At 67.5% G+C, this 55,575-nt stretch carries 53 protein-coding genes and 1 tRNA gene (2 of these 54 running past the window's edge); 31 read left to right on the top strand and 23 right to left on the bottom strand.

The genetic code is table 11. The features are described from left to right. The 3 genes in view from ACZ9YD_RS14775 to otsB are tightly spaced (each overlapping or abutting the next) and all read right to left on the bottom strand, a layout consistent with a single transcriptional unit that may run on beyond the window. Window positions 1–838, bottom strand: the 5' portion of a protein-coding gene (locus tag ACZ9YD_RS14775) for an alpha,alpha-trehalose-phosphate synthase (UDP-forming) (protein ID WP_465076028.1). 536 nt of this gene lie to the left of the window's left edge; 838 of the gene's 1,374 nt are visible here — the first part of the coding sequence; its start codon is at window positions 836–838; its stop codon lies beyond the left edge, outside the window. After that, a complete protein-coding gene (locus tag ACZ9YD_RS14770) occupies window positions 835–2,625 on the bottom strand; it encodes a glycoside hydrolase family 15 protein (protein ID WP_465076027.1) in 1,791 nt (596 codons plus the stop codon). Before ACZ9YD_RS14770 ends, ACZ9YD_RS14775 begins: the two co-directional genes overlap by 4 nt. Beyond that, window positions 2,622–3,437 carry a trehalose-phosphatase gene (otsB, locus tag ACZ9YD_RS14765; protein ID WP_465076026.1) on the bottom strand — a complete coding sequence of 272 codons (816 nt, stop codon included), beginning with the start codon at window positions 3,435–3,437 and terminating at the stop codon, window positions 2,622–2,624. Before otsB ends, ACZ9YD_RS14770 begins: the two co-directional genes overlap by 4 nt. A gap of 34 nt (window positions 3,438–3,471) precedes the next feature. Here otsB and ACZ9YD_RS14760 point away from each other — a divergent pair, with 34 nt between their 5' ends. Then, the gene (locus tag ACZ9YD_RS14760) at window positions 3,472–3,906 is read left to right on the top strand and encodes a thiol-disulfide oxidoreductase DCC family protein (protein ID WP_465076025.1); all 435 of its coding nucleotides are present in this window, start codon (window positions 3,472–3,474) and stop codon (window positions 3,904–3,906) included. Between the two features lie 85 nt (window positions 3,907–3,991). Here the strand turns inward: ACZ9YD_RS14760 and ACZ9YD_RS14755 are convergent, their stop codons facing one another. Both ACZ9YD_RS14755 and ACZ9YD_RS14750 read right to left on the bottom strand, forming a co-directional pair. After that, a complete protein-coding gene (locus ACZ9YD_RS14755) occupies window positions 3,992–4,294 on the bottom strand; it encodes a hypothetical protein (RefSeq protein WP_465076024.1) in 303 nt (100 codons plus the stop codon). A gap of 174 nt (window positions 4,295–4,468) precedes the next feature. Then, window positions 4,469–5,188, bottom strand: a complete 720-nt coding sequence (locus tag ACZ9YD_RS14750; protein ID WP_465076023.1) for a glutathione S-transferase — start codon at window positions 5,186–5,188, stop codon at window positions 4,469–4,471. Between the two features lie 189 nt (window positions 5,189–5,377). Between ACZ9YD_RS14750 and clpB the strand changes: the two genes are divergently transcribed. Then, the gene (gene clpB / locus ACZ9YD_RS14745; protein ID WP_465076022.1) at window positions 5,378–7,975 is read left to right on the top strand and encodes an ATP-dependent chaperone ClpB; all 2,598 of its coding nucleotides are present in this window, start codon (window positions 5,378–5,380) and stop codon (window positions 7,973–7,975) included. Between the two features lie 57 nt (window positions 7,976–8,032). Here the strand turns inward: clpB and ACZ9YD_RS14740 are convergent, their stop codons facing one another. Further along, window positions 8,033–8,710, bottom strand: a complete 678-nt coding sequence (locus tag ACZ9YD_RS14740) for a hypothetical protein (RefSeq protein WP_465076021.1) — start codon at window positions 8,708–8,710, stop codon at window positions 8,033–8,035. Window positions 8,711–8,763: 53 nt separating this feature from the next. On the opposite strand from ACZ9YD_RS14740, the gene ACZ9YD_RS14735 reads away from it, so the two are divergent. Together ACZ9YD_RS14735 and ACZ9YD_RS14730 are read left to right on the top strand one after the other, a co-directional pair. Further along, window positions 8,764–9,663, top strand: coding sequence for a TIGR01777 family oxidoreductase (locus ACZ9YD_RS14735; RefSeq protein WP_465076020.1), 900 nt, complete (start codon window positions 8,764–8,766; stop codon window positions 9,661–9,663). A 94-nt stretch (window positions 9,664–9,757) separates the two neighbouring features. Next, window positions 9,758–10,627: an AraC family transcriptional regulator gene (locus ACZ9YD_RS14730; RefSeq protein ID WP_465076018.1), complete on the top strand. Its 870-nt coding sequence runs from the start codon at window positions 9,758–9,760 to the stop codon at window positions 10,625–10,627. A gap of 10 nt (window positions 10,628–10,637) precedes the next feature. On the opposite strand, the gene ACZ9YD_RS14725 is transcribed toward ACZ9YD_RS14730, so the two are convergent. The 4 genes from ACZ9YD_RS14725 to ACZ9YD_RS14710 all read right to left on the bottom strand — a co-directional run bounded on the left by ACZ9YD_RS14725 (window position 10,638) and on the right by ACZ9YD_RS14710 (window position 18,513). After that, window positions 10,638–11,393 carry an NAD-dependent protein deacylase gene (locus ACZ9YD_RS14725; RefSeq protein ID WP_465076016.1) on the bottom strand — a complete coding sequence of 252 codons (756 nt, stop codon included), beginning with the start codon at window positions 11,391–11,393 and terminating at the stop codon, window positions 10,638–10,640. Between the two features lie 2 nt (window positions 11,394–11,395). Next, a complete protein-coding gene (gene ybaL / locus ACZ9YD_RS14720; protein WP_465076014.1) occupies window positions 11,396–13,126 on the bottom strand; it encodes a YbaL family putative K(+) efflux transporter in 1,731 nt (576 codons plus the stop codon). Between the two features lie 411 nt (window positions 13,127–13,537). Then, on the bottom strand, window positions 13,538–15,937 hold the full coding sequence (locus ACZ9YD_RS14715) for a TonB-dependent receptor plug domain-containing protein (RefSeq protein WP_465076012.1): 2,400 nt from the start codon (window positions 15,935–15,937) through the stop codon (window positions 13,538–13,540). Window positions 15,938–16,113: 176 nt separating this feature from the next. Next, window positions 16,114–18,513 carry a TonB-dependent receptor plug domain-containing protein gene (locus tag ACZ9YD_RS14710; protein WP_465076010.1) on the bottom strand — a complete coding sequence of 800 codons (2,400 nt, stop codon included), beginning with the start codon at window positions 18,511–18,513 and terminating at the stop codon, window positions 16,114–16,116. A 198-nt stretch (window positions 18,514–18,711) separates the two neighbouring features. Between ACZ9YD_RS14710 and ACZ9YD_RS14705 the strand changes: the two genes are divergently transcribed. The 6 genes from ACZ9YD_RS14705 to ACZ9YD_RS14680 all read left to right on the top strand — a co-directional run bounded on the left by ACZ9YD_RS14705 (window position 18,712) and on the right by ACZ9YD_RS14680 (window position 24,394). After that, the gene (locus tag ACZ9YD_RS14705) at window positions 18,712–20,580 is read left to right on the top strand and encodes an ABC-F family ATP-binding cassette domain-containing protein (protein WP_465076008.1); all 1,869 of its coding nucleotides are present in this window, start codon (window positions 18,712–18,714) and stop codon (window positions 20,578–20,580) included. Window positions 20,581–20,639: 59 nt separating this feature from the next. Beyond that, the gene (locus tag ACZ9YD_RS14700; RefSeq protein ID WP_465076007.1) at window positions 20,640–21,335 is read left to right on the top strand and encodes a hypothetical protein; all 696 of its coding nucleotides are present in this window, start codon (window positions 20,640–20,642) and stop codon (window positions 21,333–21,335) included. A gap of 120 nt (window positions 21,336–21,455) precedes the next feature. Beyond that, window positions 21,456–21,803 (top strand): FmdB family zinc ribbon protein, encoded by a 348-nt coding sequence (locus tag ACZ9YD_RS14695; RefSeq protein ID WP_465076006.1) that lies wholly within the window; start codon window positions 21,456–21,458, stop codon window positions 21,801–21,803. A 112-nt stretch (window positions 21,804–21,915) separates the two neighbouring features. Beyond that, entirely contained in the window at window positions 21,916–23,685 is a 1,770-nt protein-coding gene (aspS, locus tag ACZ9YD_RS14690) for an aspartate--tRNA ligase (RefSeq protein WP_465076005.1), read from the top strand. Beyond that, a complete protein-coding gene (locus tag ACZ9YD_RS14685) occupies window positions 23,682–23,867 on the top strand; it encodes a hypothetical protein (protein WP_465076004.1) in 186 nt (61 codons plus the stop codon). Before aspS ends, ACZ9YD_RS14685 begins: the two co-directional genes overlap by 4 nt. A 5-nt stretch (window positions 23,868–23,872) precedes the next feature. Then, window positions 23,873–24,394, top strand: coding sequence for an N-acetyltransferase family protein (locus ACZ9YD_RS14680; protein ID WP_465076003.1), 522 nt, complete (start codon window positions 23,873–23,875; stop codon window positions 24,392–24,394). A 36-nt stretch (window positions 24,395–24,430) separates the two neighbouring features. Here ACZ9YD_RS14680 and ACZ9YD_RS14675 read toward each other — a convergent pair whose 3' ends face one another. Beyond that, window positions 24,431–24,859, bottom strand: a complete 429-nt coding sequence (locus ACZ9YD_RS14675) for an organic hydroperoxide resistance protein (protein WP_465076002.1) — start codon at window positions 24,857–24,859, stop codon at window positions 24,431–24,433. Between the two features lie 114 nt (window positions 24,860–24,973). Between ACZ9YD_RS14675 and ACZ9YD_RS14670 the strand changes: the two genes are divergently transcribed. The 19 genes from ACZ9YD_RS14670 (at window position 24,974) to ACZ9YD_RS14580 (ending at window position 41,553) form a co-directional block, all read left to right on the top strand. After that, entirely contained in the window at window positions 24,974–25,774 is an 801-nt protein-coding gene (locus ACZ9YD_RS14670) for a helix-turn-helix domain-containing protein (RefSeq protein ID WP_465076001.1), read from the top strand. Continuing rightward, complete coding sequence (locus tag ACZ9YD_RS14665; protein WP_465076000.1) at window positions 25,771–26,412, top strand: esterase/lipase family protein; 642 nt, start codon at window positions 25,771–25,773, stop codon at window positions 26,410–26,412. Before ACZ9YD_RS14670 ends, ACZ9YD_RS14665 begins: the two co-directional genes overlap by 4 nt. A gap of 37 nt (window positions 26,413–26,449) precedes the next feature. Continuing rightward, a complete protein-coding gene (locus ACZ9YD_RS14660) occupies window positions 26,450–27,166 on the top strand; it encodes a YebC/PmpR family DNA-binding transcriptional regulator (protein ID WP_465075999.1) in 717 nt (238 codons plus the stop codon). A gap of 8 nt (window positions 27,167–27,174) precedes the next feature. After that, window positions 27,175–27,699, top strand: a complete 525-nt coding sequence (ruvC, locus tag ACZ9YD_RS14655) for a crossover junction endodeoxyribonuclease RuvC (RefSeq protein ID WP_465075998.1) — start codon at window positions 27,175–27,177, stop codon at window positions 27,697–27,699. An 82-nt stretch (window positions 27,700–27,781) separates the two neighbouring features. Continuing rightward, the gene (gene ruvA / locus ACZ9YD_RS14650) at window positions 27,782–28,372 is read left to right on the top strand and encodes a Holliday junction branch migration protein RuvA (RefSeq protein ID WP_465075997.1); all 591 of its coding nucleotides are present in this window, start codon (window positions 27,782–27,784) and stop codon (window positions 28,370–28,372) included. A gap of 34 nt (window positions 28,373–28,406) precedes the next feature. Beyond that, complete coding sequence (locus ACZ9YD_RS14645; protein WP_465075996.1) at window positions 28,407–30,332, top strand: potassium transporter Kup; 1,926 nt, start codon at window positions 28,407–28,409, stop codon at window positions 30,330–30,332. A gap of 154 nt (window positions 30,333–30,486) precedes the next feature. After that, a complete protein-coding gene (locus tag ACZ9YD_RS14640; protein WP_465075995.1) occupies window positions 30,487–31,776 on the top strand; it encodes a diguanylate cyclase in 1,290 nt (429 codons plus the stop codon). A gap of 146 nt (window positions 31,777–31,922) precedes the next feature. Then, complete coding sequence (locus ACZ9YD_RS14635) at window positions 31,923–32,924, top strand: LLM class flavin-dependent oxidoreductase (protein WP_465075994.1); 1,002 nt, start codon at window positions 31,923–31,925, stop codon at window positions 32,922–32,924. Window positions 32,925–33,031: 107 nt separating this feature from the next. Then, on the top strand, window positions 33,032–34,063 hold the full coding sequence (gene ruvB, locus ACZ9YD_RS14630) for a Holliday junction branch migration DNA helicase RuvB (protein ID WP_465075993.1): 1,032 nt from the start codon (window positions 33,032–33,034) through the stop codon (window positions 34,061–34,063). A 19-nt stretch (window positions 34,064–34,082) separates the two neighbouring features. Beyond that, window positions 34,083–34,532 (top strand): tol-pal system-associated acyl-CoA thioesterase, encoded by a 450-nt coding sequence (gene ybgC, locus ACZ9YD_RS14625; protein ID WP_465075992.1) that lies wholly within the window; start codon window positions 34,083–34,085, stop codon window positions 34,530–34,532. A gap of 6 nt (window positions 34,533–34,538) precedes the next feature. Beyond that, a complete protein-coding gene (gene tolQ, locus ACZ9YD_RS14620) occupies window positions 34,539–35,336 on the top strand; it encodes a protein TolQ (protein WP_465075991.1) in 798 nt (265 codons plus the stop codon). A 66-nt stretch (window positions 35,337–35,402) separates the two neighbouring features. After that, entirely contained in the window at window positions 35,403–35,840 is a 438-nt protein-coding gene (locus tag ACZ9YD_RS14615; RefSeq protein ID WP_232137340.1) for an ExbD/TolR family protein, read from the top strand. Between the two features lies 1 nt (window position 35,841). Next, on the top strand, window positions 35,842–36,819 hold the full coding sequence (locus tag ACZ9YD_RS14610) for a cell envelope integrity TolA family protein (protein WP_465075990.1): 978 nt from the start codon (window positions 35,842–35,844) through the stop codon (window positions 36,817–36,819). Between the two features lie 422 nt (window positions 36,820–37,241). Beyond that, window positions 37,242–38,564 (top strand): Tol-Pal system beta propeller repeat protein TolB, encoded by a 1,323-nt coding sequence (tolB, locus tag ACZ9YD_RS14605; protein WP_465075989.1) that lies wholly within the window; start codon window positions 37,242–37,244, stop codon window positions 38,562–38,564. A 65-nt stretch (window positions 38,565–38,629) separates the two neighbouring features. Continuing rightward, complete coding sequence (gene pal, locus ACZ9YD_RS14600; RefSeq protein ID WP_465075988.1) at window positions 38,630–39,142, top strand: peptidoglycan-associated lipoprotein Pal; 513 nt, start codon at window positions 38,630–38,632, stop codon at window positions 39,140–39,142. A gap of 8 nt (window positions 39,143–39,150) precedes the next feature. Continuing rightward, window positions 39,151–39,969, top strand: coding sequence for a tol-pal system protein YbgF (gene ybgF, locus ACZ9YD_RS14595; protein WP_465076054.1), 819 nt, complete (start codon window positions 39,151–39,153; stop codon window positions 39,967–39,969). A 3-nt stretch (window positions 39,970–39,972) separates the two neighbouring features. Continuing rightward, on the top strand, window positions 39,973–40,653 hold the full coding sequence (gene queE, locus ACZ9YD_RS14590; protein WP_465075987.1) for a 7-carboxy-7-deazaguanine synthase QueE: 681 nt from the start codon (window positions 39,973–39,975) through the stop codon (window positions 40,651–40,653). Between the two features lie 74 nt (window positions 40,654–40,727). Next, on the top strand, window positions 40,728–41,405 hold the full coding sequence (gene queC, locus ACZ9YD_RS14585; RefSeq protein WP_465075986.1) for a 7-cyano-7-deazaguanine synthase QueC: 678 nt from the start codon (window positions 40,728–40,730) through the stop codon (window positions 41,403–41,405). 72 nt (window positions 41,406–41,477) lie between these two features. Next, a tRNA-Lys gene (locus ACZ9YD_RS14580) sits at window positions 41,478–41,553 on the top strand. A gap of 42 nt (window positions 41,554–41,595) precedes the next feature. Here ACZ9YD_RS14580 and ACZ9YD_RS14575 read toward each other — a convergent pair. Both ACZ9YD_RS14575 and recQ read right to left on the bottom strand, forming a co-directional pair. Continuing rightward, the gene (locus ACZ9YD_RS14575) at window positions 41,596–41,835 is read right to left on the bottom strand and encodes a hypothetical protein (protein ID WP_465075984.1); all 240 of its coding nucleotides are present in this window, start codon (window positions 41,833–41,835) and stop codon (window positions 41,596–41,598) included. A gap of 196 nt (window positions 41,836–42,031) precedes the next feature. After that, window positions 42,032–43,864, bottom strand: coding sequence for a DNA helicase RecQ (recQ, locus tag ACZ9YD_RS14570; RefSeq protein WP_465075983.1), 1,833 nt, complete (start codon window positions 43,862–43,864; stop codon window positions 42,032–42,034). Between the two features lie 89 nt (window positions 43,865–43,953). Here recQ and ACZ9YD_RS14565 point away from each other — a divergent pair, with 89 nt between their 5' ends. Further along, window positions 43,954–45,282 (top strand): dicarboxylate/amino acid:cation symporter, encoded by a 1,329-nt coding sequence (locus tag ACZ9YD_RS14565; protein WP_465075982.1) that lies wholly within the window; start codon window positions 43,954–43,956, stop codon window positions 45,280–45,282. Window positions 45,283–45,370: 88 nt separating this feature from the next. Then, on the top strand, window positions 45,371–47,359 hold the full coding sequence (gene tkt / locus ACZ9YD_RS14560; RefSeq protein ID WP_465075981.1) for a transketolase: 1,989 nt from the start codon (window positions 45,371–45,373) through the stop codon (window positions 47,357–47,359). A gap of 189 nt (window positions 47,360–47,548) precedes the next feature. On the opposite strand, the gene ACZ9YD_RS14555 is transcribed toward tkt, so the two are convergent. The 10 genes from ACZ9YD_RS14555 to ACZ9YD_RS14510 all read right to left on the bottom strand — a co-directional run. Beyond that, window positions 47,549–47,866, bottom strand: a complete 318-nt coding sequence (locus ACZ9YD_RS14555; RefSeq protein ID WP_465075980.1) for a BolA family protein — start codon at window positions 47,864–47,866, stop codon at window positions 47,549–47,551. Between the two features lie 64 nt (window positions 47,867–47,930). Continuing rightward, a complete protein-coding gene (locus ACZ9YD_RS14550) occupies window positions 47,931–49,919 on the bottom strand; it encodes an acetyl-CoA hydrolase/transferase C-terminal domain-containing protein (RefSeq protein ID WP_465075979.1) in 1,989 nt (662 codons plus the stop codon). A 128-nt stretch (window positions 49,920–50,047) separates the two neighbouring features. Continuing rightward, entirely contained in the window at window positions 50,048–50,497 is a 450-nt protein-coding gene (locus ACZ9YD_RS14545; RefSeq protein ID WP_465075978.1) for a hypothetical protein, read from the bottom strand. 73 nt (window positions 50,498–50,570) lie between these two features. Further along, window positions 50,571–51,122 carry a flavin reductase family protein gene (locus tag ACZ9YD_RS14540; protein ID WP_465075977.1) on the bottom strand — a complete coding sequence of 184 codons (552 nt, stop codon included), beginning with the start codon at window positions 51,120–51,122 and terminating at the stop codon, window positions 50,571–50,573. A 63-nt stretch (window positions 51,123–51,185) separates the two neighbouring features. Then, complete coding sequence (locus ACZ9YD_RS14535; protein WP_465075976.1) at window positions 51,186–51,800, bottom strand: ATP-binding cassette domain-containing protein; 615 nt, start codon at window positions 51,798–51,800, stop codon at window positions 51,186–51,188. Next, a complete protein-coding gene (gene modB / locus ACZ9YD_RS14530) occupies window positions 51,800–52,510 on the bottom strand; it encodes a molybdate ABC transporter permease subunit (protein ID WP_465075975.1) in 711 nt (236 codons plus the stop codon). The genes ACZ9YD_RS14535 and modB overlap by 1 nt, the downstream gene beginning before the upstream one ends. A 3-nt stretch (window positions 52,511–52,513) precedes the next feature. Continuing rightward, window positions 52,514–53,308: a molybdate ABC transporter substrate-binding protein gene (gene modA, locus ACZ9YD_RS14525; RefSeq protein WP_465076053.1), complete on the bottom strand. Its 795-nt coding sequence runs from the start codon at window positions 53,306–53,308 to the stop codon at window positions 52,514–52,516. A 33-nt stretch (window positions 53,309–53,341) separates the two neighbouring features. After that, window positions 53,342–53,851 (bottom strand): hypothetical protein, encoded by a 510-nt coding sequence (locus tag ACZ9YD_RS14520; RefSeq protein ID WP_465075974.1) that lies wholly within the window; start codon window positions 53,849–53,851, stop codon window positions 53,342–53,344. 75 nt (window positions 53,852–53,926) lie between these two features. Beyond that, window positions 53,927–54,793 (bottom strand): MBL fold metallo-hydrolase, encoded by an 867-nt coding sequence (locus tag ACZ9YD_RS14515; RefSeq protein WP_465075973.1) that lies wholly within the window; start codon window positions 54,791–54,793, stop codon window positions 53,927–53,929. 72 nt (window positions 54,794–54,865) lie between these two features. Continuing rightward, window positions 54,866–55,575: the 3' portion of a S1/P1 nuclease gene (locus ACZ9YD_RS14510; protein WP_465075972.1), read on the bottom strand. Its footprint extends 112 nt past the window's final position; the window shows 710 of its 822 coding nt (coding positions 113–822); its start codon lies beyond the right edge, outside the window; it ends in the stop codon at window positions 54,866–54,868.

Raw genomic sequence — 55,575 nt, 5'->3', positions numbered from 1 at the left:
GCTGGATCGCGCGGAAGCGCTCCGGCAGGCCTTTCGAGTAATCCAGCCGGTCCACCCCGATCGCCAGCGCACGGCCGTTGAGGCTCGCCTGCATGCGTTTGGTCGTCGCACTGCGCGCCGCGGTCTCGGCCAGCGATTCGATCACGCCGGCATCGATGCCGATCGGGAACGCGGCCGCGGTGAAACGGCGTCCGTCGGGGTCGCGCAGATCACCCTGGCCGGCAATCTGGCCACCGCGGAACAGGCGGATGTAATCCTGGAAGCGTTCCAGATCGCGTTCGGTCTGGAAGCCGACGAGATCGTAGGACGACAGCGCGCCGAAGGTCTTTTCGTGGTGCGGCAGACCGGCGACGATGTCGGCCGAGGGAAACGGCACGTGCAGGAAGAAACCGATGCGTGCACGCACCCCGCGCTTGCGCAGTTCCTGCGCGAGCGGAAACAGGTGGTAGTCCTGCACCCAAACGATGTCGTCGTCGCGCAGCTCCTTCGACAGCTTCTCGGCGAACAGCGCGTTGACGCCGCGATAGGCGGCCTGGGTCAGCGCGTTGTAGTCGACGAGGTCGAGCCGGAAATGCAGCAGCGGCCACAACGTGCGGTTGGAGAAGCCGTTGTAGTAGCCCTCGTAATCCTCGCGCGAGAGGTCGACGGTCAGGTATTCGATGCCGTCCGCGTGTTCCCGATGCAGTTCGCCCGAATGCGCACGCGCGACCTTGCCGCTCCAGCCGAACCACAGGCCGCCAGTCTCCTTGAGCGCCGCGTCGAGCGCCGTCGCAAGGCCGCCGTTCTGGCTGGCGCCCGGCAGCGCGACGCGGTTGGAGACGACGACCAGGCGGCTCATGAAGCCGCCTGCCAGGACCGCGACAATCGCATTGCCGCCATGATCAGACCGACGTGCGAATAGGTCTGCGGGAAGTTGCCCCAAGCCTCGCCGGTCTCGAATGACAGGTCTTCCGACAGCAGGCCGAGGTGGTTGCGTCGCGACAGCAGGGTCTCGAACAGTTGCCGCGCCTCGGCCGTGCGACCGATCGACGCCAGCGCATCGATGTACCAGAACGTGCAGATCGTGAAGCTGGTTTCCGGCGTGCCGAAATCATCGGGCGTGACGTAACGGAACAGGCCGTCGCCGTGACGCAGCGACTGGCCGATCGCCTCGACCGTGCCGATGAAGCGCGGGTCTTCCGGGGTGACAAAGCCGAGATCGGCGAGCAGCAGCAGCGAGGCGTCAAGCCGGTCGCCACCGAAGGCATCGGCGAAATGGCCGAGGTCCGCGTTCCAGGCTTCGCCGAGGATTCGCTCGCGCATGCCGTCGGCGCGCTCGCGCCAGAGGCCCACGCGGTCCTCCAGGCCGAGCTGCCCCGCGATGCGCGCGAGCCGGTCGCAGGCCGCCCAGCACATCACTGCGGAATAGGTGTGGACATGCGCCTTGCCGCGGAATTCCCACAGGCCGGCGTCGGGTTGATCGAAGAGCTTGAACGCGAGTTCGCCTAGCGGTTCGAGCTTGCGGAACGTCGCCTCGTCGCCGCGGTGTTCCAGCCGGCGGTCGAAGAACAGCTGTGTGGACGCGAGCACCACGCTGCCGTAAGTGTCGTGCTGGCGCTGCACGTAGGCGAGATTGCCGCGGCGCACCGGCCCCATGCCGCGGTAGCCCGCCAGCGCCGGCATCGTTTCCTCGGTGAGCGTGTGTTCGAAGCCGATGCCGTACAGCGGCTGCATGTCGCCGTCGTCGCTGACCGTCAGGTTGAAGATGTAGCGGATGTACTCCTCCATCGTGCGCGTCGCGCCCAGACGGTTGAGCGCGCGCACGACGAACGCCGAGTCGCGCATCCAGCAGTAGCGGTAATCCCAGTTGCGCTCGGTGTCGGCGGCCTCGGGGATCGACGTCGTCATCGCTGCGATGATGCCGCCGCTATCCTCGTACTGGCACAGCTTCAGCGTGATCGCGCTGCGGATGACCGCTTCCTGGAAGTCGAGTGGGATCGACAGGTAGCGCACCCATTCGCGCCAGTAATTCGTTGTGCGGTGGATCGCGTCACGCACGAATTCCGGCAGCGGCTGGGTCAGGGTTTCGTCGGGGCCAAGAATGAAATGCAGGTCGCGGTCGAGCACGAATGGCAGGCCGTCGCGCAGCAGGCGGATCGGCAGATCGGTGGTCGCGCGCAGTGTGAAGCCGGGCAGCATGTAGCGGATGTGGTTGCTGCCCCAGGTGCTGTCGGGCACGCGCGCACCCCAGTCGGCCAACGGGCGCAACAGCACGCGGATGCGCGGACTGCCCGACAGCAGACGCACGCGCCGCATCAGCATCACCGGGCGGTAGAAGCGGTCGTGCTGGCGCCAGCGCGGTGCGAAATCGGTGATCTCCAGCGACGCGCCATGCCGGTCGTACAGCACGGTGCGCAGGATAGCGGTGTTCTCGACGTAGCTCTGCTCGCTGCGTTCGAAGTCGTCGAGTTCGATCGACCAGTCGCCGTGGCCGTCCTTCGGCGACAGCAGCGCGCAGAACGCGGGATCGCCGTCGAAGGCCGGCAGGCAGGACCACACCAGGCGCGCGTTGCGGTCGAACAGCGCGCCGAAACTGCCGTTGCCGACGAGGCCGAGATCGAGGCTGGGAGCGAGCGGTTGGGTCATCGGGAAGTCTCCGGATTCGGGTCTGCAGGCACGCCGAGCCACGCGTGGATCGCGGCGGGATCTGGCAGACGGAAGCGGGCGGCACTGCCGGCGCGATCGCCGACCAGCACGCTGATGCCACCATGGGCGTTGACGGCCGAGAAGCCGGGCTCGTCGGTGAGATCGTCGCCGGCGAACACGGGCACGCGACCTTTGAAGGGCGCCTCTTCGAGGAACGCGAGAATCGCGCTGCCCTTGTCGGCGTGGCGCGGGCGTAGCTCGATGACGTGGTCGCCGGGCTGCAGCTGATAGTCGGGCAGTCCACTGAGTGCACCTGCAGCGAATGCGCGCAACGCGAGCTCGGCGGCGGCCTTGCGTTCGGGCGCGACCATGCGCCAGTGCAGGCCGAGCGCGGCGCCCTTGTCTTCGACCAGTGCGCCGGGATGCGCGTCGATCAGCGCGATCGCCGCATCGCGTGCACGTACCAGCGCAGGCGGAACGTCGCCCGCGATACCGGTGTGGCCGAGGCGGCGCCGCTCGACGCCATGCAATCCTGCGGCCGCAAATACCTGCGGCGCGAACAGCTGGTCGAGCGTGGCGAGATTGCGGCCGCTGACCAGTGCCAATGCACCGCCCAAGGCCTGCTGCAGGACGGTCAGACGCGCGAGCAGCGCGGGCGGGACTTCGACCGCGTCGGGACGCGGCGCGAACGGTAACAGGCAGCCATCGACATCGAGAAACAGGGCCGCATGTGCCGGTAACGGGGGCGGCAAAGGCAACGCGGCCGCGGCCGGCGTCAGGAAGGGTGGGGTGGCTTCCGGTGATTGGCGCATTGCAGCATCATGGCCACGCGTCCGGAAAACCGATGTGAACCCTCCCAGCCCACCCGCGTCATCCACCGCACTGCACGACGGCCCCATCGTCGTGTTCGATGGCGTCTGCGCGCTGTGCAGCGGCTGGGTGCGCTTCCTGCTGCGCCACGACAGCCGCGCCGGTTTCCGCTTCGCTGCGATGCAGGCGCGCGTGGGCCACGATCTGCTGGTCGCACATGACATCGATCCGGATGACCCGGTGTCGTTTCTACTGGTCGATGGCGATGCCGCCTGGCACGACAGCGACGGGGTCATCGAAGTGCTGCAGCGTCTCGGCGGCGTCTGGCGCACTGCGGCTGTGTTGCATGTCGTACCGCGCGCGCTGCGTGATCCGGCCTATCGACTGCTCGCGCGCAACCGGTATCGCATGTTCGGGCGTCGGGAGACGTGCATGGTGCCGCCGGCCGAGGTGCGGACGCGGTTTCTGTAGGCCAAGGCCGCTGGAGCCTGTGACGGGCCGGCGGGACTGCCGCGTCATCGTCTGCTCGCGACGGAAGTCGGGTGGGCAGGCGTGATCAGTACGGCAACCACGCACCGGCATAAGGTCCGCCGCAGGCTGCAGCACGCGCGCGATTGATCGTGTCTTCAGGCAGGCCACCACCCGAGCCCCCGCCCAGCGTGACGCGATCGCCGTCGAAGGCTTTACGCCCTTCTGAATCCATGACACCCCGGCGTCCATCGCGCACGACCGCCACATAGTCATGCGGCCAAATCAGTGTGGTGCCGCCGCCCCGTTGCTGCGCGGCCACGATCCGGAAACAACCGTCGCGCCAGACGAGGCGACCGGTCATCGAACCGGTCAGGTAGATCGCGTCCATGCCCGCTGATGGTGGCGCAGACCGGATCAGGTCTTCCGGGCCCGCCGCTCCATCGGGTCCATGCGCGCAGGCGCCGATGAGGGCCAGGAGCGGGAAAAGCGCTGCACGTCTCGCTGTCGTCTGCCATCCACGTCGCATTGAACATCCTCCATGTCGGTGCAATCCGGTTTCGCCTCAGGTGTCGTCGGCGCGCCCACCATCCAGCTCCGGGTAATGCCGGAAGATCCCGTTGGTGTTGAACGCCAGCCGGCGCTCCGAAGCCAGATACGCGGCGATGTTGGGCCGCGCCGCGATCCGCGCTTCCAGCTTGCGCAGCTGCGGAATCTGCGGTGCAAGCGCCTGCATCGCGATCGGATACGCGTAGTCGAGCCCGCGCACGATCTGGAACAGCGACAGGTCGACATACGAATGCGCGCCCAGCGCGTGGCCGTTGCCGCGATCGACCACCTGCTCGAAGTAGCCGAGAAACTTCGGCAGCCGATGCTGGCGCAGATCGGACGCGCGTCGCTTCGCGGCGTCCTTCTGGTCTTCGTAGTACGCGGCGCTGGCGATCGGGTGATGGCTGTCGTGGATCTCGGTCACGAGGTCGGCGATGGTGAGCTGCAGTTGCAATGCCTGCAGCCGCGCGGCTTCACCTTCGGGCACCAGATCCAGCCGCGGCCCGACGAAGTGCAGGATGTTGGCGACCTGGGCCACGACGAGATTGCCGGATGCCAGGAACGGCGGGGCGAATGGACGGGCGCCGTCCCGCTCGCCGTCGAGGAAGGGCTGCAGCGCCTCATCGCCCGCTTCCCGGGCGACATCGACGTAAGGTGCGCCGGCGTCTTCCAGTGCAAGGCGGACGAACTCGCCGCGCCCCTGGATGCCGGTCCAGTAGTAGAGCTGGTAATCCATGTGCCGCTCCGGGATGGGGAAGGCGTACCGTAGGGCTGGCCCCGCAAGCATCGGGTGAGCGCCCCGGCAGGATTCCGTCGACGCAGGGGTCCGTCGCAGGCCCGTCCGCGCTTGCAACCCGCGGCTTCGACCGCATCTGAGAGACATTGCCGGCGTCCGCCGGCCCTTCATGCTCCCGAGGATTCCCCGATGCGGATGGACAAGCTCACCTCGCGTTTCCAGCAAGCGCTGAGCGACGCGCAGTCGCTGGCCGTGGGCCGCGACCACAATTTCATCGAACCGGTGCACCTGCTGCTGGCGCTGCTCGACCAACAGGGCGGCGGCACGCGGCCGCTGCTGGGCCAGGCCGGCGTCAACGTGCCGGTGCTGCGTGAGCGCCTGACCGAAGCGATGGACCGGTTGCCCAAGGTCACCGGCCAGGCCGGCCAGCTGTCGGTCGGCAACGATCTCTCGCGCCTGCTCAACGTGACCGACAAGCTGGCCCAGCAACGCGGCGATGCGTTCATCGCCTCCGAACTGTTCGTGCTTGCTGCGCTTGACGACAGCGGCGATGCCGGCAAGGCGCTCAAGGCGGCCGGCGCCGACAAGGCGCGACTCGAAACCGCGATCACCAAGGTGCGCGGCGGCGAGAGCGTCAAGGACGAGAACGCCGAGGACGCGCGCCAGGCGCTGGAGAAATACACCATCGATCTGACCGCGCGCGCCGAAAGCGGCAAGCTCGATCCGGTGGTCGGCCGCGACGAGGAAATCCGCCGCACGATCCAGGTGCTGCAACGGCGCACCAAGAACAATCCGGTGCTGATCGGCGAGCCGGGCGTGGGCAAGACCGCGATCGTCGAAGGCCTGGCCCAGCGCATCATCAACAACGAAGTGCCCGAAGGCCTGCGCGGCAAGCGCGTGCTGTCTCTGGACATGGGGGCGCTGATCGCCGGGGCGAAGTACCGCGGCGAATTCGAGGAGCGCCTGAAGGGCGTGCTCAACGATCTGTCGAAGAACGAAGGCCAGATCATTCTTTTCATCGACGAACTGCACACGATGGTCGGCGCCGGCAAGGCCGAAGGCTCGATGGACGCCGGCAACATGCTCAAGCCCGCGCTCGCGCGCGGCGAGCTGCACTGCATCGGCGCGACCACGCTCGACGAATACCGCAAGTACGTCGAGAAGGATGCCGCGCTGGAGCGTCGTTTCCAGAAGGTGTTCGTCGGCGAGCCGAGCGTGGAAGACACGATCGCGATCCTGCGCGGCCTCAAGGAACGCTACGCGGTGCATCACGGCGTGGAAATCACCGATCCGGCGATCGTCGCCGCGGCCACGCTGTCGAACCGCTACATCGCCGACCGCCAGTTGCCGGACAAGGCCATCGATCTGATGGACGAGGCGGCGTCGCGTATCCGCATGGAGATCGACTCCAAGCCCGAGGAACTCGACCGCAAGGAACGCCGGCTGATCCAGCTCAAGATCCAGCGCGAGGCGCTGAAGAAGGAGAAGGATGCGGAGTCGAAGCAGCGCCTGGCCGATCTCGAAGCCGAGATCGCCACGCTCGAGCGCGGCTACAACGATATGGAGGAAATCTGGAAGGCCGAGAAGGCCAGCGTGCAGGGCGCGACCAAGATCAAGGAGCAGATCGAAGCGGCCAAGCACGATCTCGAATCCGCGCAGCGCACCCAGGATTACGCGCGCATGAGCGAGATCCAGTACGGGCGCATCCCGGAACTCGAAAAGCAGTTGCAGGCCGCACAGGAAGCCGAGACCCAGGGCTTCACCCTGTTGCAGGACAAGGTGACCGCCGAGGAGATCGCCCAGGTCGTCGCGCGCTGGACCGGCATCCCGGTCAGCAAAATGCTCGAGGGCGAGCGCGAGAAGCTGCTGGCGATGGAGTCGCAGCTGCACACGCGCGTGATCGGCCAGGAAGAAGCGATCAAGGTCGTGTCCGATTCGGTGCGCCGTTCGCGCGCCGGACTCAGCGATCCTGATCGTCCGACCGGCTCGTTCCTGTTCCTCGGCCCGACCGGCGTCGGCAAGACCGAGCTGTGCAAGGCGCTGGCCGAATTTCTGTTCGACAGCCAGGACGCGATGGTGCGCATCGACATGAGCGAGTTCATGGAGAAGCACTCGGTCGCGCGCCTGATCGGTGCGCCCCCGGGTTACGTCGGCTACGAGGAAGGCGGCTATCTGACCGAAGCCGTGCGGCGTCGTCCGTACAGCGTGATCCTGCTCGACGAGGTGGAGAAAGCGCATCCGGATGTCTTCAATATCCTGCTGCAGGTGCTCGACGATGGCCGCCTGACCGATGGACAGGGCCGCACGGTGGACTTCCGCAATGTCGTGATCGTGATGACCTCGAATCTCGGCTCGCACCAGATCCAGGAAATGAGCGAGCGCGGCACCGATGCCGACAGCGCCGAGGGCTACACGCAGATGAAGGCGGCGGTGATGGGCGTCGTCCAGGCGCATTTCCGTCCGGAGTTCATCAACCGGCTCGACGACATCGTGGTGTTCCATCCGCTGCAGAAAGCGCAGATCCGCGAGATCGCGAAGATCCAGCTGCGTGGTCTGGACAAGCGTCTGGCCGAGCGCGGGCTGCGCATCGAAGTCTCGGACGCCGCGTTCGATCTGCTCGGCAATGTCGGCTTCGATCCGGTCTACGGCGCGCGTCCGCTCAAGCGCGCGATCCAGCAGCAGCTGGAGAACCCGCTGGCGCAACGGATCCTCGCCGGCACATTCGTCAGCGGCGACACGATCCGCGTCGATGCGGCCGGCAGCGAGCTGGGATTCGCGAAGGACTGACCCCGCGGCGCCAGGTCAGCAGGGTCGCCACAAACGGAGCGCCCCACGGGCGTCCTGTTAGGGCGCGGCCGTCGCGCTGCAGCGGTCGTCCGCGAGCCGGACGCCATCGGCGGCGCGTGCGCTTCCGATGACGTACATCGCCACCGAATTACCGACCGCGACCATGAAATCGGCTTCGCTGTGATCGTCGAACACGACCGTGATCCGCGCATGGAACTCTGCCGGTGCGCGGTGCGCGTTTTCGGCATTCCGCATCGCGAGGAGCGTTTCGGTACCGATGAGCGGGGTCATGGTCTCGATGTCGCCGACCGCCGACTCCAGCATGGCTTGGAGGTTCCGGTCTCCGACAAGCTCATGCGCGGTGCCTTTACGGACGCGCTCGTGATCGGTCTGAAGCGACGAGGCCTGCAGCGTGTAGGCGCGCGGCGTGCGTGTCTGCGTTCGCTGCGGTGGAGCGGTGGTCGCGGACGGGCGACGCGCAGTCGGCTGCAGGTCGGCAGCCGGTTCGCGGAGCGCACAGTCATGATCCACCGGCATCGCGGCCTGCACGGGCAGCGTCAGGCTGATCAAGGCCACAATGGCGGCGAAGGGGAGCGTGAGCTTCATCGGCTGTCCTTGTCGTCTGAAAATCCGGAAACAGCCTACAACGTCGCTGCGGTGTCGCTCCGGATCTGGCGCCTGTGCTGTGTTGGTGCTCCGCGGACAGGCCAACAGGTGTCGCAGGCGCGTGATCACGGCCCGATGCCGGTTCTGCCAGCATGGACCTCCACAGATTCCGGCGCCCACCCATGCGCATCCTGATCACCGGCGGCAGCGGCTTCATCGGCAGCGCGCTGACCGCCCGTCTGCAGCGCGATGGTGCGCATGTCACCTGGCTGTCGCGGCGCGCGTCCACGCCGTCGCCCGAAGGCGTCGAAGTGCGCGACTATGCCTCGTTGTGGGCCGACGATCGTTTCGATGCGGTGGTGAATCTCGCCGGCGCGGGCATCGCCGACGCGCGATGGAGCGCGTCGCGCAAGCAGACGCTGCGCGACAGCCGGCTGATTCCGACCGGCGTGCTGACCGACTGGATCCGCGCGGTGCACACGCCGCCGAAAGTCCTGCTGAGCGGTTCGGCGATCGGCTGGTACGGCGCGCAGGGCGATGCGCCACTGGACGAAGACAGCGCGCCGCACGACGAATTCCAGCATCGCCTGTGCGCCGACTGGGAAGACGCCGCGCGTGCGGCCGAGGACCGTGTGCCGGTGGTGCTGCTGCGCACCGGCGTCGTGCTGCATCCGGCCGGCGGCATGCTGCAGCGCCTGCGGATGCCGTTCCAGTTCGGACTCGGCGCGCGTCTGGGCGATGGTCGCCAGGTGCTGAGCTGGATCGCACGCGAGGACTGGATCGATGCGGCGGTGTCGCTGCTGCGCGCGCATCTCGATGGCGTAGCCGATGCGCCGACCGGCGCCTTCAACCTCACCGCGCCCGAGCCGGTCGCCAATACCCGTTTCACCCGCGCGCTGGCGGATGCCCTGCGGCGCCCGGCGTTACTGGCGATGCCGGCGAAGGCGCTCGAACTCGGCCTGGGCGAAATGGCGACGCTGCTCGTCGACGGCCAGTGCGTGATGCCCGCACGCCTGCAGCAGCGTGGCCACGCGTTCGCCTGGCCGACGCTGGAGCCGTATCTGGAATCCGCGCTGCGCTGATCCACATTGCGCCGAGGCCGCGCTGCGCAAGATCGGGTACGCGCACCGGTCGTCGGAACCGGATACTCGCGGTGACCCCAACGCGAGCGCCGCCATGAAAGCCGACACCCGGACCCGTCTCGCACCGCGCATCGCCGCCGTCGCCGGGCACCTGCAGGACATCGTCGCCGAGGGCGCGGCGTTGCCGCCGCTGGAGACGCTCGCGCGCCAGGCCAGCCTGTCGCCGTTCCACTTCCATCGCGTGTGGCGCGCGGCGACAGGCGAAACGTTGGGTCGCACCCTGACGCGACTGCGTCTGTCGCGCGCGCTGCAGTTGCTGGCCGCGGGCGAGACGGTCACGCAAGTCGCGCTCGCCGTCGGTTACGCCAGTCCGCAGGCATTGGCCCGCACGTTCCGGCAGACGCTCGACGTCACGCCTGCCGAGTTGCGCGGCCGGACGGCACAGGCGACTGCATTACTGGATCGGCTGCAACCGCCCTCGCCGCAGACGTTCGAGCCGCTGGCCGTCGAGCTGGTCGAGATCGCACCGTTCGACGTCGTGGCCCTGCGTGCGCGCGGCGCGTTCGACGAGCTCGATGATGCCTTCGGCCGTCTGTTCGGCTGGGCCGAAACGGCCGGTCTGGTGGACGGCATCGATGCACTGATCGGCGTGCCGCTCGGCGATCACCGCGACCTGCCACCGCACGTGCTGCAGTTCGATGCCGCGGTACGCCTGCCGATTCCGGCGAGAGTGCCGCGGCCGCTGCGCAGTCTGACGATCGGTGGTGGTCGCCACGCCCGCGTGCGCCATGTCGGTGCGTACTCGGGACTGGAAGACATGACCGATCGTCTGCTGGCGCAGTGGTGGCCTGCAAGCGGCGAACGCCTGCGCGATGCGCCGCTGCATTATCACTTCCTCGACGATCCCGAGCAGGTGGCAGAGGCCGATCTGCGCGCCGACATCCTGCTGCCGTTGGACGACTGAGGTGCGGCGCTCAGTCCGCAAGGACGCGCCTCGGATCGTCCCGCGTCTGCTGCAGACGCGCGCGCAGGTGCGCCATGCCGGCGGTCGCGGTCGCTGACCAGTGCGCAGTTGCACGCGACGACAGCGGCGTCGCCTGCGGATTGATGTCGAGCACCGGCGTGCCGGCGCGCAATGCGCGTTCGGGCAGGCCGGCAGCCGGCCACACGAGTGACGAGGTGCCGATGACGACCAGCAGATCGCAGGCGTCGACAGCCGCTTCGGCCGCGTCCCAAGCGTCTGCCGGCAATGATTCGCCGAACCACACGACATCGGGGCGGAACGCTGCGCCGCAGGCCGCGCAGGCGGGCGGCGTTTCGCGCGTCCCGCCGTCGGGTGGCGACGGCGCCGCGAGAATCGGATCAGACGTGATGCGCGCACCGCATCCGATGCAGCGCGAGGCAAGCAGCCGGCCATGCAGATGCAACACGTCGCGTGCGCCGCCGCGTTCGTGCAGATCGTCGACGTTCTGGGTGACCACCGTCAGCGCGTGGCCGTCGCCCGCAAGCGCAGCGACGTCGAGGTGCGCAGCATTCGGCGCGGCTGCAGCCACCATCGACGCGCGCCAGCGGTACCAGCCCCAGACGAGTGCGGGATAGGCGCGGAACGCGTCTTCGGTCGCCAGGCGCTCGGCATCGAAGTGCGCCCACAGGCCGGTGAGCGCATCACGGAACGTGGGGATGCCGCTCTCCGCCGAGATGCCCGCACCACTGAGCACGACCAGGCGCATCGTCAGCCCGGCTGCGGCGCCTCGACCGGGACCGAACCCGGACGCACCGGGCGGAACGGCGGCGTCGACATCACCATCTCGGCCAGCGAATACGCCAGCTCGCGTTCGGCCAGCACCGCACCGTCGGCGCCGTGCTGCAGCAGATGTTTGACCTCGCCGTCGCTGTGCGCGCGTGCGAGCACGGTGAGCGCGGGGTTGACGGCCTTCATGCGCTCGATCGCCTCGCCGGCTTCCAGTGCCTGCGGAATGGCGAAGATCGCCAGCGCCGCACGATCGGGCGCGGCGTCGAGCATCACCGGCTCGGACGCGATGTTGCCGCGTACGACGATGAAGCCGCGCTCGCGCCCGCGACGCACCAGTTCGTTGTCGTCCTCGACGATTACCAGCGGCACGCCGCGCTGCTTGAGCAGATCCGCCAGCTGACGGCCGACGCGGCCGTAGCCGACGAGGATCGCGTGACCGTGCAAATCTGCCGGGACCACAAGCTCGGGCGGCAGCGGCGCGGCATCTGCAGCCGAAGCGGCACGCGCGGCGAGTTCCTGTTTCGCCTGCCAGCGGTCGAGCCAGGCGAACAGCAGCGGATTGACCACGATCGACAGCAATGCACCGGCCAGCACAAGATCGCGCCCGGTTTCGGGCAATAGCTGCAGCGCGACGCCAAGACCGACGAGGATGAAAGAGAACTCACCGATCTGCGCGAGGCTGGTGGAAATCGTCAACGCCGTCGAACGCGGATGCTTGAACAGCCGCACGATGTAGTACGCGGCGATCGATTTGCCGACCACGATGATCAGGAACGTCGCCAGCACCTGCCACGGATGCTCGACGAGGATCATCGGGTTGAACAGCATGCCCACCGAGACGAAGAACAGCACCGCGAACGCGTCTCGAAGAGGGAGCGAATCGTTCGCGGCCTCATGGCTGAATTCCGATTCGTTGAGCACCATGCCGGCGAAGAACGCGCCGAGCGCGAACGACACACCGAACAGCGTGGATGCGCCGAACGCCACGCCCAGCGCGATCGCCAGCACCGACAGAGTGAACAGTTCGCGCTGGCCGGTGCCGGCGATGCGCTCGAGTACCCATGGGATCACCCGGCGGCCGACCAGCAGCATCACCGCGACGAAGGCGCTGACCTTGACCAGCGTCCACAGAATCATCAGCGTGATCGCGCCGGCGCCGGGCGGCGTCTCGCCACCGCGATCGGTGTAGATGTCGGCCAGCACCGGCAGCAGCACCAGTGCCAGCACCATCACCAGATCCTCGACGATCAGCCAGCCGACCGCGATCTTCCCGCGTCGCGTATCCAGCAGTCGCCGCTCTTCCATCGCGCGCAGCAGCACCACGGTACTGGCGACCGACAGCGCGAGGCCGAACACGAAGCCGCTGACCAGCGGCCAGTCCATCAGCCACGCCAGCACCCAGCCGAGCACGGTCGCGACCGTGATCTGCGCGATCGCGCCAGGGATCGCGATGGACTTCACGTCCATCAGGTCCTTCAGCGAAAAGTGCAGGCCGACGCCGAACATCAGCAGCATCACGCCGATCTCGGCGAGCTGGTTGGCGAGGTCCTGGTCGGCGACGAAGCCGGGGGTGAACGGTCCGACGATGATGCCCGCGACGAGATAGCCCACGAGCGGCGAGAGCCGCAGCTTGTTGGCGAGCGCGCCGAACACGAAGGCCGTCACCAGGCCGACGGCGACAATGTTGATCAGGTCGGTGTTGTGCGGCATCGGGGGCATGTCGCCATAACTGGCCTTGCAGTGTCGCCGACGCCTTGCGACAGGGGCAAGCAGCAATCTGCACGTTCTTCGTCGAATTACGGTGTTGACGATGCGAAAGGCCGGGAACGGGCGGGAATGTGCCGGTCAAACGGACGAGATCGATGTTGCATCGAACGCCTGTGTTCGGCCTCGGACATGCGCGAGTGCTGTCAGGACACCCTTCGGCATCCGATGGAAATCAGTGGAAGCAAGGATCCGAAGCAGCCGAACCTGACGACCCGACAACGGCCCGGCGGGCGCTGGGTCTCCGAAGTCATGCCGTTCGATCCGAGCTCGCCGAGCGTTCGGGAGAAATCCAGAACCCCGAAACGACGATGCCCCGGCAAGCCGGGGCATCGAAGCGTAATCAGCAGACGCCGATTACCAGGTGTAGGCGACCTTCGCGTAGGCGAACGCGCCGCCGAACCCGAACGGGGAAAGGTTGCTGTAGGGGAACTGCCCGTTGGTCGAGTTGCCGAAGATGTTCTCGTCCGGATACTCGTTGAGCACGTTGTCCGCGCCCAGCGTCAGGGCCCAGTTGTCGCCCGGCCTGAACGTCGCCGACAGGTCGAGCAGCCACTTGGCACCGTACTTCTGGTCGAGCGCGGCGTTGTTCGGTGTCGTGCGCACGCTGCCGTAGCGCGTGGTCGATACCGCGAACGCCCAGTCGTCCACGTTCCACGTGCCCGAGAGCAACAACTTGTTGCGCGGGAAGCCATCCTCGATGCGGCCGATCTCGACGCGGTCGATGCGCTCGAGGTTGAGGCCGTTCTGCGCCAGCTCATCCGGGTTCGCCGCGATGCGGGTGATCTCGGTCTTGGTGTGGTTGTAGCCGGCGGTCAGGTCGAAGCTGCTGGCGGCGAGATCCCAGCGGTAGCTGCCAACGACGTCGATGCCGCGCGTGCGCGTGTCGATGGCGTTGGTGAAGTAGCGGCCGCCGGTGATGCCGAAGATGCCCTGCGATTCGAGCAGGCGACGCACCGCGTCACCGGTGAGGTTGGAGGACAGCGCGATGCGGTCGTCGACATCGATCTGGTAGGCGTCGACGGTGACGTAGAGATTGTCGACCGGCTGCAACACCAGACCCAGGCTGTAGGACAGCGACTCCTCGGGCTTCAGCGCCTCGGCGCCGAAGGCCTGCGCGACCGCGCTGCTGGCCGGGAACGTGCGGATCTCGAACGGCGTGTTGATGCCGGCCAGGAAAGTCGTGCTGACGGTCTGGAAATACTGCTGCGCCAGCGACGGTGCGCGGAAGCCGCTCGCCACCGTGCCGCGCAACGCGACCGCATCGTTGAACGCATAGCGCGCCGAGAGCTTGCCCGAGACCTGGCTGCCGAAATCGTCGTAGTCCTCGTAGCGTGCCGCGGCGCCGGCCGAGAACTTCTCGGTCAAGTCCGCTTCCAGACCCGCGTACACCGCGTGGCTGTCGCGGTCGAAGGCACCGGCGACTTCGGGCGCGAAACCGCCGAAGCCCTGCGCGCCTGCGCCCGCACCGGGTGCACCGAGGCCGGCGTTCGCGTACGAACCGTATTCGCCCGGCGACTGGTTCCACTTCTCGTTGCGGCCTTCCACGCCGAACGACAGCGTCGCCGGATAGGCCAGGCCGATTTCCAGCGGACGGCTGATGTCGAGGTTGACGATGTTCTGCGTGGTCTCGAGCGCGCCGTCGTAGAACGAGGTCGGCGAGGTCGCGCCCAGGCTCGCGTTGAGCGTGTTGCGCGTATAGAACTCGAGGTGGTTGTAGCCGTAGTTGTAGCTCAGGTCCCAGTTCCACTCGCCCGCGTGGCCCTTGACGCCGGCGACCAGCGACCGGTCCTTGGAGATGTTGTTGATCTCCGGCAGAAAGCCGTCGGGATAGACGCTGCGGATGTTCTGCGCGGTATTGTTTGGGGCGCGGAAGAACGCGAACGAGGTGACATCGCGATTGCTCGCAGTACCGAAGCCGTAGACGCTGATGCTGTCGGTCAGGGCGATGTCGGTGTTGAAACCGACCGCGCCGAAATCGACTTCCGGCTCGCCGATCACGAAGGCCTTCTGGCCGAGCGCGGGCTGGGTGACGCCCGGCGTGCCCGCGAACGGACGCGCGCGGTTGGTCTCTTCCTGCTGGCCGACCTGCGCCGACAGGTGCAGAAAGCCGCGCTCACCGAGCGCCAGGCCGGTGTCGCCGGCGATCTGGGTCTGCTTGCCGTCGCCAGCCGAATACTGGCCCGCGCTCACCGACAGGCTGCCGCCTTCGGACGAGCCCTTGAGCACCACGTTGACGACGCCGGCGATCGCATCGGAGCCGTACTGCGCTGACGCGCCGTCGCGCAGCACTTCGACGCGGTCGATCGCCGAGATCGGAATGGTATTGAGGTCGACCGGCGACGAGCCGCGGCCGATCGTGCCGTTGAGATTGAGCAGCGACGAGGTGTGGCGACGCTTGCCGTTGACCAGCACCAGCACCTGGTCGGGCGCGAGGCCGCGCAACTGCGCCGGGCGGATCGCCGAGGTGCCGTCGGTCAGCGCCGGGCGCGGAAAGTTCAGCGAGGGCAGGGCGCGTGCGAGTGCGGTCGCCAGTTCCGTGGTGCCGGAGGCGGTCAGCGTCTCGGCCGTGATGATGTCGATCGGCGACTGCGATTCGGCGACGGTGCGGTCGCTGACGCGGGTGCCGGTGACGATCAGGGTGTCGAGCGTGGAGGTGCGCGCCTGCGTGTCGGCGGGGGCCTGCTGGGCAAATGCGGCGGTCGGGAACACCAGCGCCGCGGCGACGGCGAGGGTCAAACGGTGGGGGCGAAGCATCGGGGGAAGCCTGTTGTTGGAAATTCGTAAAGGCGATTGGAGCGCATTGTCCTGAAACCGTCAATGATCATAAAAATGCGATCCAATCGTTCCTTTTGTGGAACGACAGTATCGGCCGCAAACGACGACGCCCCGGCAGACCGGGGCGTCGAGAAATCGCGGTGTGACGCGGGGATTTACCAGCGGTAGGCGGCGTTCGCGTAGACGAAGGCGCCATTGAAACCGAAGGGCGAACTGCCGCTCCATGGCAGTTGGCCGCCGGTGGAGTTCGCGAACAGCACTTCGTCCGGATACGCGTTGAGCACGTTGTCGCCGCCGACGGTGAACGTCCACTTGTCGAGCGCGTAGGAGAACGCGAGGTCCAGCGTCCAGGCCGCGTCGAAGGTCTGGTCGAGCGCGGCGGTGCTGCCGAGCACGCTGAAGTCACCGTAGCGCGTCGCATTGGCCGTCGCTTCGAACCCGCCCACGGTCCAGGTGCCGCCGAGCAGGATCTTGTCGCGCGGCGCGCCGACCTCGAAGCGACCGCGTTCGACCCGGTCGAAGCGCACCGCGGTCGGATCGATCGCGGTCAGCGTGGCCGGGTTCTCGGCCACCCGGTCGATGGTGGTCTTGTTGTAGTTGTAGCCCAGCGTCAGATCGAGCTGGCTGTTCGCCAGCGCCCAGCCGTAGGTGCCGACCAGGTCCACGCCGCGGGTCGTGGTGTCGATGGCGTTGGTGAAGTAGCGGCCGCCGCCGACGCCCGCGAAGCCGTTGGCCTGCAGGTAATTGCGCACCGGCGCCGAGGTGAGATTGGCCGACAGCGAGATGCGGTCCTCGACCTCGATCTGGTAGGCGTCGATGGTGACGTAGAGGTTCTCGACGGGCTGCAGCACCAGACCCAGGCTGTAGTTGGTCGACTCTTCCGCGCGCAGCGGTTCGGCGCCCAGCGCGATCGCGGCTGGGTTGGTCACGCGGAAGGTCACGATGTCGAACGGCAGCGTGCCCTGCGGGGTGGCGATGAAGTTCGTCGCCGTCGACTGGAAATACTGCTGCTGCAGTGACGGCGCGCGGAAGCCGGTCGAGGCCGTCGCGCGAAGGGCAACGGCGTCGGTGAATTCGAAGCGGCTGGAGATCTTGAGGTTGCTGGTGTCGCCGAAATCGCTGAAGTCCTCGAAGCGGCCCGCCACGCCCAGCGACAGCTTGTCGGTGAGGTCGGCTTCGAGCCCCGTATAGAACGACAGCGCATTGCGGTCGAAGTCGCCGCCGTCGCCGGGACGGAAGCCGGCGAACACCTGCGCGCCCGGCAGCGGCGTGGTCTGGCCCGGCGCGACGACACCGCCGTTCGCATACGACAGCGGTTCGCCCGGCGACTGGATGAAACCGTCGCCGCGCCATTCGGCGCCATAGGACCAGGTCACCGGATAGTCGAGGCCCCATTCGAGCTGCTTGCTCAGGTCGAGATTCAGCACGTGCTGGCGGACTTCCAGCGCACCGGCGTAGAACTGCGTCGGCGACGTCGGGCCCAGGCTCCGGTTGAGCGTGTTGAGGATGTCGAACGTCATCTCGCTGTCGCCGTAGGTGTAGCTGAAGTCGATCGCGGTGCCGCCCGCGGTCTCGGCCTTGAAGCCGGCGGTGAAGTGGTGGTCGGTGGTGACATTGTTGATCTGCGGCAGGAAACCGTCGGGATAGATCGACGGAATGTTGCGCGGGTCGCCGGCGGGGCGGAAAAAGCCGTTGGAAAGCGAATCGCGCTTGGTGTAGATGCCGGTGCCGTAGAACTGCAGATATTCGGTCACCGGCAGTTCGGCGTTGAACGTCACCGAGCGGTGGTCGACTTCGGGATCGCCCTGGCGCTGCACCACCTGACCGAGTGGCGCGGTGGTCGGGCCGGGCGTGCCGATGAACGGCCTCGCGCGATTGGTCTGGTCCTGGTGCGCGCCCTGCGCGGACAGGTGCACGAAGCCGTCGTTGCCGATGCCGAAGCCGGCATCCGCCAGCACCTGGTACTGCTCACCGTCGCCGGCGCTGTACTGGCCGTAGCGCGCGGACACGCCACCGCTGCCGGGTCTTCCCTTGAGCACGATGTTGATCACACCGGCGATCGCGTCCGAGCCGTACTGCGCCGACGCGCCATCGCGCAGCACTTCGACGCGTTCGATCGCCGAGATCGGAATGGTGTTGAGGTCGACCGGCGACGAACTGCGGCCCTGTGAACCGTTGACGTTGACCAGCGCGCCGGAGTGATAGCGCTTGCCGTTGACCAGCACGAGCACGTGATCCGGCGACAGACCGCGGATCTGCGCGGGACGTACGGCGTCGGTGCCGTCGTTGATCGCTGGCCGCGGAAAGTTCAGCGACGGCAGTGCGCGCGACAGCGCGGTGGCCAGTTCCGGCGTGCCGGTGGAGGTCAGTGTTTCGGGCGTGAGGATATCGATCGGCGATTGCGATTCGGCCACCGTGCGGTCGGAGACCCGGGTACCGGTGACGATCAGCGTATCGAGCGTGCGCGGGTTCTGCGCGGCGGGTGCGTCCTGGGCGAGGACGGGGCCTGCGGCCAGCGATGCGAGCAGGGCGAGATGCAGCGGGCGTCGGGTCATGCGGCGGTCCTTGTGGGGGTAGGAAAGCGATGCGTGCGAAACGACTGCCCTTCGGCTTTAACACGCACGTAACAAACCGGTCAAAGGTTTCATCGGCATCGAAACGGCCGTGTCCGAGCCACTTCCGCGTTCTGGCAAACCGCGCGCTGCACTCCCCGGAAAGCCGCCCGACAGGCGGCGTCCGGTAGAATCGTCGCCATGATCTCTTTCAAGAATTTCGCCCTGCGGCGTGGCGAACGGCTGCTGCTGTCCGAGATGGACCTGACCATGCACGCCGGCTGGCGCGTCGGCGTGGTCGGCCGCAACGGCACCGGCAAGTCTTCCCTGTTCGCAGCCGTGCGCGGCGAGGTCGAGGCTGACAAGGGCGATCTCGATCTGCCCAACCGCCTGCGCCTCGCCAGCATCGCCCAGGAAATGCCCTCGCTGCCGGATCCGGCCATCGACTTTGTGCTCGGCGGCGACGCCGCGGTGGCCGCCGTGCTCAAGGCCGAGGCCGATGCGCTGGCCGCCGAAGACTGGGAAGCAGTCGCCGATGTGCACATGCGCATGGCCGAAGTCGGCGCGTACGACGCCGGCGCGCGCGCGGGCAAGCTGCTGCACGGTCTGGGCTTTCCGGCCGAGACCCACCAGCGTGCCGTCGCGACGTTCTCCGGCGGCTGGCGCGTGCGTCTGAATCTCGCCCGCGCGCTGATGACGCCGAGCGACATGCTGCTGCTCGACGAGCCGACCAACCATCTCGATCTCGACGCCGTGCTGTGGCTGGAGCAGTGGCTGCTCAAGTATCCGGGCACGCTGCTGCTGATCTCGCATGACCGCGAGTTCCTCGACAACGTCTGCACCCACACGCTGCACCTGCATGGCGGCAAGGCCAAGCTGTACTCCGGCGATTACACCTCGTTCGAGCGCCAGCGCTCCGAGCAGCTGCGCCTGCAGCAGATCACGCACGAGAAGTCGCAGGCCGAGAAGGCGCATCTGCAGAAGTTCATCGACCGCTTCAAGGCCAGCGCGGCCAAGGCCAAGCAGGCGCAGTCGCGGGTCAAGCGTCTGGCCAAGATGGCCGACACCGAAGCCGTGCGCGCCGAGCGCGAGGTGCAGATCGATTTCCCGGCGCCGGTGAAGCTGCCGCACGCGTTGCTGCGCATCAATCACGGCACCTGTGGCTATCCGACCGCGGACGGGCGGGTCGTCATTCTCGACAACGTCGGCTTCGGTCTCGAAGCCGGCGACCGCATCGGCCTGCTCGGCCCGAACGGCGCCGGCAAGTCGACGCTGGTCAAGACGCTGGTCGGTGAGCTGCAGTTGCTGGCCGGCGAGCGTTACGCGCACCCGGACCTGCGCATCGGCTACTTCGCCCAGCACACGGTGGAATCGCTGGTCGCCGGCACGTCGCCGATCGACCACCTGCGCGAGATCTCGCCGACCGCGTCGATCCAGTCGTTCCGCGACTTCCTCGGCAAGTGGAGCTTCCCGGGCGATCGCGCGTTCGAGAGCATCGACGGCTTCTCCGGCGGCGAACGCGCGCGCCTGGCGCTGGCGCTGATCGCCTGGCTGCAGCCGAACGTGCTGCTGCTCGACGAACCGACCAACCATCTCGATCTCGAAATGCGCGAGGCCTTGGCCGAAGCGCTCAGCGACTTCGCCGGCGCGATCGTGCTGGTCTCGCATGACCGCCATCTCATCGGCCTGGTCAGCGACACCTTCTGGCGCGTGTCCGACGGCGTGGTGATTCCGTTCGACGGTGATCTCGACGAGTACGCGGCATGGCTGCGCGCGCGTGGCAATGCCGGCGAACTGCGCACGCCACCGCCGACCAAAGCCGACGCGCCCGCAGTTGTCGCCGCGCCGGCCGCGTCGCGTCCGAAGGCCAATCCGCACAAGCTGCAGAAGGCGGAAGGGCGCGTCGCCGAACTCGAGCAGGCGCTGTCGGACATCGACGGCGCGCTTGCCGATCCGGGCACGTATGCCGATCCCGACAAGGCCACGACGCTCGGCCAGCGCCAGGCTGCGCTGCGCGCCGAGCTCGAACAGGCCGAAGGCGATCTGCTGGCGCTGTACGAAGCTGCGTAATCGCGATCCCCGGGTTCGCCCGGGTTGCCGCCCTTGCGGGTGCCGGTTAGGGTGATGCGATGAACCCGAATCCGCTCCGACTCGCACTGCTCGCCACCGTGATTTCGCTCGCCGCCTGCGGTGGCAAGGAATCCGCCGAACCCGCGCCGCCTGCCGCGGCCAACCCCACCGCCGATGCCGCTGCTGCTGCCGCGGCGGTCGATGCCGCCACCCAGCGCGTGCCTGCCGATGAATTCCTCGCCGCGATCGCCCGCCACTGCGGCGAAGCCTTCGCGGGCCGCATCATCACCAACGAGCCGGCGCCTGCGCCGGGCGCCGAGCCCGATCCGTTCGAGGGCAAGGAACTGGTCATGCACGTGCGCGATTGCAGCAACCGCAAGGAAGAGCTGCGCATCCCGTTCCATGTCGGCGACGATCACTCGCGCACCTGGATCCTGACCCGCACCGAGCATGGCCTGCGCCTCAAGCACGACCACCGCATGCCCGACGGCAGCGAGGACCCGGTCACCATGTACGGCGGCGAATCGCAGAACGCCGGCACCGCGCAGCGCCAGGAATTTCCGGTCGACGCCGAGTCCATCGCGCTGTTCGAGAAGGAAGGCCTCAACGCCTCGGTCACCAATACCTGGGCGATGGACATCGAGCCCGGCAAGCGCTTCGTCTACGAGCTGGCCCGTCCGGGCGGTCGCAAGTTCCAGGTCGAGTTCGACCTGACCAAGACCGTCGCCGCCCCACCTGCGCCCTGGGGCTACTGACCCGGCACAGGCGCCGCGGATGCGGCGCCTGCTGCGATCCCGCACAATCGCGCCCCGGCCGGCTTGAACCGGTCCGGGGCGTCCTCATGTCCGTCCCCCTGAATTCCTCGCAGCGCTCCCATGCCGATCTATGCCTTCCAGTGCGCCGAATGCGGCCACAGTTTCGACCGTCTGCAGAAGATGTCCGATCCTGATCCCGAGACCTGCCCCGACTGCGGCGCGTCCGCGGTCAAGCGGCAGCTCACCGCGCCGTCGTTCCGCCTCGCCGGCAGCGGCTGGTACGAGACCGACTTCAAGAAGGACGGCGACAAGAAGCGCAATCTGGTCGAGAGCGGCGATGGCGGTGCCAAGTCGGGCGCTGACAAACCGGCTGACGACGCACCTGCGGCCAAGAGCGAACCCAAGCCCGCGGCCAGCGAATCGAAGCCGGCCGCCAAGCCTGCCGCGAAGCCCGCCTCGGCGGACTGACGGCCCCTGCCGCCGCGCGCGCCGCGGCGACGCCTTAAACTAGCGGGCTTCCATCCAGCTCGGCCGTCGCCATGGCGGTCTGTGCGCCCGCGCTTTCGTGTCCGGAGTTCCCATGCGTACCCATTTCTGCGGCCTGATCGATGAATCGCTGATCGGCCAGACCGTCATCCTGTGCGGATGGGCCGATGTCGCCCGCGACCTCGGCGGCGTCTGCTTCATCGACCTGCGTGACCACGAAGGCATCGTGCAGGTGGTTGCGGAGTCGTCGGACGCGGACGGCAATGCGGCCGTCGTCGCGACCGCCGAGAAGGTGGGCTACGAGGACTGCCTGCGCATCACCGGCACGGTGCGCGCGCGGCATTCGGTCAATGCGAAGATCCGCACCGGCCAGGTCGAGATCGTCGCCACGCAGATCGAAGTGTTGAACAAGGCCGAGCCGCTGCCGTTCCACCACCACGAGAATCCGGGCGAAGAAACGCGCCTGAAGTACCGCTATCTCGACCTGCGTCATCCGCAAATGCAGCGCAGGATGCGTACGCGCACCAAGCTGGTCAGCGCGCTGCGCCACTGGCTGGACGACAAGGGTTTCCAGGACATCGAGACGCCGATCCTGACCAAGGCGACGCCGGAAGGTGCGCGCGACTTCCTGGTGCCGGCGCGCATGCATCCCGGCGAGTTCTACGCATTGCCGCAGTCGCCGCAGCTGTTCAAGCAGATCCTGATGATGGCGGGCTTCGACCGCTACTACCAGATCGCGCGCTGCTTCCGCGACGAAGCGCTGCGCGCCGACCGCCAGCTGGAGTTCACCCAGCTCGACATGGAGTTCGCGTGGGTGTCGGAGCGCGACGTGCAGGATCTCGTCGAGGCGATGATCCGCGACGTGTTCCGCGATGTCGCCAACGTTGAACTCGCTGCCGAATTCCCGCGCATGACCTACGCAGAGGCGATGCGTCGCTACGGCTCGGACAAGCCGGACCTGCGCATCGCGCTGGAACTGGTCGACGTCGCCGATCTGGTCAAGGACAGCCAGTTCGCGGTGTTCACCGGCCCGGCCAACGAAGCCGGCGGCCGCGTCTGCGCGCTGCGCATTCCGGGTGGCGCGAGTCTGAGTCGAAAGCAGATCGACGAATACGCTGCGCATGCTGCGAAGTACGGCGCGAAGGGTCTGGCCTACGTCAAGATTTCGGAGACGGGCGAGGTCAGCTCGCCGATCCAGAAGTTCTTCGACGAGGCCGCGTTCGCGGGTCTGGTGTCGCACGTCGGCGCCGGCAATGGCGACCTCGTGTTCTTCGGCGCCGGCAAGTATTCGACCGTCAGCGATTTCATGGGCGCGGTGCGCCTGAAGGCCGGCAAGGATTTCAATCTGGTTGCCGACGGCTGGGCGCCGCTGTGGGTCACCGACTTCCCGATGTTCGAATGGGACGACGAGGCGCAGCGCTACGTCGCGCTGCATCACCCCTTCACCGCGCCGTCGGTCGACGACGAGGCCGACCTGCGCGCGAACGCCGCGACGGCCGTGTCGCGCGGTTACGACATGGTGCTCAACGGCAACGAGATCGGCGGCGGTTCGATCCGTATCCACCGCTCCTCGATGCAGTCGGCGGTGTTCGAACTGCTGGGCATCGGCGCCGAAGAAGCGCAGGCGAAGTTCGGCTTCCTGCTCGACGCGCTGAAGTACGGCGCGCCGCCGCATGGCGGCATCGCATTCGGCATCGACCGCATCGCCGCGCTGATGGCCGGCACCGAGTCGATCCGCGACGTCATCGCGTTCCCGAAGACCACCGGCGCGCAGTGCCTGATGACCGACGCGCCGTCGCCGATCGCGGACGCGCAGCTGGCCGAAGTGCATATCCAGGTCCGGCCGAAGGCGGTGGTGTCGTGAGCGCGCTGGAATGGAAAGCGCTGTCGAGCGATGACGCCTCTGGACTGGTCACCGAGCGCGCCCGCGTGCTCGGCGGCTGGCTCGTGCGGACCTATGCGCCGGAACTGTTCGCACGTTCGGGTGCCGTCGGTCTGACCTTTGTGCCCGATACGCATGCCGCGTGGGACATCGAGCAGGTCTGACGTAGATGCCGACGACCCTGCGCCGCGCCACTGTCGACGATGCGGCCACGCTGTCGGCGCTGGCCGCGCGCACGTTCACCGAGACCTTCGGCCATCTGTATCCGCCAGGGGATCTCGCGGCGTTCCTCGCCGACGCGTACGCGGTGGAGAAGCAGCGCACGATCCTTGCGCATCCCGATTACGCGGTCTGGCTGCTGGAGCACGAGGGTGAGGCGATCGGCCACGCCGCGGCCGGTCCGTGTGGCCTGCCGCACGCAGATGTCGCCAAGGGCGACGGCGAACTCAAGCGGCTCTATCTCGTGCAGGGTCACCAGGGTGGCGGCAACGGCACGCGGATGATGGACGCCGCGATGGAGTGGCTGCTGCGCGACGGTCCGCGCACGCTGTGGGTCGGCGTGTGGTCGGAGAACCTAGGCGCCCAGCGCTTCTACGCGCGTTACGGCTTCGAGCAGGTCGGGGACTACATCTTCCCGGTCGGCTCGATCAACGATCTGGAATTCATCCTGCGCCGTCCGGCGCAGGGCTGAGCGGGACGCGCCGGGCGCGTCCCACCCACCTGCGACTTACTCGGCGATCGACAACGTCACGTCGATGTTGCCGCGGGTCGCGTTCGAGTACGGGCACACGATGTGCGCGGCGTCGACCAGGGTCTGCAGCTGCTCGCGATCCACGCCCGGCGCCGAAATGCTGAGATCGGCCTGGATGCCGAAGCCGGTCGGAATCTTGCCGATGCCGACCTTGCCGGTGACCGTGGTGTCGGCCGGCAGCGCGACCTTGTGCTGGCCGGCGACGAACTTGAGCGCGCCGAGGAAGCAGGCCGAATAGCCGGCTGCGAACAGCTGCTCGGGATTCGTGCCGGGGCCGCCGGCGCCGCCGAGTTCGCGCGGGGTCGACAGGGTGACGTCGAGGACGTTGTCGGACGAGGTGGCGCGGCCTTCGCGGCCGCCGGTTGCACTGGCGGTGGCGGTGTAGAGCACGGTGTCGATGGACATCGGAAATCTCCTGTCGGACCGGTCACGGAATGCGCCGGCGAGGTAGCCATCGTGCACGGTCTCGGGCGACGATTGGTGATACAAAGTCCAGGAAACTTGCCCTGGAGTCCTGTCATGGTCGATCGTCTCGCTGTACTGCTCGATCGTTTTCCGATTGCCGCGCGTGTCGATCCGCTCGGCGACGGTGTGCCGGAGGCTGCGCTTTGGCTGCTGCGCGACGGCGGGATCGCGATGCCCGGTCATGGTGCGTGGACAGGGCCGGGGCTGCTGGTGCTGCCGCGCGTGGAGGCGCGCGATGCGGTCGTTCCCGAAGCCGGCGCGGCCTGGATGCGGGTGCGCCTGCTGTTCGAAGGCGGCGCCGACAGTCCGCTGGCCACGGCCTTGCCGCGCGCGCTGTGGGTCTCGCCCGAAGCGCTGCCGGGCTCGCAGGGCCTGCTGACGTTGCTGTTCGAGGAAGCCTTCGACGGGCGCTGCGGGCGCACCGCGTTGATCGAACGCCTGGTCGAGGCGTTGCTGGTGCAGGTGCTGCGCCAGCAGATGGAGGCCGGCGCGCTGCGAGGCGGACTGTTGGCCGGCATGGCCCATCCGCGGCTGCGACGCGCGCTGGTGGCCATGCATGAAGCGCCGGCGCAGCCGTGGTCGCTGGAATCACTGGCCGAGGCTGCTGGGATGTCGCGCAGCGCGTTCGCTGACGCCTTTCGCGAGGCGATCGGCCAGACGCCTGGCCAGTATCTGCAGGCCTGGCGGATCGGTCTCGCGCAACGCGCGCTGCGCCGCGGGCGGCCGTTGAAACTGATCGCGGACGAGGTCGGTTACGGCAGCGAGGCGGCGTTGTCGCGTGCGTTCAAGGCGCACAGCGGCGTGTCGCCGCGGGCCTGGCGGCAGGGCCGCGTAGCAAGCGGGGCTGTCGCATGAGTGACGGGCCGACGCGTGTGCTGCTGCTGCACGGCATCTGGATGATTGGCCTGACGATGCGCCGATTCGCGCGTGGTCTGGCTGAGGCGGGCTTCGAACCGGAGATCATCGGTTACCCGAGCATCGCGGGTGGCCCGGATGCGGCGGCCCAACGCCTCGCCGACGCATTCGCGCAAGGCCCGGCGCACGTGGTCGGCCACAGTCTCGGTGGCCTGTCGGCGCTGCGGGCGGCGGGCGCGGCGCCGGATCTGCCGGTCGGCCGCATCGTCTGCCTGGGCTCGCCGGTCTGCGGCAGCGGCGCGGCGCACGCGCTGTCGCGGGTGCCGATGTCGCATCTGTATTTCGGCCGCAGCGCCGACCTCCTGCATGCCGGCTGCGTCGAATGGCCGGCCGGCCTCGAGGTGGGCATGGTGGCCGGCTGCGTGCCGCGCGGGTTGGGCGCACTGCTGGCGCGGTTCGACGGCCCGCACGACGGCACGGTCTCGGTCGAGGAAACCCGCGCGCCGGCGCTGGTCGACCACATCGTGGTGCAGGCCAGCCACAGCGGCCTGCTGCTGTCGGCCGACGCGGTGCGTCAGACCGTCGGATTCCTCCGCCACGGCCGCTTCGAACACGCGCGGCCCGGGCATGCGGGGTAAAATCGCCGGCTTCCAACGCCAACAGACCTGACGACCCATGGGACGAGGACCTTCGATCGAGGCCCGCAAGAACGCGACCGACGCCAAGCGCGGCAAGATCTTCACCAAGATCATTCGCGAAATCGGCGTGGCGGCGCGTGCCGGCGGCGGTGATCCGTCGAACAACCCACGCCTGCGCACGGCGATCGACAAGGGCATGGCCCAGAACATGACCAAGGATGTGGTCGAGCGCGCGATCAAGAAAGCGACCGGTGAGCTCGAAGGCGTCGAGTACGAAGAGATCCGCTACGAGGGCTACGCCCCGGGCGGCGTCGCCGTGATCGTCGACACGCTGACCGACAACCGCGTGCGCACCGTGGCCGAAGTCCGCCACGCGTTCGGCAAGTGCGGCGGCAACATGGGCACCGAAGGTTCGGTCGCTTTCATGTTCAAGCGTCTGGGCGTGCTGAGTTTCGAGGGGCTGGACGAAGACACGGTAACCGAGGCCGCGATCGAGGCTGGCGCAGACGATGTCGTGGTGTATCCGGAAGATGGCGCGATCGACGTGGTCACGAGCGCGGACGCGTTTGAATCCGTGCGCGATGCGATGGCCGCTGCCGGCATCGTGGCCGGCCACGCCGAAGTGACCTTCCGCGCCGACAACGACATCGCCGTCGACGGCGAGACGGCCGAGCAGGTGCGCAAGATGCTCGATCTGCTCGAAGATCTGGACGATGTGCAGGCGGTCTACTCGAACGCGCAGTTCGAGGGCTGAAGACCTCCGTGACCCGCATCCTCGGCATCGACCCCGGTTCGCAGCGCACAGGGGTCGGCATCATCGACGTCGATGCGGCCGGCAAGGTCACGCACGTATTCCATGCGCCGCTGGTGCTGGTGACCGCAGGTGAGTTTCCCGCGCGCCTGCGTCGCCTGCTCGACGGGCTGACCGCGCTGATCATCGAGCACCGGCCCGACGAGGTCGCGATCGAAAAGGTGTTCATGGCGCGCAATCCGGATTCGGCGCTCAAGCTCGGTCAGGCGCGTGGCGCTGCGATCGGCGCGGTGGTCCTGCGCGATCTGCCGGTCAGCGAATACGCGGCCACCGAGGTCAAGCTGGCGGTGGTGGGGCGCGGCAGCGCCGAGAAAGCGCAGATCCAGCACATGGTCGGCTTGATGCTCGGCCTGAGCGGCAAGCTGCAGGCCGACGCCGCCGATGCATTGGCGGTCGCGATCACGCACGCACATGTCAGCGCGACTGCGAAACGGCTCGGCGTCGATGTGAAGCAGGCCTGGGGGCGCAAGGGATGAGGTTTTGCCGCGATTCCCGCGCGAACGCCGAACCACGCGCGATGTGCCCGCACGCCGTCACCCATACCGGAGACCTCGTTCCATGATCGGAAGACTGCGCGGCACGCTGGCCCACAAGGCACCGCCCTGGCTGGTGATCGACGTCAACGGCGTCGGCTACGAACTCGAAGCGCCGATGAGCACGTTCTACGACCTGCCCGAGGTCGGCCGCGAAGTTGCGCTGTTCACGCACTACGCGCAGAAGGAGGACAGCGTCTCGCTGTACGGCTTCCTCCACGAATCCGAGCGGCGGCTGTTCCGCGACGTGCAGAAGGTCACCGGCATCGGCGCGAAGATCGCGCTGGCGATTCTGTCGGGTGTCAGCGTCGATACGTTCGCGCGGCTGGTGCAGACCGGCGATGTCGCGGCCCTGACCAAGATTCCCGGTATCGGCAAGAAGACCGCCGAGCGCATGGTCGTGGAATTGCGCGATCGCGCAGCCGATCTGGCCGGCGCGGGCGGGGCGATCGGCGGCGTACAGGTGCCGGCCGATCCGATGTCCGAAGCGATCGTCGCGCTGCAGCAGCTGGGCTACAAGCCGGCCGATGCGGTGCGGATGGCGAAGGCCGCCGCGAGTGAAGGCGACCCGCCCGAAATCATCATCCGGAAAGCGCTACAGTCCGCGCTTCGCTGACACCCCACACACTCGTCGGCAGGGTCGACACCACATGTCACACGCCAGCAGTTCGCCCGGCACGGGCCCGCGTACCCACGGTTCGGGACACGGCAAAGTGGGTCTCGTCGGACTGATCGCCGGCGCGATCGGCGTCGTCTTCGGCGACATCGGCACCAGCCCGCTGTACACGCTGCGCGAGGCGTTCTCGCCGCACTACGGGCTGGTGGCCAATCACGACACCGTGCTCGGCGTGCTGTCGATGATCTTCTGGTCGCTGATGATCGTGGTGACGCTCAAGTACGTCACGATCATCCTGCGCGCCGACAACGACGGCGAGGGCGGCATCATGGCGCTGATGGCGCTGGCCCAGCGCTGCCTCGCCAAGGGCGGCAAGTCCGCCTATCTGGTCGGCATCCTCGGCGTGTTCGGTGCATCGCTGTTCTTCAGCGATGGCGTGATCACGCCGGCGATCTCGGTGCTGTCTGCGGTCGAGGGCCTGGAGGTCGTCGCGCCCGGACTGCATGCCTGGATCATTCCGATCACCGTCCTCGTGCTGACGGCGCTGTTCGCCACCCAGCGTTACGGCACTGCCAAGGTCGGCCGCGTGTTCGGCCCGATCACGATCCTGTGGTTCTTCTCGCTTGCGGCGTTGGGTGTCTTCAACATCCTGCACGAGCCGGAGGTGCTCAACGCGATCAACCCGCTGTGGGCGGGGCGCTTCTTCCTGGAGCACAGCTGGGGCGGTGTTTTCATCCTCGGTGCGGTGGTGCTGGCGGTGACCGGTGGTGAAGCGATCTATACCGACATGGGTCACTTCGGCGCCAAGCCGATCCGCTACGCCTGGTATTTCTTCGTCCTGCCGTCGCTGATGCTCAATTACCTGGGGCAGGGCGCGCTGGTGCTCGAGGACCCGGCCGCGATCCAGAACCCGTTCTACATCGGGGTACCGCAGTGGGCGCGCTGGCCGATGATCGTGCTGGCGACCTGCGCCACCGTCATCGCCTCGCAGGCGGTGATCACCGGCGGTTTCTCGGTCGCGCGCCAGGCGATGCAACTGGGTTACATCCCGCGCATGCACGTGCGCCACACCTCCAGCGACACCATCGGCCAGATCTACATCCCCGGCATCAACTGGGCGATGGCGATCGTCGTGATCGCACTGGTGCTGACCTTCCAGACCTCGTCCGCGCTGGCTGCGGCCTACGGCATTTCTGTGTCGCTGACGATGCTGATCGACACCCTGCTGCTGATCGTTGTCGCCCGCGCGCTGTGGCCACGCTGGCGGCGCTGGGTGCTGCCGTGCTGCGCGGTTTTCATCTTCGTCGACGTGGCGTTCGTCGTCGCCAACGGCGCCAAGGTGCTGCAGGGTGCGTGGTTCCCGCTGGTGCTCGGCATCACGCTGTTCACTCTGCTGCGCACGTGGCGCCGTGGCCGCCAGCTGCTGCATGCCGAAATCCAGAAGGACGGCATCCGCCTCGATACCTTCCTGCCGGGTCTGATGCTGGCCCCGCCGGTGCGCGTGCCGGGCACCGCGGTGTTCCTGACCAGCGACCGCGGCATCGTGCCGCATGCGTTGATGCACAACCTCAAGCACAACAAGGTGCTGCACGAACGCAACGTCTTCCTGACGGTCGAAACGCTCACGCTGCCGTATGCGGCACCGGACCGGCGCCTGAAGATGGAATCGATCGGCGACGACTTCCACCGCATCACCATCCGGTTCGGCTTCATGGAAACGCCAGACGTGCCGATCGCGCTGATGCGTTGCGGCGACATCGAGGGCGGCATCGTGCTCGATCCGATGGACACCACGTATTTCACCAGTCGCGAGACCGTGGTCGCGAGTCCGCATCGCGGCATGCCGGTGTGGCGCGACAAGCTGTTCGCCTTCATGCACCGCAACGCGGCCCCAGCGACGGTGTTCTTCCGGATACCGGGGAACCGGCTGGTGGAGTTGGGGTCGCAGGTGCAGATCTGACGAATGGGCGCGTCGCACTTCTGCGGCCCGGTCTCGCAGGTGATTGTTTGAGACACGCTGCCAGGTGACGCGTTTCACGCAAGTTGCGTGTCGGCGCTCAATTTGTGGGCGGGGTGGTCGATAACGGGGTGATGCTGTCGAAGGCCTGCCTCGTATGCCAGTGCTCCAAACGATCGCCCAGAGTCCTGTTCTACCGCAGCGTGTGCTGGTGGTGGAAAATTCGCGCGCGTACGCACAGGCGATCGCCGGAGCGATCGAACTGCAGCTCGAACTCCCCGTCGTCGTCGCCTCCACGCTGGCCGAGGCGCGGGAGCTTCTCGATCGTCACGACGACTGGTTTCTTGCGCTGACGGGGCTGGTGTTGGCCGACGGGGACCGCGAGGCCGTGATCGACTGCTTTCATGATCGCGGCATCTCGACGGTCGTCGTCACGGGCGTCTATGACGAGGATTTGCGGGAGCGCATGTTGCGGCGCCGGGTCATCGACGTGGTGCTCAAAAGCACGCCGGGTAGCCTGGACTACATCATCTGGCTGGTGAAGCGTCTGGAGCGTAATCGGCGCATCTCGGCGCTGGTAGTCGACGACTCCGCATCCGCGCGACTGCACACCGTCGCGTTGCTGGAGACGTTCGGCTATCGCGTGGTGCAGGCTGTCGACGGCAGCAACGCGCTGCATGCATTGGAGTCGGATCCGACGATCCGCCTGGCGATCATCGACCAGGAAATGCCCGGCATGCAGGGCGTGGAGCTGACGCGGCGCCTGCGCGCGTTGCGCGCGCGCGACCGTGTCGCGGTGATCGGAGTGTCGGGACGTGAGGACGCCACCCTGGTGGCGCGTTTCCTCAAGAGCGGCGCCAACGACTTTTTGCGCAAGCCCTATTCGAGGGAGGAATTCTTTTGCCGGGTTTCGCAGAACGTCGATCAGCTGGAGTTGATCGGCAGCTTGCAGGATCTGGCGACGCGGGATTTTCTCACCGGCTTGCCGAACCGCCGCCACTTCCTGGATCAGGCTGAGCAGATGGTGATCCGCATGCAGGCCGTGCAGCGGCCGCTGGCAATGGCGATTCTGGATGTCGATCACTTCAAGCGCATCAATGACGGCTGGGGTCACGAGGCAGGAGATCACGCGCTGCGCGAGGTCGCGACTGTCCTGTCGTTGCACGCGCGTCCGGAGGATCTGGTCGCGCGTTTCGGTGGCGAGGAGTTCTGCGTCCTGGCGCCGGGTCTCGATCGCACCGCGCAGAGCGCGTATTTCGACACGCTGCGTCGACGTATCGAGGATCTGAGCATGGAGACGCCCAGCGGCGCCTTGCGCATGACGGTCAGCATCGGCGTACGGGCCGCGCGTGCCGGAGATGGTCTGCACCAGCTGTTGGCGGAAGCGGACAGGCGGCTGTACCTCGCCAAGGCGCGGGGCCGCAATCGGGTGGTCGAGACGGGTTGAGGCGGCGTCTCCACCCGCCGCGCTTGCTGTGAGACCGGTATGAGGTCGCGCGCCGGGCATGCGCTGTCCCGCTTTGCCTGCACTCGCGCACGAGAGCATCCCATCGGTGCGCTGGAATCCTGGTCGGGTGACCCCATGTCCAGTGCATGCCTACCTCCCCCAGCTCCATTCCATATTCCGTGCTCGATCTCGCTCCCGTGACCGAGGGCAGCACGCCGGCAGAGTCGTTCGCCCGTTCGCTCGATCTCGCCCGCCATGCGGAAGCGCTCGGCTACGCGCGCTACTGGCTGGCCGAACACCACAACATGCCCGGCATCTCCAGTGCAGCAACGGCCGTACTGATCGGGCACATCGCCGGCGGTACGTCGACGATCCGGGTCGGCTCGGGCGGGGTGATGCTGCCCAACCACGCGCCGCTGCAGGTAGCCGAGCAGTTCGGCACGTTGGCGTCGCTGTACCCGGGGCGTATCGATCTCGGTCTGGGGCGTGCGCCCGGGACGGATCAGCCGACGACGAAGGCGCTGCGCCGGTATTACGCTGGCGCGGATGCGTTTCCGTCCGACGTGATGGAGTTGCTGCGTTACTTCGAGCCGGCGCAGCCCGGCCAGCCGGTGCAGGCCGTGCCCGGCGCGGGTCTCGACGTGCCGGTGTGGATCCTCGGTTCCAGCCTGTTCGGGGCAGGGCTCGCAGCGACGCTCGGTCTGCCGTATGCGTTCGCCTCGCACTTCGCACCGGCGGCGATGTCGGAAGCGCTGGCGCTGTACCACCGTGATTTCCGTCCGTCGAAGCACTTGCGCCAGCCGCACGCGATGCTGGTGCTCAACGTGGTCGCGGCGGATTCACGCGCCGAAGCCGAGCGCCTGTTCACCACGCAGCAGCAGAGCTTCGTGCGTTTGCGGCGCGGCACACCCGGCCTGATCCCGCCGCCGATCGACGATATCGAGGCGTTCTGGTCGCCAGCCGAGAAGGCGATGGTCGCGCAGTCGCTGGCGTGCTCGGTGATCGGCGATCCGGACGACGTGCGTGACGGCATCGCCGAGTTCGTCGCGCGCCATCGCCCGGACGAACTGATGCTGACCGCCAACATCTTCGACCACGGCGCGCGCAAGCACAGCTTCGCGCTGGCCGCGGACGCGATGCGCGCCTGATTGGACCCAGTAGGAGCGCCCTCGGGCGCGATGCTCTGTGCTGAAGGCATCGCGCCCGAGGGCGCTTCCACGGCATGACCGCGCTCGTGGCATGCGATCATGCGCGGATGACCGCAGACCGCATCATCGCCGCCGACGCCACCCGCGAGGACGACGCCATCGAGGCGAGCATCCGGCCGCAGCGGTTGGACGAATACCTCGGCCAGTTGCCGGTCCGCGAGCAGATGTCGATCTTCATCGAAGCCGCGAAGCAGCGCCGCGAGGCGCTCGACCATGTGCTGATCTTCGGGCCGCCTGGCCTGGGCAAAACCACGCTGAGTCACGTGATCGCCAACGAGCTTGGCGTCGCGCTGCGCGTGACATCGGGGCCGGTGATCGAGAAAGCCGGCGATCTCGCCGCGCTGCTGACCAACCTGCAGCCGCACGATGTGCTCTTCATCGACGAGATCCACCGCCTGTCGCCGGTGGTGGAAGAAGTGCTGTATCCGGCGATGGAGGATTTTCAGCTCGATATCATGATCGGCGAGGGACCCGCGGCGCGTTCGATCAAGATCGATCTGCCGCCCTTCACCCTGATCGGTGCGACCACGCGCGCAGGTCTGCTGACCGCGCCGCTGCGCGATCGCTTCGGCATCGTGCAGCGCCTGGAGTTCTACAGCACTGAAGAACTGACCCGCATCGTGCGCCGCTCGGCGCAGATTCTCGGCCTGTCCTGCGAACCCGATGGCGCCGCCGAAATCGCCAAGCGCGCACGTGGCACGCCGCGTATCGCCAATCGTCTGCTGCGCCGTGTGCGTGATTACGCGCAGGTGCGCGCCGGTGGCCGCATCGATCGCGACGTGGCCAACGCTGCGATGCTGATGCTCAAGGTCGATCCGGAAGGCTTCGACGAGCTCGATCGCCGCCTGCTGCATCTGATCATCGAGAACTTCGACGGCGGCCCGGTCGGTGTCGAGTCGATGGCGGCCGCGCTCAGTGAGGAGCGCGGCACGCTTGAAGACGTCATCGAGCCGTATCTGATCCAGCAGGGCTATCTCGTGCGCACCGCGCGCGGCCGCATGGCGACGACCAAGGCCTGGCGCCATCTGGGCCTGGAACCGCGCCGCGACGCCACCGCGACCCCCGGGCACTTGTTCTGATGTCCCGAGAGATGCGGCTTTGACAGCGATTTCCAGCCCTGCAACCGGTCCGGCCGGTCTATTCAGTTGGCCGACACGCGTCTATTGGGAAGATACCGACGCAGGTGGCGTCGTCTATCACGCGCAGTACGTGGCTTTCATGGAGCGCGCGCGCAGCGAGTGGTTGCGGGCGCACGGCTACGGGCAGCAGATGTTGCGCGATACGCACGGCACGTTGTTCGCGGTCCGTGCGATGCGGATCGATTTCCGCAGTCCGGCGCGGCTCGACGATGCGCTGGAGGTCAGCGTGGCGCTGCGGCAATGCCGGCGTGCGAGCGCGGTGTTCGTGCAGGAGGTGCGCCGCGATGGCGATCTGCTGCTCGATGCCGAGGTCCGCGTCGCGGCATTGTCGGCATCCGATTTCAGGCCGCGTGCGATTCCGGACGCGCTCTATACACAACTCAAGTCACTCGAAACGTCAGCGGAGTAATCCTGGATGAGTCTCATGCCCGTGCTGTTGCAGTCCGCCGCCCAGGTGCAGGCGTTGCCCGAAGAGGCCGCCGCAGGCGCGACCGAACTCGCGAACACCGGTGCCGCTGCGGCTGCCACCGCGCCGATGGCCAACGAACTCAGCATTCTCGAGCTGATCCTGCACGCATCGATTCCGGTGCAGCTGGTGATGCTGCTACTGCTGTTCGCGTCGGTGTCCTCTTGGGTGATCATCTTCCGCAAGAAGCGTCTGCTCGATCGCGCCGAGAAGGAAGCCGACCGCTTCGAAGAGCGGTTCTGGTCCGGTGCCGAGATCAGCAAGCTCTACGCCTCGGCGACCGAGCGCAACCGTGAGATCGAGGGCCTCGAAGCCATCTTCGAAGCGGGCTACCGCGAGTATTCGCGTCAGCGGCAGCGTCGCGGCGTCGATGCGCGCACGCATCTCGAAGGTGCGCAGCGCGGCATGCGCGTCGCTGGCGCGCGCGAACTCGACGGGCTGGAGAGCAATCTCGAATACCTCGCCAACGTCGGTTCGATCGCGCCCTACGTCGGCCTGCTCGGCACTGTGTGGGGCATCATGATCTCGTTCCACGGCCTGGCCAGCGTCAAGGAGGCGACCATCGCCACCGTCGCGCCGGGCATCTCCGAAGCGCTGATCGCGACCGCGATGGGTCTGTTCGCAGCGATCCCGGCGGTGTGGGCCTACAACCGCTTCGCGACGAAGGTCGAGCGTGTCGCCACGCGCTTTGAGGCCTTCTCCGACGAGTTCTCTTCGATCCTCGAACGTCAGACCGGCACCGAGTGATTCCCGCGGCGCGCTCAGGCGCGCCGGTCCAGTCGCGTTCGACCGTCCCCGCATCCGGATTCCGCCATGTCGTCGATCTCCCTTCGCCGTTCCAAGCGGCGCAAGCTCAAGAACGAAATCAACGTCGTGCCCTACATCGACGTGATGCTGGTGCTGCTGATCATCTTCATGGTCACCACGCCGCTGATGAATCTGGGCACCGACATCAACCTGCCGGATTCGCGCGCGATGTCGCTCGGCTCGCCGCAGGATCCGGTCGTGGTCAGCGTGTATCCCGACGGCCAGCTCGCGTTGATGGTGGAGCGCCAGAACACGTCGGTCACGCGTGAGGATCTGGTTGCACGCCTGCGCGGCATCCACACGCAGAACCCGGATGCGACGATTCTCGTCAGCGGCGACGGCGCGGCCAGCTATCAGCGGATCATGAACGCCATCGACCTCATCAACGAGGCCGGCATCACCAAGGTCAGCCTGATCAGCCGTCCGGCGGAAAGCGCGAACTGAGATGCGCGAGTCGCGTTCCGACAATGTGGTGGCGATCGGACTGTCGATCCTGGTCCATGTGCTGCTGTTCGGCCTGATCATCCTCGGCGCGCTGTGGAGCGCGTCGTCGCGGCCCGAATCGGCGATGGGCTCGCCGGTCTCGGCCGACCTCATCGACCCCAACGCGCTGAGTGCCGCCGACCAGCGGGCCCTGGCCAACCGGCCCGAGCCGCTGCCCGATCCTGAGCCCGCGCCCGAGCCGGTTCCCGATCCCGTGCCGGAACCGGTGCCCGAACCGGTCGAAGAGCCCGCGTCCGCACCGCCGCAACCGTTGCCCGAACCGCGCCCCGAGGACGCCGTCGAGCAGCGCCAGCCGCAGCTGCAGGAAGTCGTGCCCGAGCCCGATACCGTCTCGCAGGCCGCCGTGCGTCGCGATGCGCTGGCTGCCGAGCAGCGCGAGAAAGAACAGGAAGAGAAGCGTCGTCAGGCGCAGGTCGAGCTGGCCGAGCAGCAGAAGCAGCAGGAAGCCGAGGAAAAGCGCCGGCTCGCGCGCCAGGAGCTCGAGAAGCTGCGTGCCGAGCGCGAGAAGACCCAGCGCGAAGCGCAGCTGTCGGAGCAGCGTCTGAAGCAGATCGCCGAGCGCAATGCGCAGCAGGCGTCCGAGCAGCGCGCCGCCGCATCCGCCGCGAGCCCGCCGCCGGGTCGTCCCGATGGCGACAGCGGTCTGGCTGCGAAGTACGCCGCCGCGATTCAAGAGGCCGTACGCCGTAATTGGCGTCGCCCTGACAACGTGCAAGTCGGCCAGCGCTGCCGCCTCTACATCACCCAGTTGCCGGGTGGCGAGGTCATGAATGTCGAGTTCGATGCCTCGTGCCCTTATGACGCGCAGGGGCGTCGTTCGGTCGAGGCCGCGGTGCGCGCGGCCGAGCCGCTGCCGTACGAGGGCTTCCAGTCTGTGTTCAATCGCAGGCTCAATTTCACTTTCACAGCGCAGGATTGATGCCCGCACCTGGGGCGGCACACGCGTCGCTGTGCGGTCGACACGCAATGAGCGCAGCTCGTGGTGCCACAGGGGCGTCACCGCGTCACCGCGTCGCCCTGAGCGAGGCGAGCCAGGCGGTGTGGCTTGTGCGCCAGGAGGCAGGCCCCTATGAATGCATTGCAGTGTGGCAATCCGGCAGGTGCCCGGCGGCAAGGTCCTGGTCGCGGACGTTCTGCCCGTCTACGCCTACTTAGCCGTGCAGCAGTCTTGCTCCGGGCGGTTAGCCGCGCCGCTGCCGGATGCCCGGTTCGAGCCGGGTTTCTCGCAGACCCTCACCATCCCGTTCACCTTCGCAGTCCCATGATTGCGCTGGTATTCATCCTGTCCCCCGGTCCAGCGGCCAAGCTGCCCGGGTTAACTCTCTTCAAACCGGTAAGCCGATGAAACCCATTCTGATCCGTTGCCTGTTGGCTCTGTTCGCACTCGGCCTGCCCATGCTCGCCAGTGCGCAGCAGCAGGGCCTCGAGATCGACATCACCGGCGGCAGCGCCCAGGCGATGCCGATCGCGGTCGTGCCGATGCCCTACCAGGGCAGCGGTGCCGCGCCCGATACCGATGTGGCCGCCGTCGTGCGCGCCGACCTTGACCGTTCCGGCCAGTTCCGTTCGCTGCCCGAGCGCGACATCGTCGAGCGTCCGACCCGCGGCAGCGAGGTCCAGTACCCGACCTGGCGCGCGCTGCGTCAGGATTTTCTGGTTGTGGGCCGCGTCGTCGACGCCGGTGGCGGTAGCTACCGGGTCGAGTACGAGCTGTTCGACGTCGCCAAGCAGGAGCGCGTGCTCGGCCTGGCGATGACCGCGCGGCCCAATGCGATGCGTGATGTCGCCCACCAGATGGCCGACGCGATCTACGAGAAGATCACCGGCGTGCGTGGCGCGTTCTGGACCCGGATCGCCTACATCACCCAGACCGGTGTCGGTCAGAGCGCCCGCTACGCCCTGATCGTCGCCGACTCCGACGGCCACAGCCCGCAAACGGTGGTGCGCTCCAACGAGCCGCTGATGTCGCCGACCTGGAGCCCGGACGGTCGCCGCGTTGCCTACGTCAGCTTCGAGAGCGGCAATTCGGCGATCTACATCCAGGACATCACCAGCGGTGGTCGCGAGCTGGTCTCGAGCTTCCGCGGGATCAACGGTGCGCCGGCATTCTCGCCGGACGGTCGTCGTCTGGCGCTGTCGCTCTCGCGCAGCGGCAACCCCGAGATCTATGTGATGGATCTCGGCAGCAAGGCGTTGACCCAGGTCACCAACCACTTCGCCATCGACACCTCGCCCTCGTGGGCGGCCGATGGTGGCAGCCTCTATTTCATCTCCGACCGCGGTGGACGCCCCCAGGTCTACCAAGCACCGGTGTCTGGTGGCAGCGCCACCCGCGTGACCTTCGAGGGCAGCTACAACGCCGACCCGTCGGTGTCCTTCGATGGCAAGAAAATCGTCGTAGCGCAAGGTTCGGGCAACGTGTACCGTATTGCACTGCTGGATCGCAGCCTGGGGTCGCCCCGCTGGTCTACGCTGTCGCCAGGGTCGCTCGACGAATCGCCGAGCTTTGCCCCGAACGCCGGCATGGTCCTGTACGCGGCGCGTGAGGGGCGCAGGGGTGTGCTGTACTCGGTGTCCTCGGATGGCCGTGTGCGTCAGCGCCTCGTCCTCGCCGATGGCGATGTGCGCGAGCCGGCATGGGGTCCGTACCGGGAACAGCGCTGACGCTGCCTGCACGTCCCGAACAATAACAATTGCCCTGTTGCCATAGAAAACCAAGGACCGACGAGATGAAGATGACCACCCGTTTGATGCTGGCCGCGATGCTCTGCACCGCCGCTGTCGCATGTTCCAAGAAGGTCAAGGAAGAGGCACCGGTCGATACCGGTCCGTCAACCGGCACCGTTGCGCCGACCGGCCCGACTGCCGGCGCCTACACTCCGGCCGACCTCGACAGCGACGCATGTCTGCGTCAGCGCGTCGTCTACTTCGACCTGGATCAGGACAACCTGCGTCCCGAGTTCCAGGCCGTGATGGCCTGCCACGCCAAGTACCTGCGTGACCGCAGCGCTTCGCGCATCTCGCTGGAAGGCCACGCCGACGAGCGCGGCAGCCGCGAGTACAACCAGGGTCTGGGCGAGCGTCGTGGCAATGGCGTGTCCTCGGCGCTCCAGGCGAACGGTGGTTCGGCTGCCCAGCTTGCCGTCGTGAGCTACGGCGAAGAGCGTCCGGTCTGCAATGACTCGAACGAAGATTGCTGGGCCCGCAATCGTCGCGTCGAGATCATCTACACGGCTCGTTGATGCGTTCGATGCGTCATTGGCTGGTGCTCCCAGTCGCGTTCGCGGCGACCCTCGTGGTCGCCGCGCCCGCGTGGGCACAACGGGCGAGCCTCGCGGACCGCGTGGCTTCGCTTGAAGCGCGTGCAGGCGATACCAGCGCGAACGTCGATCTGCTCAACCAGCTCAATCAGCTGCGGCAGGAGGTCGTGTCGCTGCGCTCGCAGGTCGAAGAGCTCCAGCAACAGAACGAGCAGCTCAAGTCCAGCAACCGCAACCAGTATCTCGACATCGACGGCCGGCTCAACCGGCTCGAGAGCGGACAGGGTGGCGGAGGTGGTGGTCTGGAGTTGCCGGATTCAGCCGGCGCTGCGACGCCGGCACCCGCGGCAGACACGAATGCGCAGGCCGCGCGCGGATCTGCGACGGGCAATGCGCCCGCTGCGCCCCAGGCAGCACCCGCAGACGAACGCGCCGCGTATGAGCAGGCGTTCGATGCATTGAAGAATGCGCGTTACGACGAATCTGCCACGCTGTTCCAGGGTTTCCTGCAGCAGCATCCGCAGGGCAGCTACGCGCCGAACGCGTTGTACTGGCTCGGCGAAAGCTATTACGTCACCCAGAATTATGCATTGGCCCAGGAGCAGTTTCTGTCGCTGCTGCAGCGTTATCCGCAGAGTGACAAGGCGCCGGGTGCGATGCTCAAGGTCGGCCTGTCGCAGTACGGCCTGAAGGACCTCGACGGCGCAGAGACGACGCTCGCCGATGTCGGCAAGCAGTATCCCGGCACCGACGCGGCACGCACCGCCGCCGACCGGCTCCGCGCGATCCAGCTCTCGCGCCTGCGCTGATCCATGACCGCTGTCGCGCCCGATGCGGTCGCCGCGTCCGCGGCCGACCGGCTCAAGCTCACCGAAGTCTTTCTGTCGTTGCAGGGCGAAGCCCGCGACGCCGGATGGCCGACGGTGTTCGTCCGTCTGACCGGCTGCCCCCTGCGCTGCACCTACTGCGACACCGCGTACGCGTTCCACGGCGGCAACTGGTGGACGATCGACGACATCCTGGCTGAGGTCGCGAAACATGGCGTCCGCCACGTCTGCGTGACCGGCGGCGAGCCGCTAGCGCAGAAGCGCTGTATCGGCCTGCTGCAGCGCTTGTGTGATGCCGGCTACCAGGTCTCGCTGGAAACCTCCGGCGCGCTGGACATCAGCGAAGTCGATGCGCGCGTGAGTCGCGTTCTCGACATCAAGACACCGGCCTCCAACGAAGCGCATCGCAATCGCTGGGACAATCTCCCGCTGCTGACCGCACACGACCAGATCAAGTTCGTCGTGTGCTCGCGCGCCGATTACGAGTGGGCGCGCGACATCGTGTTGACCAAGGGTCTGCCGCATCGCTGCGACGTGCTGTTCTCGCCGAGCAAGGGCGAGATCACCGGCCGCGAACTGGCCGACTGGATCGTCGCCGACCGCCTGCCGGTGAAGTTCCAGATGCAGCTGCACAAGCTGCTGTGGGACGACGCGCCCGGGCGTTGAGCCGCGCGCCTGACCGAAGGCTGCGTTAGCCTGTCACGCGACATCCGAATTTCCGTTCCACATTCAGATTGCCCATGAAAAAAGCCGTCGTCCTGTTGTCCGGAGGCATGGACTCCGCCGCCGTCATCGCCATCGCCCAGGAACAGGGCTTCGATGTGCATGCGCTGAGCGTGCGCTACGGCCAGCGCCACACATCCGAACTCGATGCCGCTGCGCGCGTCGCCACGGCGATGGGCGTCACCGTGCACAAGACCGTCGACGTCGACTTGCGCAGCATTGGCGGCTCGGCACTCACCGACGACATCGACGTGCCGGAAGCGGGCGGCGCAGGCATTCCGGTGACTTACGTGCCGGCGCGCAACACCATCATGCTGTCGCTCGCCCTCGGATGGGCCGAAGTGCTCGGCGCGGCCGACATTTTCTGTGGCGTCAACGCGGTCGACTATTCCGGCTATCCCGACTGCCGTCCCGAATTCGTCGAGGCATTCGAACGTCTGGCCAACCTCGCGACCAAGGCGGGCGTCGAAGGCGCCGGCATCCGCGTGCACGCCCCGCTGCAGCGCATGGGCAAGGGTGACATCGTGCGCGAAGGCGTGCGCCTCGGCGTCGACTTCGGCCTGACCGTGTCCTGCTACAACGCCGATGCACAGGGTCTGGCCTGCGGTCACTGCGACGCGTGCCGCCTGCGCGCCGACGGATTCGACGCAGCGGGCGTGCCCGATCCGACGCATTACGCGAACACGACGGCCTGAGGCCGACGCGCCGCCCACATTGCGCTAGAATGCGCCCCCTGCGCCGGCCACTGCTGCCGGCGACAGTCTTCCGGGTCGTTAGCTCAGTCGGTAGAGCATCGGACTTTTAATCCGCTGGTCGATGGTTCGAATCCATCACGACCCACCAGCTCTACAAAGGCTTAGCGCCTCTCGATGCGCGACTCCGTAATCATCTCTGTAATCGCAGCCCGCAATTTCGCGGCATCTGTTCGGTCAGGCCGAGCGTCTGTTGCTTGTCGGCGAACGTGCCGGGCGTATCGGTGCCACCCTTGCGCTTCCGGTCGTGGAGGCCGAAGCGCTGGTCGGAGGTGATGATTTCTTCCTCGATCGCCAGCTTGATGAAGCGCCGCCAGGCGGTATTCAGGCCCGAGCTGGTAACCGGCTCGCGGTGCTGGGCGAGGATGACCATGCGGTCTTCTGCCTGCAGCGGTGTGATGCGGGTGATGCGCTCGATGATGCCGCGGCGGTAGGCCGTGGCTGCGTCTCACCCGGCGCGCAAGCGCGAGTTACTGCAGACGTCGTTGGCGCGGCTGCCTTTGCGGGGCTGAGTGCGGATGCTGACGTCGTCAGCTTGGGCCTCGGTCAGCTTCTCGATGTCTGTCCGCTCAATCCGCGTCCAGCACCGTTTCCAGAACGGCGTCGCCGTAGCGTTCCAGCTTGCCGGCGCCGACGCCGCCGATGCCGCCGAGCTGGCCGTGGCTGATCGGGCGCAGGCGTGCGATCTCGCGCAGCGTGGCGTCGTGGAAGATCACGTAGGCGGGCACATTCTGTTCGCGCGCCAGGCGTCCGCGCAATGCACGCAGTGACTCGAACAGTGGGCGGTCGGCCGGTGCCAGATCGATGTCGGCGCCGGTCGCGGCGCGCGTGGTCCGTGCGCGTTCCTTCGTGTTGGTCGGCTTGCGCAGCATCACCTGCGTCTCGCCCTTGAGCACGCCGCGGCTGGCTTCGGTCAGGCGCAGGCCGCCATAGCCTTCGGCGTCGACGTCGAGCAGACCCTGCGCGACCAGCTGGCGCAGCACGCTCTTCCACACGCGCGCATCGACGTCGGTGCCGACGCCATAGGTGCTGAGCTGGTTGTGGCCGAACTGGCGGATGCGCTCGCTTTCGCTGCCGCGCAGGATGTCGATGATGTGCGCGGCGCCGAAGCGCTGGCCGCTGCGGTAGACGCAGCTCAGCGCCTTCTGTGCGGGCACGGTGGCATCCCACGCGGCTGGCGGGTCGAGGCAGTTGTCGCAATTGCCGCAGGGCTGGCCCGCGCCCTTGGCCGCGTAGTCCTCGCCGAAGTTCGCCAGCAGCACCTGACGGCGGCAGCGCATCGTCTCGCAGTAGCCGACCAGTGAATCGAGCTTGCGGTGTTCCAGGCGCTTGCGTTCGTCGCCGGAATCGGACTGTTCGATCATCTGCCGCAGCAGCACCAGATCGCCGAGGCCGTAGCACATCCACGCATCGGCGGGCTCGCCGTCTCGGCCGCCGCGGCCGGTTTCCTGGTAGTAGCCCTCGATCGATTTCGGCAGGTCGGTGTGCGCGACGAAGCGCACGTCCGGCTTGTCGATGCCCATGCCGAACGCGATCGTCGCGACCACCACCACGCCGTCGCTGCGCAGGAAGCGCCGCTGGTTGGCCGCGCGCAGGTCCGCGTCCATGCCGGCGTGATACGGAATCGCGTCGATGCCCTGGCCGGCGAGGTACTCGGCGGTTTCCTCGACCTTGCGCCGCGACAGGCAGTAGACGATGCCGGCTTCGCCGCGATGTCCCTGCACGAAGTCGAGCAGCTGACGCTTGGCGTTGTCCTTCTGCACCACGGTGTAGCGGATGTTGGGCCGGTCGAAGGAACTGACGAAGCGGCGCGCGTCCTCCAGCTGCAGGCGCTCGGCGATCTCGCGCTGGGTCGGCGGATCGGCGGTCGCGGTCAGCGCGATGCGCGGCACGTGCGGCCAGCGCTCGTGCAGGATCGTCAGCTCGCGGTATTCGCGGCGGAAATCGTGGCCCCACTGCGACACGCAGTGCGCCTCGTCGATCGCGAACAGCGCGAGCGGGGCACGGTCGAGCAGTGACAGGAAGCGGGGTGTGAGCAGGCGCTCGGGCGCGACGTAGAGCAGGTCGAGTTCACCGGCCAGCAGTTCGCGCTCCACGCGCTGCGCGGTCTCGCCATCGAGCGTGGAGTTGAGGAACGCCGCGCGCACGCCAGACTGCAGCAACGCGTCCACCTGGTCCTGCATCAACGCGATGAGCGGTGACACCACGATCGCCACGCCGTCGCGCAGCAGCGCGGGCACCTGGAAACACATCGACTTGCCGCCGCCAGTGGGCATCAGCACCAGGGCATCGTGGCCGGCGGCCACGTGGGCGACGATCGCGGATTGTTCGCCACGGAATGCGGCATGGCCGAACACGCGCTGCAGAACCTTGAGCGCGCCGGCATCTGAAGACGAAGACATCGCACAAGGATACCGGCTGCGGCCAGTGCGCCGGGGGGCCGCGGAGTCCGTGTTTGTTAAGCTGCCCGATCTTCCCGCAGGACCCGCGCATGACCTCGACCACCGGCGCCAACGGCATGCCGCTGCACACCAAGATGCTGATCGGCTTCGTGCTCGGGACCGTGGCCGGCATCGCCGCCAATCTCTATATCGGCGAAGCGGGCTGGCTCGACGTTCTGATCACCTACGTGACCGATCCCGTCGGTCAGATCTTTTTGCGCTTGTTGTTCATGCTGGTGATGCCGCTGGTGTTCTCTGCGCTGATCCTGGGCGTGGTCGAGATCGGCGACCCCGCGTCGCTGGGTCGCATCGGCATCAAGACCCTGGTGTGGATCCTTGCGGTGACATCCGTCGCCGTGGTCATCGGCCTGATCGCGGTGAACGTGCTGCAGCCCGGTCTTGGCCTGTCGCCGGAGATCGGCCAGCAGTTGCTGGCAGACACCTCGCAGCGCGCCGGCGAGATTGCTACCGCGCGCGAGGGCGTGTCGGGTCTGCAGGTGCTGCTCAACATCGTGCCGCGCAATCCGGTGGCGGCCGCCGCCGAGGGCGACCTGATTGCGGTGATGTTCTTCTCGCTGATGTTCGGTATCGCCGCGACGGTGATCCGCAGCGACGGCACGCGCAGCTTCGTTTCCGCAGTGCAGGGCGTGTATGACATCTGCCTGAAGCTGATCGGCTGGGTGATCGCGCTGGCGCCCTACGCGGTGGCCGCGCTGCTGTTTTCGATCACCGCCAAGCTCGGTGTCGACGTGCTGATCCAGCTGGCGCGCTTCGTCGGCACCGTGCTGCTGGCGCTGGGCGTGCATTTCTTCATCGTCATTCCGATTCTGCTGCGGGTGTTCGGCGGCATGGGCCCGCTGGCGTTCTTCCGCGGCGCGCAGCCGGCATTGCTGACTGCATTCTCGACCTCGTCATCCAGCGCGACGCTGCCGACCACGCTGAAGGTCACCGAGGAGAACCTCGGTGTGCCGCGCCGGGTGGCGCGCTTCGTGTGCACCCTCGGCGCGACCGCCAACATGAACGGAACAGCGCTGTTCGAAGGCATCACGGTGCTGTTCCTGGCGCAGTTCTTCGGTGTGGACCTGAGCATGGGGCAGCAGGTCATGATCCTGGTGCTGTGCATCTTCGGCTCGATCGGCGCGGCCGGCGTGCCGGGCGGGTCGTTGCCGGTCATCGCGATGATCCTGGTGATGTTCGGTATTCCGCCCGAAGGCATCGGCCTGATCCTGGGCGTCGACCGCCTGCTCGACATGTGCCGCACCGTCGTCAATATCGGCGGCGACATGGCCGGCTCTGTCGTCATCGGCCGCAGCGAGCTGCAGTACGAGAGCCGGGACGGAACCGACGCCACGGCAGTACCGGTCGACAGCCGCGGCTGACCGCGCGAGACGCGCCCGCCCGGCAACGATCCGGCGGGCGTGGGACAATCGTCGGCTCCCGTCCTCGCAGCCGCCTCCAGTCCAGTCCATGACCCAGCAGACCCGTCGCGAACTCGCCAACGCCATCCGTTTCCTCGCCATCGACGCCGTCGATGCCGCCAAGTCCGGCCATCCCGGCATGCCGATGGGCATGGCGGACATCGCCGAAGTGCTGTGGAACGACCACCTCAGCCACAACCCGGCGAACCCGCAGTGGTTCAACCGCGACCGCTTCGTGCTGTCGAACGGCCACGGCTCGATGCTGCATTACGCGCTGCTGCACCTGTCGGGTTACGACCTGCCGCTGGAAGAGCTGAAGAACTTCCGTCAGTTGCACAGCAAGACCGCCGGTCACCCGGAGCGCCACGAGACGCCCGGCGTCGAGACCACCACCGGTCCGCTGGGCCAGGGCTTCGCGAACGCCGTCGGCTTCGCGCTTGCCGAACGCCTGCTCGCGCAGCACTTCAACCGCCCCGAATTCGCCGTCGTCGACCACCGCACCTGGGTGTTCATGGGCGACGGTTGCCTGATGGAAGGCATCTCGCACGAGGCCGCGTCGCTCGCCGGCACGCTGGGCCTGGGCAAGCTGGTCGCGTTCTGGGATGACAACCGCATCTCGATCGACGGCAACACCGAAGGCTGGTTCACCGACGACACTCCGGCGCGTTTCGAGGCCTACGGCTGGCGTGTGATCCGCGACGTCGACGGCCATGATGCCGACGCGATCTCGCGTGCGATCAAAGCCGCCACCGCCGAAGACGACAAGCCGGTGCTGGTGTGCTGCCGCACGACGATCGGCTTCGGCTCTCCCAACCGCGCCGGCAAGGAGTCCTCGCACGGCGCGCCGCTGGGCAAGGACGAGTCCGACGCCACGCGCGCCGCGCTCGGCTGGAACCACGGTCCGTTCGACGTGCCGCAGGCGCTGCGCGACGGCTGGCGCGCGGTCGAAGCCGGCCAGGTGCGCGAGTCGGAATGGAACCAGCAGTTCGACGCCTACCAGGCGAAGTACCCGGATCTCGCCGCCGAACTCGTGCGCCGCTCGCACGGCGACCTGCCGGACGGCTTCGTCGAAGCGGCCGATGCCTTCATCGCCAAGCTGCAGAGCGACGGCCCGACGATCGCCTCGCGCAAGGCCTCGCAGATGGCGATCGAAGCGTTCGCGCCGCTGCTGCCGGAAATCATCGGCGGCTCGGCCGACCTGGCGCATTCCAACCTAACCCTGTGGAAGGGCAGCACGTCCGCAGCCAGCACCGATGCCAACGCGAACTACGTCTATTACGGCGTGCGCGAGTTCGGCATGAGCGCGATCGCGAACGGTTTGGCGCTGCACGGCGGCTTCATCCCGTTCGACGCGACGTTCCTGGTCTTCAGCGACTACGCACGCAACGCGGTGCGCATGAGCGCGCTGATTCCGGCGCACGCGATCCATGTCTACACGCATGATTCGATCGGTCTGGGCGAAGACGGCCCGACGCATCAGCCGGTCGAGCATCTCGCGAGCCTGCGCTACATCCCGAACAACGACGTGTGGCGCCCGTGCGACGCGGTCGAATCGGCGGTGGCGTGGAAGTCGGCGATCACGCGCCAGGACGGCCCGAGCTGCCTGATCTTCTCGCGCCAGAATCTGCCGCACCAGGCACGCGACGCCGCGCAGGTCGCTGACATCGCGCGCGGCGGCTACGTGCTGAAGGATTCGGTCGGCGCGCCCGAGATCATCCTGATCGCGACCGGTTCGGAGATCGGCCTCGCCACCCAGGCCGCCGAGCAGCTGGGCGACACGGTGCGCGTGGTGTCGATGCCCTCGACCGACGTGTTCGACCGTCAGGACGCGGCGTATCGCGAATCGGTGCTGCCGAACGCCGTGCGCAAGCGTGTCGCGATCGAAGCCGGCGTCACCCCGTTCTGGCGCGCCTACGTCGGTCTCGACGGCGCCGTGATCGGCATCGACACCTTCGGCGCCTCGGCCCCGGCCGACAAGCTGTTCCAGCACTTCGGCATCACGGTCGAGAAGATCGTCGAGGCGGCGAAGGCGCTTTGATCGTTCTGCACGACCGTTGAAGGTGTCAAGAAAAAGCCCGCAGATGCGGGCTTTTTCGTGGCCGGTGTGAGCCCGCGAACGCTTGCCCATGCGCGTCTCGAGCCGATAGCCCATGTAGGAGCGCGCTTGCGCGCGATTGGCACTCCTGCAAATGCCCGTTCGCGCGCGAGCGCGCTCCTACAGAGGATGTCAGGCCTTGGGCGTGTCGTGCTTGCTCCCGCCCCGGCAATGCGGCGAATCGGGCACCTGCACTTCGGCCGCCCATTCCTCGGGCGTGAACGTATGCAGCGCCAGCGCGTGGATCTGCTGCATCTGCGGGCCGAGCGCGCGATACACCGCCTGGTGCCGCTGCAGCGCACGCTTGCCTTCAAACGCCGCGCTGACCACGACTGCCTTGTAATGCGTTTCCAGCCCGCGGCTGTGCATGTGGCTTTCGTCCTCGACATCGAGATGCGTGGGCTGCAATGCGGCGAGGACGTCGCGAAGCTGGTCGGCGCGGGTGGTCATGGTCGGGTCCTGCAGGGATGTCGTCGAACGAGATGGAGGCGCGCTGCGATTTCGCAACTCGACCTCAGGCAGCGGACGTCGGTGCGATCACATCCTGGGGCGCACTGGGACGCTCAGTGCGTCTAAGTCCCAGCGACACCAGACGCGCCATCAGGTGCTCGTTGAGGCCGCTGGGCGCCTGCAGCTGCATGCGTGCGAGCGCCGGCGTGTCGTCACCGATCCCCTCGCGCAGCGCTTCGAATATCGTCGCGAGCTTGCCGCGTCGCGTCGCGGTCTGCGTGCGCAGCCAGGCCAGCGCACGCAGCAGGCGCTGTTCGACGACATCGAAATCGCTGCCTAGCGGATAGTCGGGCAGGCTGCCGTCGGCGCGGAGCGGTGCCAGGGATTTGCGCAGCGTGTCCGGCGTGTTGCGCTGCCAGGGCTCGGGTACGACAAAGCGCGCATCGAGTTTGCCGGCCGCCTGCGCACGCGTCACGAGTCCCGCCTGATGCGGCGCCTCGGCAATCCGCACCATCGCGCGTGTGCAGTCCTCGTCGGTCGCGCCGCGGATGTCGGCGATGCCGTATTCGGTGATGTAGACGTCGCGCAGATGCCGCGGAATCGTCGTGTGGCCGTAGTTCCAGCGGATGTTGGCCTCGCGGCCGCCACCGGCATCGCGCGCGGCGCGCAGCAGCAGCACCGAGCGCGCGTCGGGCAGCGCGTGACCCATCGCGACGAAGTTGTACTGGCCGCCGACGCCGGACACCACGCGACCATCCTCCAGTCCATCCGACACCGCCGCGCCGAGCGCGGTCGCCATCATGCAGCTGTTGAAGAAGCGCGCATCGCGTCGCTGCAAACGTTCCAGACCTTCGTCGAGACCGTAGAGCTCGTTGACCTCGCCGACGCGCTTCATGCCGATGCCGCGACGGGTCTCGTCGTCGAGTCCGCGCAACCAGGCGTAGAAGTCCGGCGAGCCGAGATAGAAGGCGCCGTGCAGGAACTCGCCGTTGCGCTCGATCAGATCGAGATCCAGTGCGCTCGCGGTGCCGTCGTTGACGCGCCGCATCAGGCTGGCCTTGTCGACGACACGACGCTTGATCACGCCCACTTCGACCAGGCGTTTGAAGCCCTCGTTGATCATCTCGCTGCAGCCGTAGAGGCCGACCTCGAAAGGATCAAGTCCACCGACGGCCTGCACCGTGCGATGCGTGGCGAGATCGGGATCGAGCGCATGCAGCACGCGCCGATACGCGGCGTTGTCGGTGTGGCGCAGCGCCAGTGCATGGCACAGCGCATCGGCGAGCGCGCCGATGCCGATCTGCAGCGTGCCGCCGTCGCGCACCAGCGTGCTGGCGTAGAAACCGATCGCATAATCGGCATCCGACACCGGCTGGCGCGGCAGGCCGAACAGACGCGGGTAGGGCGGTGGCGGCGCGATCACGACATCGAAGAACGCGGCATCCACCGCTGCGGTGCCGTCGAGCCAGGGCAGCGCAGGATCGACTTCGCCGACGACCAGCGGGCGCGGATGACCGGCTTTGACGAGCGCATCGATCGCGTCGAAGGTCAGGTCGGTGTTGGACGACAGCGAGAAGCGCGTGCCGTCGTCATTCGCCGCGACCTTCTGCACCAGCACGTTGACGCCGCGGTCGGCGAGCGCGCGTGCCACGTGCGTGTAGTTGAGGCTCGCGTAGCGGCGCTGCGCCTGCGATGAGCCCAGCATCGCGCCGGACTGCATGTAGAACTCTTCGACCTCGACATGCGGCGGCAGCGCGTTGCGGCGCAGCGCATCCACATACTTCAGATGCACGAAGTCCTCGCCGAAATGCCGCTTCGCGAACGGGCCGATGAAACGGCCTTCCAGATCGTCCCCGCCTTTGGGCGGATCCAGCGAGAGCGCGGTGTAGACCGTGAACGGTCGCGCGGGATCTGCAATCGCGGCATCGAACAACGCATTGAGCAGGCGGTGCGGCTTGCCGATGCCGAGCGGCGCACCGATGTGGAGGGCACCGTCGACATGCGCATGGATGCGGCTGACGGCGTCTTCGATGGAGTCGACGTAGGCGGTCATGGCGTGAGGATACGCAGGCGCACGTGAATAGGCGGCCGCCTGGGCGTCGGCTGTCTCAACATCGTGCTTGAGCCGCTACATCCGACGCGTGCCACGTCTTAGGCTGATGCCGATGACACAAGGCTCAGTCAGCGCGTGGGGGTCGCCCGGGGTCGCACGCGGATGGCATCCGGTTCGGCAGTAATCTCCGCATTCGCGTCCTGGCCCAGCAGGGTCAGCACCGCGCTCAGCGGCATGCCGTCGAAGTTCAGTGACACCGTGTGGTCGAGGTCGACACCGTCGGCGATCTCGAGAGGCACGCCACTGGCGGCGGCGATGCGCTCCAGCACGTCCCGGGCGCTCACCTCGGTAACGGACAGCGCGATCTCCGCCTGCGCGCCGGTCGCTGCGTAGCTGGTGCCGGAAGTGAAGCGCACTGCGTCATGCGCGGGCGCGGCTGCGGCGGCCCGCGGCGCGATGTCAGACGTGGGCGCGACAGGCGCCGCATCGCCATTGGCGCTGCCGCAGCCGGAGAGCGCGGCGGCAACGACATATGCAGCAGACAGCAGACGCGGACCTGGGAAGCATGACTTGCGCATCGTGAGCTCCTTGCGTTCGACGGGTCAGGTGGGTCAGGCGAAGGCACGATACCGCCGCGCCTCTACGCCGGCATCACGACGCCAGCATCTCCGGCTTGAACAGCGCCCGCCTCGAACGTTCGTCGCCGCTGACCATGAATTGTCCGTCGCCGCGGTAGTGCACGGTGCGCGGCCATCTCGGGCGTTTGGCCGCGTGCGCGGCGACGACGCGCCAGACGAACAGCGGGTAGTCGGCGGTGATGCGGGTTTCGTGCAGGCGACATTCGAAACGCGCGTGGCATTCGCCGATGCTGGGTGCATCGACGTTGCTGCCGTCGACGGCGGTCAGGCCGAAGCGTTCGAACTTGTCTTGATCCGCGCTGCTGCAGTTGCCGATGCGCACGACGGTATCGAGCATGTCGGCCGTCGGCAGATTGAGGACGCATTCGCGGCTGGCGCGCGCGAGGGCGTGGCTGCGGTTGGCGGACCAGATGTAGGTGCCGACGAGGTCGTAGCCCAGCATCATGTGCCAGCCCAGCGTCATGATGCCGCGCTCGCCCTTGTGCGCGGTGGACAGCAGTACGACGGGGCCGGGTTCGAGAAAGCGACGCGTCTGGTCGGGCGGGATCGGGTGGGTGCGGGGCATGGCGGACACCTGCAGGCGGGCCTGCGATTGCCGCAGGTCGCCAGTGAACGTTGTGTCGCCCGGTCAGTCGAGCGTGTGCACCGCGTCGGCGAGGCGTCGCACGTCGTCGCTGGTGTGGCTGACGTAGAGCATCGGCAGGCGCACTTCGTCGCGCACGCGCTGCAGCCACGGAATCAGGTCTTCGCGTCGCGCTTCGTCCAGGGCCGACAGCGGCTCGTCGAACAGCAGCACCGCCGGCTGCGACAGCAACGCACGGCCGATCGCCACCCGTTGTGCTTCGCCGCCGGAGAGATTCGCCGGCTGGCGCTGCAGCAGCGCGCCGATGCCGAGCAGTTCGACCACGTGATCGAGTTCGAAGGTGTCGGCGCCCGCGTGGTGGCGGCCGTAGCGCAGGTTGCGCAGCACGTCGAGATGCGGGAACAGGCGTGCGTCCTGGAACACGTAGCCGACCCGCCGGCGATGCGCGGGCACGTCGATGCGCGCAGCGCTGTCGAACAGCACTCGGCCGTCGATCTCGATGCGGCCGGCACGTGGACGCACGAGCCCCGCGATCGCATTGAGCACGCTGGTCTTGCCGGCGCCGGATGGGCCGGTCAACGCGAGCACGCGCTGCGTAGCGTCGATGCGGATGTGGCGCGCGAAGCTGCCGCGGCGCAGGTCGATATCGACGTGCAGCATCAGTCGTACACCTCGCCGCGCTGGCGCCGCACCAGCCATTCGGACGCCATCAGTGCGGCCAGCGAGATCGCCACCGACACGGCCGCGAGCCGCCAGATGCCGGCTTCGCCATCGGGCACCTGCATCAGCCCGTAGATCGCGGACGACACGGTCTGCGTTTCGCCGGGAATGTTGGAGACGAAGGTGATCGTCGCGCCGAACTCGCCCAGCGCCTTCGCGAACGCCAGTACCGCGCCGGCGATCACGCCGGGCCACGCCAGCGGCAGTGTGATCGTGCAGAACACCCGCAGCGGACTGGCGCCGAGCGTGGCCGCGGCCTGCTCGAGACGGCGGTCGACGTTCTCGATCGACAGCCGGATCGTGCGCACCAGCAGCGGGAATCCCATGATCGCGCTGGCCAGCGCGGCGCCGGTCCAGCGGAACGCGAACGAGATGCCGAGCGTCTCTTCAAGCCAGCGCCCGATCAAACCGTTTCCACCGAGCAGCACCAGCAGCGCGTAGCCCACCACGACCGGCGGCAGCACCAGCGGCAGATGCACCAGCGCGTCGAGCAGGGACTTGCCGAAGAAGCGGCGGCGCGCGAGCAGCCACGCGATCGCAATGCCCAGCGGCAGGCTGCACAGCGCAGCGACCGTCGCGACTTTCAGGCTGAGCTGGATCGCGACGAGTTCGTCGGGCCCGAAGCCCAGCAGCGTGCCGGAGTCCACCATCCGTCAGCGGATCGAGAAGCCGTGCGCGCGGAAAATCGCCGACGCGGCTTCGCTGTCGAGCCAACGCACGAAGGCATCGGCCTGGCGGTTGCGACTGGCGGCGACGCGCGCCACGGGATAGACGATCGCCGGATGGCTGTCGGCCGGGAACGCTGCCAGCACCTTGACCCGCGGCTCGGCCTTCGCATCACTGCCGTAGACCACGCCCAGCGGCGCCTCGCCGCGCGCGACGAGGGTCAGCGCCGAACGCACGCTGTCGGATTCGGCGACGCGCGGTTGCAGCGCCGACCACTGGCCCAGCGATTCGAACGCTGCCTTGGCGTACTTGCCGGCCGGCACGCTCGCGGTCAGCGCCAGCGACAGACGGCCGCGCGCGCCCAGCAACGGCAGCAGATCGGTGCCGCGCGCGAGCGTCAGCGGTTGGGCGGTGCTGTCGGCCGGGGCGACCAGCACCAGCGTGTTGCCGAGCAGCACGCGGCGCGAGGCGGTATCAATGAGATTGCGTGCCTGCAGCCAGTCCATCCACTCCAGGTCGGCGGACACGAACACGTCGGCCGGCGCGCGCTGCTCGATCTGCCGCGCAAGCGCGGAGCTGGCGGCGTACGAGACGCGCACCGCCTGGCCGGTGTCCTGCTGATAGCGCGCGGCCGCGGCGTCCATTGATTCCTTGAGGCTGGCGGCGGCGAAGACCGTGATCGGCGCGCGCTCCTGGGCGATGGCGGGCAGGACGGCGAGCGCAGTGAAGACGGTGAGCAGCAGAGCGGCGGACGCGCGCAGCCAGCTGGGGGAGCGGAGCATATGCATGGAGATTCCAGTGAGAGGACGACAGGATCAGGGCGCGGCGATGACGGTGATGCGTTCGACCTGACGCACGCCGCGCGCCGGGCGTGTGTCGCCTCGGACCAGCAGGCGCAGCGGACCGCTGTCGGCGTCGAGCGGGGCGTCGTCGCAGCGGTCGACCAGATAGACACTGCCGTTGCCCAGCGTCGCGTCGAGTTCGCCGAGCGAGAACACCGCGCGATAGCCGTCACGCGCGCTGACCAGCACGTAGCGATCGAGATCCGCGCTGCGCAACGGCGTGTCCGGCATCGCGCCGCTGGATTGCAGCAGGGCGGCCAGCGACACGCCTTCGCAGCGCAGCGCTTGGCCGTGGACGGTGGCCTCGACCGTGTGACGGGTCAGCATGGCGCGTGCAGCAGCGTCCAAGGGCACGACGACCGGCGACGGATCGGACGGCGTTGCGGCGCGCTGGTGCGCGGCAAGGTTGTGCGTGTCCGGCGCCTGCGCGTGGACCCCGGTGGCGCACAGCAGCAGCGAAGACAGAAGCAGGCCACGGACCATGGCGGATGACCCCTCGTTATGAACGAACGAGCATAACGGCCGGCTGCATGGGCGACAACGCGCCAGGAGCTGGTCTCAGACCGTATCGATCGGCAGTTTCATGTAGCGCACGCCATTGGCATCGGGCTCGGGCAGGGCGCCGGCGCGGATGTTGGTCTGCACCGAGGGCAGCAGCAGCGCCGGCATGGGCAGCGTGGCGTCACGGGCTTCGCGCAGGGCGACGAACGTGGCTTCGTCGATGTGGTGGCCGACGTGGATGTTCTCGCGTTTTTGCGCGCCGATCGTGGTCTCGCAGCCCACCGCGCGGCCGCCGGGGCCGTAGTCGTGGCAGACGAACACGCGGGTGGCGTCGGGCAGTTCGAACATGCGCTGGATCGAGCGGTATAGCGTGGCCGCATCCCCGCCGGGGAAGTCACAGCGGGCGGTGCCGCCATCCGGCATGAACAGCGAGTCACCCGTGAACAGCGCATCGCCGATCAGATAGGCATTGCTGTCGCTGGTGTGGCCGGGCACCGGGATCGTGCGGCCTTCGAGCGCGCCGATCGCGAACGTGGCATCGGCTGCGAACAGCTGGTCGAACTGCGAGCCGTCGACCGGGAAGTGCTCGCCCAGATTGAAGATCGGCCGGAAGGTCTTCTGTACGGTGCGGATGCCGTCGCCGATCGCCAGGCGCGCGTCGGGCAACTGCTGGCGCAGCCAGTCGCCGGCCGAAAGATGGTCGGCGTGGGCGTGCGTCTCCAGGATCCACTGCACGTCGAGCCCGTGTGCCTGCACGTGATCGAGCAGTGCCATCGCCGAGGCCGTGGAGGTGCGGGCCGAGGCCATGTCGAAATCCAGCACCGGATCGATGATCGCCGCCGCGTTCGACGACGGGTCGCGCACGATGTAGCTCCACGTGCCGGTTTCGGCATGGTGAAACGGGGTGACCTGCGGTTGCGGCATCGCGCGCTCCTGACCGTGAACGCGCCAGATGCTAGTCCACGTGGCGCATGCGGACGTTGCGATTGCGTAATGTCAGCGTTGCGCGGGCGGCGCGAGCGCGGTGTTCAGCAGCGCACCGAGACGGGCGCCCGCATCGCGCAGTTCCTGCTCGGCCTGCGGCAGATGCGTGGTCACGTAGGCCTCGCTGACGCGTGCGCGGCGCGGATAGACACCCGGCGCCAAGGCGATGCGGCAGGCGGCTTCGGCCCAGTCCGCAGCCGGCGGTGGCAGGCGCACGGGTCCGCGGGCATTGGCCGACGGCGCACGCGCACCGATCCGCGCCAGCCAGGCATCGCCGGACAGGTTCTGGCTGTTGAGCATGCCGCTGTCCCAGAACGCATGCAGGTTGGTGCCGCGCCCGCGGAAGTTGATCTGCTGGTCGTTGCCGCCGCGGTCGTGGCCGTAACCGGCATGCATCGGCTGATGCGCATCGCCGGTGAAATGCACGACGAACTTCAGCGCCTGTGCCCGCTCGGCGCGCGAACGGGTGCGGTCGGCGAGGATCGCGGTCTGCGTCTTAAGGGCTTCGACCACGCAGTTGCCATCCGGACAGTCGCGCCGCGCCTCGTAGCGGCAGTTCGACTCGCCGATGTTGACGTAGTGCCAGGACGCCGAGCGCTTGCCCAAATCCGGATCGTGCTCACGCAGTTCGTCGGCCCAGCTGGCGACGCCGGGCAGGGTGGGATCGGGCTCGCCGGCCAACAGCCGGGACACCTCCGCACGCGCGGCCGGCGTCAGATCGC

The organism is Luteimonas sp. AC640a (assembly GCF_979256585.1).
The sequence above is the reverse complement of the archived record's forward strand: the minus strand, read 5'-3'. Positions and strand labels throughout refer to the sequence as shown.

What these genes read in the sequence shown, in the direction of transcription:
- queC (WP_465075986.1), top strand. Translation starts at nt 40,728, where the DNA reads ATGAAAAAAGCCGTCGTCCTGTTGTCCGGAGGCATGGACTCCGCCGCC.
- ACZ9YD_RS14680 (WP_465076003.1), top strand. Translation starts at nt 23,873, where the DNA reads ATGCCGACGACCCTGCGCCGCGCCACTGTCGACGATGCGGCCACGCTG.
- ACZ9YD_RS14660 (WP_465075999.1), top strand. Translation starts at nt 26,450, where the DNA reads ATGGGACGAGGACCTTCGATCGAGGCCCGCAAGAACGCGACCGACGCC.
- tolQ (WP_465075991.1), top strand. Translation starts at nt 34,539, where the DNA reads ATGAGTCTCATGCCCGTGCTGTTGCAGTCCGCCGCCCAGGTGCAGGCG.
- ACZ9YD_RS14555 (WP_465075980.1), bottom strand. Translation starts at nt 47,866, where the DNA reads ATGACCACCCGCGCCGACCAGCTTCGCGACGTCCTCGCCGCATTGCAG.
- aspS (WP_465076005.1), top strand. Translation starts at nt 21,916, where the DNA reads ATGCGTACCCATTTCTGCGGCCTGATCGATGAATCGCTGATCGGCCAG.
- ACZ9YD_RS14705 (WP_465076008.1), top strand. Translation starts at nt 18,712, where the DNA reads ATGATCTCTTTCAAGAATTTCGCCCTGCGGCGTGGCGAACGGCTGCTG.
- ACZ9YD_RS14545 (WP_465075978.1), bottom strand. Translation starts at nt 50,497, where the DNA reads ATGCGCAAGTCATGCTTCCCAGGTCCGCGTCTGCTGTCTGCTGCATAT.
- ACZ9YD_RS14695 (WP_465076006.1), top strand. Translation starts at nt 21,456, where the DNA reads ATGCCGATCTATGCCTTCCAGTGCGCCGAATGCGGCCACAGTTTCGAC.
- ACZ9YD_RS14730 (WP_465076018.1), top strand. Translation starts at nt 9,758, where the DNA reads ATGAAAGCCGACACCCGGACCCGTCTCGCACCGCGCATCGCCGCCGTC.
- ACZ9YD_RS14670 (WP_465076001.1), top strand. Translation starts at nt 24,974, where the DNA reads ATGGTCGATCGTCTCGCTGTACTGCTCGATCGTTTTCCGATTGCCGCG.
- tolB (WP_465075989.1), top strand. Translation starts at nt 37,242, where the DNA reads ATGAAACCCATTCTGATCCGTTGCCTGTTGGCTCTGTTCGCACTCGGC.
- ruvA (WP_465075997.1), top strand. Translation starts at nt 27,782, where the DNA reads ATGATCGGAAGACTGCGCGGCACGCTGGCCCACAAGGCACCGCCCTGG.
- ACZ9YD_RS14515 (WP_465075973.1), bottom strand. Translation starts at nt 54,793, where the DNA reads ATGCCGCAACCGCAGGTCACCCCGTTTCACCATGCCGAAACCGGCACG.
- pal (WP_465075988.1), top strand. Translation starts at nt 38,630, where the DNA reads ATGAAGATGACCACCCGTTTGATGCTGGCCGCGATGCTCTGCACCGCC.
- ACZ9YD_RS14700 (WP_465076007.1), top strand. Translation starts at nt 20,640, where the DNA reads ATGAACCCGAATCCGCTCCGACTCGCACTGCTCGCCACCGTGATTTCG.
- ACZ9YD_RS14640 (WP_465075995.1), top strand. Translation starts at nt 30,487, where the DNA reads ATGCCAGTGCTCCAAACGATCGCCCAGAGTCCTGTTCTACCGCAGCGT.
- clpB (WP_465076022.1), top strand. Translation starts at nt 5,378, where the DNA reads ATGCGGATGGACAAGCTCACCTCGCGTTTCCAGCAAGCGCTGAGCGAC.
- ACZ9YD_RS14710 (WP_465076010.1), bottom strand. Translation starts at nt 18,513, where the DNA reads ATGACCCGACGCCCGCTGCATCTCGCCCTGCTCGCATCGCTGGCCGCA.
- tkt (WP_465075981.1), top strand. Translation starts at nt 45,371, where the DNA reads ATGACCCAGCAGACCCGTCGCGAACTCGCCAACGCCATCCGTTTCCTC.
- ACZ9YD_RS14715 (WP_465076012.1), bottom strand. Translation starts at nt 15,937, where the DNA reads ATGCTTCGCCCCCACCGTTTGACCCTCGCCGTCGCCGCGGCGCTGGTG.
- ACZ9YD_RS14535 (WP_465075976.1), bottom strand. Translation starts at nt 51,800, where the DNA reads ATGCTGCACGTCGATATCGACCTGCGCCGCGGCAGCTTCGCGCGCCAC.
- recQ (WP_465075983.1), bottom strand. Translation starts at nt 43,864, where the DNA reads ATGTCTTCGTCTTCAGATGCCGGCGCGCTCAAGGTTCTGCAGCGCGTG.
- ACZ9YD_RS14770 (WP_465076027.1), bottom strand. Translation starts at nt 2,625, where the DNA reads ATGACCCAACCGCTCGCTCCCAGCCTCGATCTCGGCCTCGTCGGCAAC.
- ACZ9YD_RS14665 (WP_465076000.1), top strand. Translation starts at nt 25,771, where the DNA reads ATGAGTGACGGGCCGACGCGTGTGCTGCTGCTGCACGGCATCTGGATG.
- ACZ9YD_RS14610 (WP_465075990.1), top strand. Translation starts at nt 35,842, where the DNA reads ATGCGCGAGTCGCGTTCCGACAATGTGGTGGCGATCGGACTGTCGATC.
- ybgF (WP_465076054.1), top strand. Translation starts at nt 39,151, where the DNA reads ATGCGTCATTGGCTGGTGCTCCCAGTCGCGTTCGCGGCGACCCTCGTG.
- ACZ9YD_RS14675 (WP_465076002.1), bottom strand. Translation starts at nt 24,859, where the DNA reads ATGTCCATCGACACCGTGCTCTACACCGCCACCGCCAGTGCAACCGGC.
- ACZ9YD_RS14540 (WP_465075977.1), bottom strand. Translation starts at nt 51,122, where the DNA reads ATGCCCCGCACCCACCCGATCCCGCCCGACCAGACGCGTCGCTTTCTC.
- ACZ9YD_RS14755 (WP_465076024.1), bottom strand. Translation starts at nt 4,294, where the DNA reads ATGGACGCGATCTACCTGACCGGTTCGATGACCGGTCGCCTCGTCTGG.
- ACZ9YD_RS14735 (WP_465076020.1), top strand. Translation starts at nt 8,764, where the DNA reads ATGCGCATCCTGATCACCGGCGGCAGCGGCTTCATCGGCAGCGCGCTG.
- ACZ9YD_RS14635 (WP_465075994.1), top strand. Translation starts at nt 31,923, where the DNA reads ATGCCTACCTCCCCCAGCTCCATTCCATATTCCGTGCTCGATCTCGCT.
- ybaL (WP_465076014.1), bottom strand. Translation starts at nt 13,126, where the DNA reads ATGCCGCACAACACCGACCTGATCAACATTGTCGCCGTCGGCCTGGTG.
- modB (WP_465075975.1), bottom strand. Translation starts at nt 52,510, where the DNA reads ATGGTGGACTCCGGCACGCTGCTGGGCTTCGGGCCCGACGAACTCGTC.
- ACZ9YD_RS14565 (WP_465075982.1), top strand. Translation starts at nt 43,954, where the DNA reads ATGACCTCGACCACCGGCGCCAACGGCATGCCGCTGCACACCAAGATG.
- ACZ9YD_RS14725 (WP_465076016.1), bottom strand. Translation starts at nt 11,393, where the DNA reads ATGCGCCTGGTCGTGCTCAGTGGTGCGGGCATCTCGGCGGAGAGCGGC.
- otsB (WP_465076026.1), bottom strand. Translation starts at nt 3,437, where the DNA reads ATGCGCCAATCACCGGAAGCCACCCCACCCTTCCTGACGCCGGCCGCG.
- ACZ9YD_RS14645 (WP_465075996.1), top strand. Translation starts at nt 28,407, where the DNA reads ATGTCACACGCCAGCAGTTCGCCCGGCACGGGCCCGCGTACCCACGGT.
- ACZ9YD_RS14520 (WP_465075974.1), bottom strand. Translation starts at nt 53,851, where the DNA reads ATGGTCCGTGGCCTGCTTCTGTCTTCGCTGCTGCTGTGCGCCACCGGG.
- ruvB (WP_465075993.1), top strand. Translation starts at nt 33,032, where the DNA reads ATGACCGCAGACCGCATCATCGCCGCCGACGCCACCCGCGAGGACGAC.
- ACZ9YD_RS14550 (WP_465075979.1), bottom strand. Translation starts at nt 49,919, where the DNA reads ATGACCGCCTACGTCGACTCCATCGAAGACGCCGTCAGCCGCATCCAT.
- ACZ9YD_RS14615 (WP_232137340.1), top strand. Translation starts at nt 35,403, where the DNA reads ATGTCGTCGATCTCCCTTCGCCGTTCCAAGCGGCGCAAGCTCAAGAAC.
- queE (WP_465075987.1), top strand. Translation starts at nt 39,973, where the DNA reads ATGACCGCTGTCGCGCCCGATGCGGTCGCCGCGTCCGCGGCCGACCGG.
- ACZ9YD_RS14575 (WP_465075984.1), bottom strand. Translation starts at nt 41,835, where the DNA reads ATGGTCATCCTCGCCCAGCACCGCGAGCCGGTTACCAGCTCGGGCCTG.
- ACZ9YD_RS14750 (WP_465076023.1), bottom strand. Translation starts at nt 5,188, where the DNA reads ATGGATTACCAGCTCTACTACTGGACCGGCATCCAGGGGCGCGGCGAG.
- modA (WP_465076053.1), bottom strand. Translation starts at nt 53,308, where the DNA reads ATGCTCCGCTCCCCCAGCTGGCTGCGCGCGTCCGCCGCTCTGCTGCTC.